A 55,914-nucleotide genomic window follows, 5' to 3' on the forward strand; every position below is an offset into this window, starting at 1 on the left:
TGTTTAATAAAAACACAGCACTCTGCAAACACGAAAGTGGACGTATAGGGTGTGACGCCTGCCCGGTGCTGGAAGATTAAATGATGGGGTGCAAGCTCTTGATTGAAGTCCCAGTAAACGGCGGCCGTAACTATAACGGTCCTAAGGTAGCGAAATTCCTTGTCGGGTAAGTTCCGACCTGCACGAATGGCGTAACGATGGCCACACTGTCTCCTCCCGAGACTCAGCGAAGTTGAAATGTTTGTGATGATGCAATCTACCCGCGGCTAGACGGAAAGACCCCATGAACCTTTACTGTAGCTTTGCATTGGACTTTGAACCAATCTGTGTAGGATAGGTGGGAGGCTTTGAAGCGGGGACGCTAGTTCTCGTGGAGCCAACCTTGAAATACCACCCTGGTTTGTTTGAGGTTCTAACCTTGGTCCGTTATCCGGATCGGGGACAGTGCATGGTAGGCAGTTTGACTGGGGCGGTCTCCTCCTAAAGTGTAACGGAGGAGTTCGAAGGTACGCTAGATACGGTCGGACATCGTGTTGATAGTGCAATGGCATAAGCGTGCTTAACTGCGAGACTGACAAGTCGAGCAGGTACGAAAGTAGGACATAGTGATCCGGTGGTTCTGTATGGAAGGGCCATCGCTCAACGGATAAAAGGTACTCTGGGGATAACAGGCTGATTCCTCCCAAGAGTTCATATCGACGGGGGAGTTTGGCACCTCGATGTCGGCTCATCACATCCTGGGGCTGTAGCCGGTCCCAAGGGTATGGCTGTTCGCCATTTAAAGTGGTACGTGAGCTGGGTTTAAAACGTCGTGAGACAGTTTGGTCCCTATCTGCCGTGGGCGTTGGAAATTTGAAGGGGGCTGCTCCTAGTACGAGAGGACCGGAGTGGACGAACCTCTGGTGTACCGGTTGTCACGCCAGTGGCATTGCCGGGTAGCTAAGTTCGGAAGAGATAACCGCTGAAAGCATCTAAGCGGGAAACTTGCCTTGAGATGAGATTTCCCAGAGCCTTGAGCTCTTTGAAGGGTCGTTCGAGACCAGGACGTTGATAGGCTGGGTGTGGAAGTGCAGTAATGCATTAAGCTAACCAGTACTAATTGCCCGTACGGCTTGTCCCTATAACCTTAGCAGGTGCAGAGGATAAGACGGTACAACGTTGCGTGTGTGTTGATACCATCATTCATTACCCTTGATCTTTATTTCTTCCAGATTCATGGCCTTGTCGTCCAACAGGAGACAAACGCCAGTACAAGTTATGCCTGATGACCATAGCAAGTTGGTCCCACCCCTTCCCATCCCGAACAGGACCGTGAAACAACTTTGCGCCGATGATAGTGCTGCAACCAGTGTGAAAGTAGGTTATCGTCAGGCTTGTTATACGCAGTAGAGAAAAACCCCGCCAGAAATGGTCGGGGTTTTTTTTCGTCTGGTGGTTTTGTATTGTTAACCCCAAGCGAAGGGCTGGGGTCGGACGGGGATGCCGAGTCCCTGAGGGTCCGACCCCGGGTGTTCATGGGTTTAGGGGGAATAAAATTGCCCCGGCTGCGGCAAATTGCTATATAATTCGCTTCCTCAGATCAGATGACTTGCTGCCCCGTTGGGAGCAGGTTGTTGAAAAAGTTATGCCTGATGACCATAGCAAGTTGGTACCACCCCTTCCCATCCCGAACAGGACCGTGAAACAACTCTGCGCCGATGATAGTGCTGCAACCAGTGTGAAAGTAGGTTATCGTCAGGCTTGTTATATAAAAAAACCCCGCTGCTAGCGGTAATGCCGTTCAGTTAAGCAGGTTTTCGTAGAACGCGCGTGGCATAACGCTTTGGTTTAGCCTTGACGGCCCGGTCGAATTTTCGATCGGGCCGTTCGTCATTCAAGAGGCTAACCAGCCTTTCGCGCAGATGTTTCATTGACGCAGGCAGCTTGCCGTACGACCTAGTGACGGCGGCCCAGTGAAGTTCGAACTGGATCAGGTGGAAGGCCCGGATGAAGCTCACTTCGGTCGGTGCGCATTTGACTACCAAGGCGGCTTTGGCGATCTCCAGTCGGATCAAGTTATAGGCGATCAGGGTGCCCCAGATCTCCTGGTACACGCCATCTACCGTTTTTGAGCGCAGGGTAAGCGTGGCGCCAAGCATCGTCTGCTTGAGTTCGCGATAGCTTGTTTCGATGCCCCAGCGACGCTTGTAGCAGTTCTCGATATCGGCATGTTTGTAGCGGCGTCGGTCGCATAGCGAAGTGAGCAGGACACGCCTTCGCGCTTGTTCATCAACGACGGTAATGGCACGCGCCTCCCAAAACTCCGGCAATTGTGCACACTTGGCACGCGCCTGCGGTGACACGCGCATGCGCACTGTGAAGTCGTCGCCATCCTCAGTGCCCTCGATCACTTCCCAGCGTGTATTCGATTTGGCAGGGATGACGAAGTGGCGCTCACTTCCGCCTCGGGTTAGCGCGCACAGAATTTCAGCTGAGAGAAATCCGCGATCGAAGACGGTCAGCGAATCGTTGGGTATGCCATCGATCAGCCTTTTGGCGTACAGCATTTCGTTCGTGCCGTAAGGCCCAAACGCAGCGCTGTGAACAAGATGGGTTGACAACGCAGTGACGGTCACCCCGCGTACCTGAGGGTAGCTCGCGATGGCGCCACTGGAATAATTTTGTGCGCCGAAGTGTTCACGGGTCTCGTCATTGTCATGGGTCCGCAAAGTGGTCCCATCCATTGCAAAAAGTACCAATCCTTTGAACAGATACGAGCGACGATCCTGGCCGCACCAATGCTGTGCTGAGTGGTCGAACAGCCACTTCAACGGATCTGAGCCGAGGCGCTGGCGCGCCTGGGCAGCCGCGCTCTTGCTGACAAAAGGAGTCTGTGCATCTGGAACGGCCAAGCCGAGATCATCGAGGACCTCACTAATGGACTTGTGGCGATATAGTGCCAATGCCACCATCAGCCAGACTACCTGTTCGGGCGGTAGGCGACGATGGCGGATGCTCATTGCATCAGTATGCTGCACGGCTTGATCAATCCACTCGACCGGCAAGTGTTCGCCCAGCCGGCGCCAGTCAGGTGCTTCAAGGTGGTTAGCAAGGAAGTGGAGAGTATCGTTGAGCATAGCCAGGCAGGTTAACAGCAGACCCTGACGTTTACAAGCCCAAAATAAAAATGCCGTTCAGTCTTAACTGAACGGCATTAGCTGCTAGCGGGGTTTTTTTTCGTCCATCATTTTCTGCTGCGGTATCAAATGCCCCAGATAATGCTTTCGCCTTCGGCCTTGGCCGAGCGCAGCATTTCCATCAGGGGGAAGGCGCGCTGCGAAAAATGCACTTTTTGCGCACGTGCGTGCTCGCCCGACTCGCCGTCTTCCAGGGTTTCCGGCGTATGGACATCATGCTCGATGTCGTTTTCCGGGTGGGCCCTGGTTTCAGCCACTTCTTTTTCCAGCAACTCCAGCGCGTGGCCTGCCTCGGCGGGTGTGATCACGCCGCGCGTCGGACTCTTGTGCAGGATGTCGAGGATACGCTGGGCATGCTCCTGGTACATCAGCACTTCAGGGGAGGATTTGGATTTGAATGAGATCAACATAATAGGCTTTCTGAATTCTTGTTGTTAGTCATGAAACCATATCACGACTTGGATTTTTGCACAGGGCGTCTGCAAGCCGGACAGCAACATGTGTTGGACAGGACACTTATTTACAAGGGCGAAGCCCGGGATTTTAAGTTTGGGCTAAGCAGGAATTCCTTATTCGATGTTGACCGAGTCCATGAAAGTGTCGATAGTCTCGCGCGACAGCTTGCTTTCCTGCCCGAGGATAATGACTTGGTAGATGCGCTTGTCCTGCGCCACGAAGCGACCGACCAGCAAGGCTGGCCGGCCATTCTGGGTGCCGCTCGCCTCGATGCTGAGACTGCTTTTCTGGTGCGTGCCGGCCGGCGTGCTGCTGGCGGCCGCCGCAGACTTTTCGCTGCGCACCGTCCCCTTGATATTGTTGAGCAGGGCCGTTTTCATGGCCGGCAAGGCCGCTTGCGCCTGCTCCGCACTGCCCAGCTCGGCGTTGCCGATGGCAAAGGTGTTGCCATCGGCTTCGCTGGCCGTCATGGTCAAACTGACTTTCTTGCCATCGAGATCGATCTCGCGCGTCAGCACGGCCGGCTTGCCGGGAAACAGGGCCGTGAAGTGCGCATCGGGACTGCGATACTCGCGCCAGTCAAATTTTGGGTTGCAGGCGCCCAGCAGGGCGGCGGTGGCCAGCACGCCGGCGATGGCGGCACATGATGTTTTTTTCATCAGGCGATGGTAGCAGTGCTGCCTGTTGCACGCAATCGCGCACGCGCGCCGGCTCAGGCGACATGCAATATGCGCCGGTATTGTATGGCCTCGGCAACATGCGCACGTGCGATCGCGGCGCTGCCGGCCAGGTCGGCAATGCTGCGCGCCACGCGCAATACGCGGTGATAAGTGCGTGCCGACCAGTGCAGGCGCAGCATGGCGCCATGCAGCAGTTGCTCGCCAGCTGCATCGAGCTGGCAATGCAGCGCGATTTCCTGGTTGTTCAGCTGATGGTTGGCCTTGCCCTGGCGCGCCAGCTGCACGGCAAACGCGGCCGCCACGCGCGTCGCGATCGCCGCCGTGCTTTCGCCGGCAACCGCCTTCGCGCCCAGCATTGTTGGCGCCATGGCCGGCACTTCGATTTGCAAATCAATGCGGTCGAGCAGCGGACCCGACAGTCGGCCATGGTAGCGCAGCACGGCGTCCGGGGTGCAGCGGCAGCGGCCGGAGGCATGGCCCAGATAGCCGCAGGGACAGGGATTCATGGCGGCGATCAATTGAAAACGGGCTGGAAACTCGGCCTGGCGGGCGGCGCGCGAGATGCTGATCATGCCGGACTCCATCGGCTGGCGCAGCACGTCGAGTACCCGGCGGTCGAATTCGGCGATTTCATCGAGAAACAGCACGCCGCAATGCGCCAGTGAAATTTCACCGGGCCGCGGCACATGGCCGCCACCGACCAGCGCCACGCCGGATGCCGTCTGGTGCGGCGCGCGATACGGCCGGCGTTTCCAGTTTTCCACCTTGAAGTTGCCGGCCAGCGAATGCACGGCCGCCGCCTCCAGCGCTTCTTCATCGCTCATCAAAGGCAGGATGCCGGGAAAGCGGCTGGCCAGCATGGTCTTGCCGGCGCCGGGCGGGCCCACCATCAGCAGGCTGTGACCGCCGGCGGCCGCCACCTCCAGCGCCCGCCGAGCATGGTGCTGGCCCTGTACCTCAGCAAAGTCGGGATAGGAAAAATGTGGCGCCAGCAAGGCCGGCTGGTGCCGCTGCAGGGCGGTGCGCTGATCGCGCGCGGCGAAATGGGCGCACACTTCGAGCAGGCTGTGGGCCGGATAAATGCTGGCGTTCGCGACCAGCGCCGCCTCGTCGGCATTGGCGTGCGGCAAAATGAACGCACGCGGCGCGCCACTCTTGCCGCGCTGCATGGCAAACGTCATCGCCAGCGCGCCACGGATGGGCCGCAACTGTCCCGACAGCGACAGCTCGCCGGCAAATTCATATTCATGTAATTGTTCGGCGGGCAGCTGGCCCGAAGCGGCCAGGATGCCCAGCGCGATTGGCAGGTCGAAGCGCCCCGATTCTTTCGGCAGGTCCGCTGGTGCCAGGTTGGCCGTGATGCGCCGGGCTGGCATCTCGAAGCCGCAATTTTGCAGCGCCGCACGCACGCGGTCGCGCGACTCCTTGACCTCGGTATCGGGCAGGCCCACGATGGTAAACGAAGGCAGGCCGTTGGCGAGGTGTACCTCGACATTGACCTCGGGCGCTTCCATGCCCGCCAGGGCGCGGCTTTTCAAGACTGCCAGGCTCATGCCATCTCCCTGCACCGCGGTGCGCGGGCAGGATCAGTCTAGTGCTTGCTCTGACATGACGCTTGACCTTCGCCAGTACTGATGCTTTGCTGCTTTACAGCGCCTTGCTGACATTGACTGTCTTGCTGTCGTTCAGGCGTGCTTCGAGTTCGATCACGCGCAGTTCCAGCGCATCGAGTTTGGCGCGCGTCTTGGCCAGCACTTGCGCCTGGATATCGAATTCTTCGCGCGTGACCAGGTCCAGGCGGGCGAAGCCCTGGGTCATCATCGACTTCACATTCTTCTCGATATCCTTGGCCGGCGAATTTTCGATGGCCTGGTGGATCTTGCCCTGTAAATCGTTAAAGAAAGTATTCATGTCCATGGTATGTCCTTAGTGGTGCTGCACGTGCATCGCACCATTGCGGTGCACGTCAGCTTTAATGTGGTGCGAAAGTGAAAGGTTCAACAAGATTCCTCAGCCAGGTTCCATATTTCCAAGGGCTTGCAGGGTATGTATGGATGGAAATGCAGCTGTCAAGGTGGCAATGAAGCTGGCACGCATTCTGCTAAAGAGTTAATGAACGCTTTGTGATCGCCAGACCAGATTTTAAACCTCAACCGCTTTAAAAGTTCAATAAAAGGGAATCGCCATGAAGAATCTGTCCAAGAGCATGACTGTAGCAGCTACGCTGGCATTTGCCATGTCCGCCATGTGCGGTACTGCCATGGCCCAGGAAGCGGCCGCGGCGCCAGCCGCAGCCGAGGCAGTACCTGACAATGTGGTGGCGTACAACGTGGCCCTGACCACCGACTACCGCTATCGTGGCGTGTCGCAAACGCGTTTGAAACCGGCCATCAGCGGCGGTGCCGACTACACGCACAATCCGACCGGTCTGTACGTTGGTACCTGGCTGTCGAGCATCAAGTGGATCAAGGACGGTGGTGGTGACACGAATATCGAATGGGATGTCTACGGCGGCAAGCGCGGTGATATCACCGATGGCGTCAGCTACGATGTGGGCGGCCTGTATTATTTCTACCCGTCGAATGGCCTGAGCACCAACGCCAACACTTTCGAGCTGTATGGCCAGGTCGGTTTTGGCCCGGTCTACATCAAGTACTCGCACTCGACCACCAATCTGTTCGGCGTGGCTGACAGCAAGAACAGCGGTTACCTCGACGTCGGCGCCAATGTCGAAGTGCATGACGGCTACATGTTGAATCTGCATGCAGGACGTCAGAAGGTGGAGCATAACAATTCCCTCAGCTATAACGATTTCAAGATCGGCGTGACGAAAGACTTCGGCGTCGCCACCGTGTCGCTGGCAGCCGTCAAGGCGAATATCGAATCGTTCGCGCCGAATGGCAAGAACCTGGCCAAAACCGGCCTGGTATTGTCTGTTTCCAAAACTTTTTAAGCGAGATTGCCATGAAAATGATTACCGCGATCATCAAGCCCTTCAAGCTGGACGAAGTGCGTGAAGCCTTGTCGGCTATTAATGTGCAAGGCATTACCGTCACGGAAGTGAAGGGTTTTGGCCGTCAGAAAGGTCACACGGAACTGTACCGTGGCGCCGAGTACGTGGTCGATTTCCTGCCAAAAACCAAGATCGAAGCGGCCGTCGATGACGCCATCGTCGACCAGGCCATCGAAGCGATCGAAGGTGCCGCGCGTACCGGTAAAATCGGCGATGGCAAGATTTTCGTGACCACTCTGGAACAAGTCATCCGAATCCGTACCGGTGAAACCGGCAACGAAGCGCTCTAAGGGGAATATTGATGCGTAAAAATATAACAAAATTGCTAGCTGGGGTAGCCTGTCTGTTTGCATTTGGCGTCTCCGCGCCAAGCTTTGCCGATGCACCTGCAAAAACCGAACCGGTGGCCGCTGCCACCACCGCTGCCGTGGCGACACCGGAAGTGGCGCCATTGGCCGTTCCGCCAGCTGCGGCGCCTGCCCCGGCCGCCGCCACAGCCGCTGCCCCGGCACCCGCCGCCGCGCCCGCCGCCGCACCGGTGCCGAATAAAGGCGATACCGGTTTCATGATGGTCTGCGCCATCCTGGTGATCCTGATGACGATTCCTGGCCTGGCCCTGTTCTACGGCGGCCTGGTACGTTCCAAGAACATGCTGTCGGTCCTGATGCAGGTATTCGTGGTGTTTGCTCTGGTGGTGGTGTTGTGGTGCATCTATGGCTACTCGCTGGCCTTTACCGAAGGCAACGCGTTCTTCGGCACCTTTGCGCGCGCCTTCCTGAACGGCATCTGGGATCCCGCTACCAGCACCTTCGCCGTTGCCGCCACCTTCAGCAAGGGCGTGGTCATCCCCGAGTTCGTCTTCGTCGCCTTCCAGGGCACGTTTGCAGCGATTACCTGCGCACTGATCGTCGGCGCCTTTGCCGAGCGCGCCAAGTTTTCCGCCGTGCTGGCTTTTGTAGTGCTGTGGTTCACCTTTGCCTACCTGCCAGCGGCCCACATGGTGTGGTTCTGGACCGGTCCTGACATGATCACCGACGCCGCTTCGGTGGCTGTCGAAGCCGCCAAGGCAGGCTGGATCTATCAAAAAGGCGCGCTGGACTTCGCCGGCGGCACCGTGGTGCACATCAACGCCGCCGTCGCTGGCCTGGTTGGCGCGATCATGATCGGCAAACGTGTCGGTTACGGCCGTGAATCGATGGCGCCACATTCGCTGACGATGACCATGATCGGCGCATCGCTGCTGTGGGTGGGCTGGTTCGGTTTCAATGCCGGCTCCTCGATGGAAGCGGGCGACCTGGCTGCCCTGGCGTTTGTCAACACCATGCTGGCCACTGCCGCCGCAACCTTGTCGTGGGTGTTCGGTGAATGGATTACCAAAGGCAAGCCTTCGATGCTGGGCGGCGCTTCCGGCGCGGTTGCCGGCCTGGTGGCGATCACCCCTGCGGCCGGTTTTGTCGGCCCGATGGGCGGCCTGGTCATCGGCCTGCTGGCCGGTATCGTCTGCCTGTGGGGCGTGACTGGCCTGAAACGCCTGATCGGCGCCGATGATTCGCTCGACGTGTTCGGCGTGCATGGCGTCGGCGGTATCCTGGGCGCCATCCTGACCGGTGTGTTCGCTGCGCCACAACTGGGCGGCCAAGGCATTTTTGACTATGTCACCAACAAGATCTCGACCGATCCGTATTCGATCGGCCATCAGGTCTGGGTGCAAATCCAGGCGGTTGGCACCACCATCCTCTGGTCGGCGATCGTTTCCGTGATCGCCTATAAACTGGTCGATATCGTCATCGGCCTGCGCGTACCGGAAGAAGAAGAACGCGAAGGCCTGGACATCACCAGCCATGGCGAGCAGGCGTATCACAACTGATCCTGCAACTGATTCTTGATGTTCTGAGTAGTTTTGCCGGAAAGGCGCCTCGTCGAGGCGCCTTTTTTTCGTCTGGGGAACGGTAAAGGTCTTTAAAACAAGGCTTTTGCCCCGATTTGGGCTACTTACACGGTAATATAGTCGGCAGTTCTGTGTGCTTTTTTGAATACTGCACATAATTTAAGGATGTAACTATGGTTCCCCATCTCGTCACGGCCCTGACCGGACCGCTGCTCGACCTCGAAAAAAAGATTCTCGCCGCCACGCCCGCCATCGAGCGCTGGTTCCGCATGGAATGGCAAGAGCACACGCCGCCGTTCTATTGCTCGGTCGACTTGCGCAATGCCGGCTACAAGCTGGCCCCTGTCGACACCAATCTGTTTCCTGGCGGCTTTCACAACCTGGCCACCGAAATGCTGCCGCTGTCGGTGCAGGCCGCGATGGCCGCGATCGACAAATATTGCCCGGACGCCCGCAACCTGCTGATCGTGCCGGAATTGCACAACACCACGCCGCAGTACCTGCAGAACGTGGCGCGCCTGATGCAGATCTTCCGCCAGACGGGGCTGCACGTGCGCTTCGGTTCCTGGTCGCCCGAGATTACCCAGCCCACGCCGCTGGCCCTGCCAGACGGCAATATGCTGGTGATCGAGCCGCTGGTGCGCCTGAACAATGGCCGCCGCCTGGGCCTGAAGGATTTCGATCCGTGCACGATCTTGCTGAACAACGATTTGTCCGATGGCATCCCCGACATCCTGCAAAACATCCATGAGCAGAGCCTGCTGCCGCCCTTGCATGCGGGCTGGGCCTTGCGCCGCAAGAGCAACCACTACACGACCTACGATGAAGTGGTGAAAAAATTCGGCAAGATGATCGATGTCGATCCCTGGATGCTGAACCCGTTCCACGCCAAGTGCAGCGGCGTGAACTTCCAGGAAGGCGAGGGCGAAGATGCGCTGGCCGCCAGCGTCGACGTGCTGCTGGCCAAGATCCGCAAGAAGTACAAGGAATATGGCATCAAGGAAAAACCGTTCGTGATCGTCAAGCCCGACGCGGGCACTTATGGCACCGGCATCATGACGGTGCGCGACGCCAGCGAAGTGCGCGACCTGTCGCGCAAGCAGCGCGACAAGATGTCGATCGTCAAGGATGGCCACTTGGTCACCGACGTCATCATCCAGGAAGGCGTGCCGACCTTTGAAAGCATCAAGGATGCGGTGGCCGAGCCGGTCGTCTACATGATCGACCGCTATGTGGTGGGCGGCTTCTACCGCGTGCACGCGGAAAAGGGCGTGGACCAGAACCTGAACGCGCCCGGCTCGCAATATGTGCCGCTGGCGTTTGCCCAGCAGCATGCGGTGCCGGACCTGAAGGCCAAGCCGGGCACGGCCGCGCCGAACCGTTTCTATGTGTACGGCGTGGTGGCGCGCCTGGCCTTGCTGGCCGCGTCGCTGGAAATGGAACGCACCGACCCGAACCCCGAAGTGTATTGATCCGCTGAGGCATGGCCGGCCAGGCGGGGGCAGGACCCCGCCTGGCGATCTCGGCTAGAATCAAGCCTTCTACTTCCCGCATTCCGACTGGACCGACTCATGAAAATTGCATTCCTTGCCGATCCGCTGGCAGGCTTCAAGACTTACAAAGATTCCACTTTCGCCATGATGCGCGAAGCGGCCCGCCGCGGCCACGCCGTGTACGCCTTCGAACAGAAGGACATGGCGCTGGAAGAGGGCATCGTCACGGCGCAAGTGCACCATATCACCCTGACCGGCGACGAGCACGACTGGTACAAGGTCGAGTCGACCGAGGAAGTGCTGCTGTCGACCTTTGACGCTATCATCGAGCGCAAGGACCCGCCGTTCGACATGGAATATGTGTACGGCACGTATTTGCTGGAACTGGCCGAAAAGCAGGGCGCGCGCGTGTTCAACAAGCCGTCGGCGATCCGCGACAACAATGAAAAACTGGCGATCGCGCAGTTTTCGGAATTTACCTCGCCGACCCTGGTGACCTCGAGCGAAGCGCGCCTGCGCGCCTTCCACGCCAAGCACCAGGACGTGATCTTCAAGCCGCTCGACGGCATGGGCGGCACCGGCATTTTCCGCGTCAAAGCCGATGCGCTGAACCTGGGCGCCATCATCGAGACCCTCACCGAGAACGGCGCGCAGACCATCATGGCGCAGCGTTTCATTGCCGACATCGACAAGGGCGACAAGCGCATCCTGGTGATCGGCGGCAAACCGGTGCCGTATTGCCTGGCGCGCATCCCGCAAAACGGCGAAGTACGCGGCAACCTGGCCGCCGGCGGCAAGGGCGTGGCCCAGCCATTGACGGCGCGCGACCTGGAAATCGCCGAAAAGCTGGGCCCCATCCTGGCCGCGCGTGGCCTGATGCTGGTAGGATTGGACGTGATCGGCGACTATCTGACGGAAGTCAACGTCACCAGCCCGACATGCTTCCAGGAAATTGCGCAGCAGACCGGTTTTGACGTGGCCGCCATGTTCATCGATGCGGTCGAGCAGGGCGTGGCGCAGTCGCCAGAGCGCCCGGCATAAGGAAGCCATATGGTAGGGATTTTGCTCATGACACACGCGCCGCTGGGCCAGGCTTTCATTGCCGCCTGCGCGCACGTGTTTCGCGGACCGACCGAGCGTTTTGAAGCGATCGACGTGCTGGCCGACCAGGACCTGGCCGAAGTGCAGAAGCTGGCCTCGGCCGCCATCTGCCGCCTCGACGACGGCGCCGGCGTGCTGGTGATCACCGACGTGAAAGGCGGCACGCCGTCGAACTGCTGCAACAAGCTGGCCGATGCGGGCCGCGTGGAAGTGATCGCCGGCATCAGCCTGCCGATGCTGCTGCGCGCCATCACGTATCGCCGCGACACGCTCGACGTGGTGGTCGAGATGGCGCTGGCCGGTGCGCAAAGCGGCGCCGTGCGCGTCGACAACCGCATTCGCGTGGGCGAATAAAGCAGGACATGGCCGCCGCCCTGAAGGCGGCGCAAGTTTTTTTTCAGGGATAGAGACTAGACAAAAATGATTCAAAAAGAACTCGAAATCATCAACAAGCTGGGACTGCACGCACGCGCCTCGGCCAAATTTACCCAGATGGCCGCCCGCTACAAGAGCGATGTCTGGCTGACCCGCAACGCGCGCCGCATCAACGCCAAGTCCATCATGGGCGTGATGATGCTGGCCGCCGGCAAGGGCGCGAAAGTGACCCTGGAAGCGGAAGGCGCCGATGAGCAGGCCTGCGTCGATGCCTTGAGCGCCCTGATCAACGACAGGTTTGGCGAAGGCGAGTAATGCCCGCCGAACGCAGCCGCAGCCGCTTTCCCACAGGTCATCCCATGGCTTCTTTCACGCTCCACGGCATTCCGGTCTCGCGCGGCATCGCCATCGGCCGCGCGCACTTGCTGGCGCCGGCGGCGCTTGACGTCAAGCATTACCTGGTGGCCCAGGAGCAGATCGAAGCTGAAGTATTGCGCCTGCAAAACGCGATCGCCGCCGTCCACAAGGAATTGCAAACCCTGTGGAACGAGCTGCCGAAAGATGCCCCCACCGAGCTGGGCGCCTTTATCGACGTGCATGCGCTGATCCTGTCCGACCCGATGATTTCCGAAGCGCCGCTCGACATTATCCGTTCGCGCCACTACAACGCCGAATGGGCGTTGCTGACGCAGATCGATGAATTGTCGGCCCAGTTCGACGAAATCGAAGACCCGTATTTGCGCGAGCGCAAGGCCGACATCCAGCAGGTGGCCGAACGGGTGCTGAAAGTGTTGCTGGGCACCGAGCAGCTGTTGCCGAAGGCGGCCGCCGAAGACGAATTCACGGCGCAGATGATCGTTGTCGCGCACGATATCTCGCCGGCCGACATGCTGCAGTTCCGCGACCGCTCGTTTGTCGGTTTCATTACCGACGTCGGCGGACAGAACTCGCACACGGCCATCGTCGCGCGCAGCCTCGACATTCCGGCCGCGGTCGGCATGTCGCAGGCCTCGACCCTGATCGACCAGGACGACTGGCTGATCATCGACGGCGACGCCGGCGTGGTAATCGCCAACCCGAGTCCGCTGGTGCTGGAGCAGTACCGCGAGCGCCAGGTGGCCATGCAGCGCGCGCGCAAAAAGCTGGGCAAGCTCAAAAAAACCCCGGCCGTCACCAAGTGCGGCACCGCCATCACCCTGCTGGCCAATATCGAGCTGCCCGACGATTGCCCGTTCGCGCTGGAGTCCGGCGCGGTCGGCGTGGGCCTGTTCCGCTCCGAATTCCTGTTCATGGGCCGCGCCCACAAGATTCCGTCCGAGGACGAGCAGTTCGAGGCCTACCGCAAGACCGTCATGTCGATGAAGGGCAAGGTGGTCACCATCCGCACGCTCGACATCGGCGCCGACAAGCCGCTCGACCAGTCCGACCATACGGCCCTGAACCCGGCGCTGGGCCTGCGCGCGATCCGCTATTGCCTGGCCGAGCCGCAGCTGTTCCTGACCCAGCTGCGCGCGATTCTGCGCTCCTCGGCCTATGGCAAGGTGCGCATCCTGATCCCGATGCTGGCGCATGCCTTCGAGATCGACCAGTCGCTGGCCATGATCGCGCAAGCCAAGGCGGCCCTGCGCGACGAGGGCGTGAAATTCGACGATGCGGTCGAAGTGGGCGCCATGATCGAGATCCCGGCCGCCGCGCTGGCGCTGCCGATGTTCGTCAAGCGCCTCGATTTCCTGTCGATCGGCACCAACGATTTGATCCAGTACACGCTGGCGATCGACCGCGTCGACTACGAGGTGGCGCACCTGTACAACCCGCTGCATCCGGCGGTGCTGCAGCTGATCTCGATGACGATCGCGGCCGGCCACAAGGCGGGCATCGATGTCGCCGTCTGCGGCGAGATGGCGGGCGACGTGAAACTCACGCGCCTGCTGCTGGGCCTGGGCCTGCGCGAGTTTTCCATGCATCCGGCCCAGCTGCTGGCCGTCAAGCAGGAGATCCTCAATAGCGACCTGGCGCTGATTGCGCCACAAATGCGCAAAATCATGCGCTCGATGGAGCCAAATGTGATCGCCGAAGCTGTCGAGCAGCTGCAGCTGATGTAAACTGTCGTTTCAACACCAGCAGGACGCATTGCGCGCGGCAAGATGCGTCCTGCTGAAGCTGCGGAGCCTTTCATCGCGACTCCGCATCGATCATGGCCCGTGGGGCCGCCCCCCTAGATAAACCGACACACTCATGTCATCCATTGGAATCGTCTCGCCGCAAACCATGTATTTTGCGCAACCCCTGCAGCTGCAAAGCGGAGCATCGCTGCTGGACTATATGTTGATGTATGAAACCTACGGCACCCTGAACGCCGACAAATCGAACGCGGTGCTGGTCTGCCACGCGCTGAACGCCTCGCACCACGTGGCCGGCACCTATGCCGACGATCCGAAAAGCACCGGCTGGTGGGACAATATGGTCGGTCCCGGCAAGCCGCTCGATACCGACAAGTTCTTCGTCATCGGCGTCAACAACCTCGGGTCCTGCTTCGGCTCGACCGGCCCGATGCACACCAATCCCGCCACCGGCAAGCCATATGGCGCCTCGTTCCCGGTGGTGACGGTGGAAGACTGGGTCAGCGCGCAGGCGCGCCTGGCCGACGAACTGGGCATCACCCGGTTCGCCGCCGTGATGGGCGGCTCGCTGGGCGGCATGCAGGCGCTGGCCTGGAGCATCATGTACCCGGACCGCCTGGCTCACTGCGTGGTGATCGCCTCGACGGCCAAGCTGTCGGCACAGAATATCGCCTTCAACGACGTCGCCCGCCAGGCAATTCTGTCGGACCCCGATTACCGTGGCGGCGATTTCTATGCATACGGCGTGGTGCCGAAGAACGGCCTGCGCGTGGCGCGCATGGTCGGCCATATCACCTATCTGTCGAATGACGACATGGCTGAAAAATTCGGCCGCAAGCTGCGCGACGCGGCAAAGACGGGCGATTACAAATTCGGCTTCGGCATCGATTTCGAGATCGAATCGTATCTGCGCTACCAGGGCGACAAGTTCTCCGAGTATTTTGACGCCAACACCTATCTGTTGATTACCAAGGCGCTCGATTATTTCGACCCGGCGCGCGCCCATGGCGGCAACTTGGCCAAGGCGCTGGCCGGCACCAAGGCCAAGTTCTTCCTGGCCTCGTTTTCCACCGACTGGCGCTTTTCGCCCGAGCGCAGCCGCGAAATCGTCGAGGCGCTGGTGTGCAACCGCCGCCAGGTGACCTACGCCGAGATCGACGCGCCGCACGGCCACGACGCCTTTTTGCTGGAAGACGCGCGCTACATGAACATGGTGCGCGCCTATTACGGCCAGGTGTGGGACGAGATCAGGGCCGGCGTGCCGGCAGTACAGAACAATCATCTGCGCCAGGGCGCCAGGGAGACCGCATGAATTTCGAAGAACTGAGCGCGCTGCGCCCCGACCTGGCCTTTATCGCCCACTGGGTGCCGGACCAGGCCCATGTGCTCGACGTCGGCTGCGGCGACGGCGTGATGCTGGAATACCTGCAAAGCAGCGGCAAGGGCTGCAGCGGCTACGGCCTGGAAATCGCCGATGACAAGGTGCTGGCCAGTACCCGCCGCGGCGTGCAGGTGATCCAGCAGGACATGGAAAAAGGCCTGGCGATCTTTGGCGACAACAGCTTCGACACGGTGCTGTGCCTGTCGTCGCTGCAGATGATGAAGCAGGTCGAGCCGCTGCTGCGCGACATCGTGCGCGTCGGTACCGAGGCCATCGTCTCGTTCCCGAATTTCGCCTACTGGCCACACCGCGTATCCTTGCTCAAGGGCCGCATGCCGGTGTCGAAATCGCTGCCCTACCAGTGGTACGATACGCCCAACGTACGCTGCGCCACCATCAATGACTTCCGCGAACTGGCCGAGGAATGTGGCCTGGAAGTGATCGATTGCGTGGCGCTGGCCGAAGGCAAGATGGTGTCCGTGCTGCCGAACCTGCGCGGCGACCTGGCCGTGTTCCGCCTGCGCAAGAAGAAAATGCACTAAGTCTCTTGCACTGAGTCCAGCACGAGTGTTGGCGTAGTGCAATATGGCGGACGGCCTGTATGCTAATGTATAACATTGTTTCACGGAGGCTTCCCAAATGACGTACTACCCCAACTCGTTCAAACGTTTTACGATCGCCGCCAGCCTGTGCGCTGCGGCTGTACTGGCGCCGCTGCCGGCCCTGTCGCAACAGGCCGTGGTCCAGGACGGCATCAAGGTGCGTCCCTTGTCGAGCACGCGCATGTTTGCCGGCGGCGTCGATTTCAATGAACAATCGAAGCAGCAATATACGCAGCTGGTCAACGAAGCCAGGGAAAAAAATGCGCTGGTGCCCGACAGCGACCCGCAGGTCAAGCGCCTGCGCGCGATCGCCCAGCGCATCATCCCGTTCGCCACGCGCTGGAACGACGCTTCCTCCAGCTGGAACTGGCAGGTCAACCTGCTCAATTCCGACCAGGTCAACGCCTTTTGCATGCCGGGCGGGCAGATCGCTTTCTACAGCGGCATTATCACCAAGCTGAACCTGACCGACGACGAAGTGGCCATCGTCATGGGCCATGAAATTTCGCATGCGCTGCGCGAACACTCGCAGGCGCAGGCCGGCAAGGGCAACCTGGCCGCCGTCGGCTCGAAGCTGGTCGGTGCCGGCCTGTCGGCCTGGCTGGGCGTGGACCCGAACATCACCGGCACCGCCACCAATATGGCGGCGCAGGGCGTGATGCTGAAGTTCTCGCGCGACGACGAACGCGAAGCGGACCTGATCGGCATGGACCTGGCCGCGCGCGCCGGTTTCGACCCGCGCGCCGGCGTCATCCTGTGGCAGAAAATGGCCGCGCTGAACAAGGGCGCGCCACCGGAATTCCTGTCGACCCACCCGTCGGGCAAGGACCGCATCGCGCAGATGAACAGCCATATGGCGCAGGTGCTGCCGCTGTACGCACGTACCAAAGGCGTGTCCGTCAACGACTTGCCGGCCTACCGCAGCAACGCCGTCGCCTCGCGCTAAGGAGATGACGGCCTCTCCACTGCCCATGCGCGACGGCGTGGCGGCCAGTTACCTGTGGCTGCCGCAAGGGCAGTGGCCCGACATGCTGGCGTTTCTCGTCGAGCGCTACCCGCAGGTCGGCGCCGCGCAGTGGCAGGAGCGCATGGCGCGCGGCGAAGTGGTCAATGGCGATGGTGAGTCACTGTCGCCAGCGAGTCCGTTCCGGCGCGGCATGCGCATTTTTTACTACCGCGAACTGGAACGCGAGACGCCGATCCCGTTCCAGGAACAGATATTGTTCGAAGACGAGCACTTGGTGGTGGTCGACAAGCCGCATTTTTTGCCGATGACCCCCGGCGGGCGCTTCGTGCACGAGACGTTATTGACGCGGCTGAAGAAAAAGCTGGACAATCCCGAGCTGACGCCGATCCACCGCCTGGACCGCGAGACGGCCGGCGTGGTGATTTTTTCACGCCGACAGGCCAGCCGCGGCGCCTACCAGACCCTGTTCCAGCGCCGTGAAATCCATAAAGTCTATGAAGCGCTGGCGCCGCGCCTGCACGGCCGCGATTTTCCGTTTACCTACCGCAGCCGCATGGTTGACGGCGACAAGTTTTTCATCATGCGCGAGGAAGCGGGTGAGCCGAACTCGGAAACCATCATCGACATCATCGAAGAGCGTGGCGAGTTCAATCTCTACCGCTTGCAGCCGCATACGGGCCGCAAGCACCAGCTGCGCGTGCACCTGGCCGCGCTGGGCATCCCCATCGTCAACGACGCGTTTTATCCGGTGGCGCTGCCGTGCAAGGAAGACGACATGTCGCAGCCCTTGCAGCTGCTGGCGCGTGCCATCGGTTTTACCGATCCCTTGACGGGCCAGATGCGCCGCTTCGAGAGCCGGCGCAGTTTGTGAAATTTACGTCCGGACCGTGTAATCGATAATCAACGGTGCATGGTCCGAAAACTTCTCGTCCTTGTACACGCTGACCGTATGCGCCTGGGCCGCGATGCCGGGCGTGGCGACGTGATAATCGATGCGCCAGCCGACGTTTTTGGCGTAGGCCTGGCCACGGTTGCTCCACCACGTATATTGGTCTTCACGCTTGTCCAGGCCGCGGTGCACGTCGACAAAGCCCACTTCATCGAACACGCGCGTCAGCCATGCGCGCTCTTCCGGCAGGAAGCCCGAATTCTTCTTGTTGCCCTTCCAGTTTTTCAGGTCGATCTCGTGGTGGGCGATATTCCAGTCGCCGCAGATGACCACTTCGCGGCCCAGCGCCTTGAGCTGCAGCAGATGGGGCAGGAACACTTCCATGAAGCGGAACTTGGCTTCCTGGCGCTCGGGGCCGGACGAGCCGGACGGGCAGTAGACGGAAATCACCGACAGACTGCCGAAGTCGCAGCGCACGTAGCGGCCTTCGGCGTCGAATTCAGGGCAGCCGAAGCCGATGTGCACGGCGTCCGGCTCCACCTTGCTGTAGACACCGGTGCCGGAATATCCCTTCTTTTCGGCATAGTGAAAATGGCCATGATAGCCGTGCGGATTGAGGAATTCCGGCGTCATGTCGGGCAGTTGCGCCTTCAGTTCCTGCACGCAGATGAAGTCGGCCGTTTGCGTGCCCATCCAGTTGAAAAAGCCTTTTTTGGCGGCGGAACGGATGCCGTTCAGGTTGGCGGAGATAATTTTTGGCATACAGGGCAGTCGAAAGGGCGCGGGCCGCAAGGGGCGGCGCGGCATGGCGATTGTCTCGCCGGTGCGCGCGGATTAAAATACAGGCACTTTTAAAAAATGAGGCTCATGTGAATAATTTACGCCAGCAGTTTATCGCGTTTTCGGTATCCAAGGGAGTCTTGCGGTTCGGCGAGTTCACCACCAAGGCCGGCCGCCAGTCGCCGTACTTCTTCAATGCGGGCCTGTTCCATGACGGCGCCACCCTGGCCGAACTGGCCCAGTTCTACGCGCAGACCCTGCTCGATTCGGGCGTTGAATTCGACATGCTGTTCGGTCCCGCCTACAAGGGCATCACCCTGGCTTCGGCCACCGCCGTGGCGCTGGCCGGCAAGGGCCGCAACACCTCGTTCGCCTTCAACCGCAAGGAAGCCAAGGACCATGGCGAAGGCGGCACGATCGTCGGCGCCAAGCTTCAAGGCAAAGTCGTCATTATTGACGACGTGATCTCGGCCGGCACCTCGGTGCGCGAATCGGTGGACATGATACGCGCCGCCGGCGCCGAACCGTGCGCCGTGCTGATCGCACTGGACCGCATGGAACGCTCGGGCCCGGACGGCCAGCTGTCGCCCAGCTCGGCGGTGCAGGAAGTGTCGAAACAGTATGGCATTCCCGTTATCTCGATCGGCAACCTGGACGACCTGTTCGGCTACCTGAACGGCGCGGGCGCCGACCCGGAACTGCTGAAGCACAAGGAAGCAGTTTCCGCGTATCGCACGCGCTACGGCATCTGAGGCCCTTGAACGTCCTGTTTGTCTGCAGCCGCAACCAGTGGCGCAGCCCGACGGCGGAGCGGGTATGGCGCCGCCATCCCGCGCTGTCGGTGCGCTCGGGCGGCACCAGTTCGAATGCGCGCCATCCCGTCAGCGAGCAGGATGTGGCCTGGTGCGAGATCATCTTCGTGATGGAAGAAAAGCACCAGTCGCGCCTGCGCGCGCAGTTCGGCCGGCTGCTCGAGGGCAAAACCATCCACGTGCTCGATATTCCCGACGACTATCGGTTCATGCAGCCGGAACTGGTCGAGCAGCTCGAATCGTCGGTCGCGTCCATCCTTGGCCTGGATTGATGTTGTTTAACCCAGCCAGGGTTTGAGCGCCGAATGCAGGCCCAGTACGAACAGGCCGGTAAAAAAGCACTTTTTGAACAGCTCCGGCGCGATGCGTCCGCGCAGCCACTGGCCGGCCAGCATGCCGCCCAGCGCGGGCAGCAGCGCATAAGCGGAAGCCTGGGCGTCGCCCATATGAAAATCGCCGTGCAGTGCCAGGCTGGCGGCCAGCGCCACGGTCGACGCGGTAAACGCCATGCCCAGCGCCTGCACCAGTTCATCGCGCTTGAGTCCCAATCCCTGCAGATACGGCACGGCGGGAATCACAAATACGCCGGTGGCCGCCGTCACCAGCCCGGTCAGCGCGCCGATCAAGGGCGCCAGCCAGCCTTCATGGCGCGGCTGTATCGTCAGCCGCAGCGAACATAGTCCCGCCAGCGCATACGCCATCAATGCCACGCCCAGCGCCACCACTGCCCACGTACCGCCATCCGTCGGCAGCAGCGCGCCGCCCAGCAGCGTGCCGGCCATGGTCCAGGCCAGCAGCGGCCATAGCCGGCGCAGCAGCAGCATTACGCCAGGGCCGGCCGCCAGCTGCCACAGATTGGTCACCATCGACGGCACGATCAGCAGGGCCGCGGCCTGCACCGGTGGCATGGCCAGGCTGAGCAGGCCCATGGCCACGGTCGGCAAGCCCAGGCCCACTACGCCCTTGACGAAGCCAGCGAGGATAAAGCTGGCGCCGACGGCCAGTAAAAAGGAAGTCTGCATGGTGTATCAATCAGAATGAACGTGGCGAGATTCTGCGCGCCAGGCGCGATTGTGAACAGCGCGATTTCGCAGCGCCAGCCTCAGTCTCAAACGAAGGCTGATAAGATGGCGGCAGGAGGTGGCCATGCGTTTTGACCTGGTTGATTTGCAGCTGTTCGTCCACGTGGTGGAAGAGGGCAGCCTGACGGCGGGCGCCGCGCGCAGCCATCTGGCGCTGGCGTCGGCCAGCGCCCGCGTGCGCGGCATGGAAGACGCGCTGGGCATGGCGCTGCTGCTGCGCGGACGGCGCGGCGTGGCGGCGACGCCGGCCGGGCAGACCCTGCTGCACCATGCGCGGCTGGTGTTGCAGCAGATGGACAAGCTGCGCGGCGACCTCGGTGAATTTGCGCACGGCCTGAAAGGGCAGCTGCGTTTGCTGTGCAATACCTCGGCGCTCAGCGAATTCCTGCCCGAAGCGCTGGGTACTTTCCTGGACCGTCATCCGAATCTGACCATCGACCTGGAAGAGCGCCTCAGCTACGATATCGTCAAGGGAGTCTCGGAGGGGCTGGCCGACATGGGCATCGTCTCCGATTCGGTCGACCTGCGCGGCTTGCAGACGTTTTTGTTCCGGCCCGACCGGCTGGTGGCGATTGCGGCGGCGGACGGCATGCATCAGCGCGCCATCGGCAACGCGGACGCCGTCGATTTTGCCAGCCTGCTCGGCCATGACTTTATCGGCCTGGCCGACGACAGCGCGCTGCAGCAGTACCTGGGCCTGCATGCGGCGCGCCTGGGACGGCCATTGAAAATGCGCGTGCGCCTGCGCAGTTTCGACGCCGTCTGCCGCATGGTGGCCAGCGGCGTGGGTGTCGCTGTGGTGCCGCAGGCGGCCGCGCGCCGCTGCCAGCAGACGATGGCGCTGCGCTGCATGTCCTTGCTTGACCCCTGGTCGGTGCGCAACCTGACCATCTGCGTGCGCCAGTTCAGCGAACTGCCGCTGTACGCGCGCCAGCTGATCGAGCATCTGAAGTTCTAATGATGCGATGCCTAGTGTGCGATGGCGCGCGGACACGGCGTTGCGGCACGCCTATAATAAGTTTTACACAGTACAAAACAAGGAAACCACCATGCGCTTATTGATTGCCCTGATTCTTCCATGGCTGACCTTTTTCACCATCGGCCGCCCTATCGCCGGCATCATCTGCCTGATCCTGCAGATCACCCTGATCGGCTGGCTGCCGGCCGCCATCTGGGCCGTGTATGCACTGAGCCAGTTCAAGACCGACCAGAAGATCGCCGACGCCACGCGCCGGTATTAAGCCCATCTGACCTGAGGAGCCTCTTATGCAAAGCCATCGATTCGCCCTAGGCGCGACCGCTGTACTGAATGCGATCGTGTTGTCTGCCGTGATGCTGCAGGTGCCGGCCCATGCGCAAGCTGAAGGCGCGCTGCCGGCGGTGCAGAAAAGCGGCGCGGTGGAATACCTGACGGGTGGCATTGGCCTCGATGAATCGACGGCCATCAAGAGCGCCAGCGGCCAGTGGCCATTGAGCCTGGTGTTTTCCGTGCAGGCCGATGGGCGCGCCCAGTTTGCCTCGGACGTGAAGCTGCAAATCCACGACGCGAAAGGCGCGCTGGCGCTGGACGTCACCGCCACCGGCCCGTATCTGCTGGCGCGGCTGGCGCCCGGCAGCTACCGCCTGCGCGCCACGCTGGCGGGCAAGACGCTGGAGCGCAAGGTGCAGGTCAAGGCCGGCAGTTCGGCGAAAGTGGAACTGGTCTGGCCGGCCGGCACCAACCAGAACGCTTCCTGATATTACGCCGCAGCGGACACGTTCAGCACGCGGCCTTCGCTTGAGCTTTGCAGCGCCAGTTCGATCAGCCTGATGGTCAGCAGTGCATCCTCGGCCGCCACCGGCGCCGGTTTGCCTTCGCGGATGGCGTCGGCCATGTCCTGGTAAAAATCCTGGTAGCGGCCCGGCTGCAGGTCCAGATGGTCGAACTGGCCATCGGGCTGCGTGCCCAGGTGCAGCGCGCCGCGCACGCCATCCTGGCCCCAGCCCGGCTGGCCTGGCCTGCCGCCCGCCCTTAACGCGTCTTCCTGCGGATCGAGGCCGAATTTCACGAAGCTGCCCTGGTCGCCATGCACGGCAAAACGCGCCGTCGGCGCCTTGACCAGGCAGCCTGCCTGCAGCACCACGCGCAAGCGGTCGTAATACAACACGATATGCATGTAGTCGACCGCTTCGGCGCCGTCGCGCTGCAGCACGATATCGGCGTAAATTTTTTCGGGTGTGCCAAACAGCTGCACCGCCTGGTCCAGCATATGCGGCCCCAGGTCGTACAGCAGGCCGCCACCGGGTGCGGCGGACTCGCGCCAGCGCTGGCGGATCTCGGGCCGGAAGCGGTCGAAATGCGACTCAAAACTGGTGACGCGGCCCAGGGTGCCCTGCGCCAGCAGCGATTGCAAGGTGAGGAAATCGCCATCCCAGCGGCGGTTGTGGTACACGCTGAGCACCAGCTTGCGTTCTTTGGCCAGGGCGATCAGCGTCTGCGCCTGGGCGCTGGTAATCGTGAACGGCTTGTCGACCACCACATGCTTGCCTGCCTGTAGCGCCGCCTGCGCCAGGCCGAAATGCGCTTCGTTGGGCGCGGCGATGACGACCAGTTCGATCGAGGCATCGGCAAACAGCTGGGCCGGATCGGCATACACGGTGGCGTGCGGCCAGTCCTTGTGCACGAGGTCGGGCTTGCTGGAAGCGACGGCAGCCAGTTCCAGGGCATCGATGGTGGACAGGACGGGAGCGTGGAAGGTGGAGCCGGCAAAGCCGTAGCCGACCAGGCCGGTTTTGATTTTGTTCATGGCTGATTTACTGTGCGTGAAAGATGCCATGATCATACCTGCAAGCGGACGCACACAGTATCGCGACGCTACGTCCGCATCATGCTTGGCTCAAAAAGCGATGCCGCCTATGCTCTGTTTGCTACGACGGTGCTTGGCCGGAGACCACATTGTTCACCCCCTCCAGGCCATACTGTTTGCCCTACGCAGCGAACGGGACGCGTCTTATATTAATGCCATGCTTCAATTTTTTGAACAAGTCCATGCCAGGGGCACTATTTAAACTTTCAGCCTGTGTATTTTCAAATGTCAGGAGGAGCAAATGGCCCGTCCGCTCATCGTACTTGGCGACAAGACCGATCATGGTGGCACCGTGATCAGTGCCGACATGACAGTCGATATCAACGGCAAGTATGTGGCCAGGATGGGCGACATGACCGTATGCCCCAAATGCAAGGGGACATTCCCGATCAACTCTGCCGCCGACGACCTGGTCGACGGATCAGGCAAGGGTTATGCCCGGCACCTGGACACGACCGCCTGCGGCGCCAGGCTTATATCCGGACAGATCACGACGATCTGGTTGGACCAGTCCAGCCTTGGCGACCCGGCTGATGTCGATGCGAACGAGATGACGGAAGCTGCCGGCAAGATTGCCGCAAATACCGACTCCGGCATTTGCCTCGAATGCTTGGTGTCTGCGGCGGCCGCTGGCGCGACCACCTTTATCCGGGAGTAATATATTGATCGACGTCCTGGAACGCCTGAACCAGCTTCAGCAACATCATTCGGCGCTGTGCTTGTACGCACTGGTCGACGGTGTTCAATATGAGACACACCGCCAAACGCGCATGACGGAGGATGCGACGCGCTACCCGCTATTTACCGGCACAGCCGACGCTGCGCTTGCGCATGCAGGCCCCTGGTTGGTGGATTTGGCGAGATCGGTGCCTTCTTTTCTTGAAGAGCTGGCCGCATTGGAGCAAGAGAGTCCTTCCGTTACCTGGCTATTTACCGTACAGGACCTTGGTGGCCCGCCGCGCGTGATTATCAGGCCCGGATCAGTGGTTTCCTTGGGTGTTTGCAGGCAAGGATTTTGACGGCTTCCAATCCCGTTTATGCTTGTTACAGGAAGCGAAAGCGGATTATGACCAGTTTTTTAAGGCAAGCGGTAAATTTAAATACGATTTTCAAGAAAATATTTTCCTGAGGATGGAATTAAAGCAGGCCACGGACCAGTCAAAGATTGTCAGGCGTAACCCGCCGGCCTCGCTGAAATGGTATTTCCAAACGCCCTATGCTTACGAATATATGGAACCCAAATTAGCTGCGTTGGGGATTACTACCTACTACGTCCCATAATTATATGACAATAATCAATGTTTCCTATAAGCGCGATGCAACGCGCACTTCCCTTGCTTTCCGACCCAACCTTGAGGAAATCGCTATCATTGTCCAGTTTTTGAATAAAACTGCGGCATTTGGGAAAAACTGGTTTCTATCGCAAGATACAGAAGCAAAGTCGTTTCTTTATCCGGTTTTCGATGCGTCGGGAGAGCTCACGACAGTGGCCGAAGCCGTACTCGAGACCGAATTCAAGGGTGAGACATCCCGATTTCTCAGCGCCTGGAATGGCGAGCTCGGCGACGATGATGGCGCGACCATGGCGCTTGGATTCAGCGACAGCGATTGGCCCGCCCGGACCTTCCGGATCAGCGATCACGGTCAAGGCGTGAAACGGCTTGGTATTGATGGGGTAAAAGAGCTCCTGTCCATAATCGCGGGGTCTCTGCGGCCGGCCTTTATCACGGTAGCACGTAATCAGTATTTTAAAAAACAAGTCTTCAAGGATCGTCCAGGTGTAGGCTGGATGTTGTACCTGCCGCGTGTACTGACGGTCCAGCAAGTGCCGGAAGCCCGAGCCCTGGTGCCCGTGATGGCGGTGGGCGAGCAAGGCAAAGACCAGCAGATCGGCACTATCATCGTCAGCGTCACCGACGAGCCTTTTTCTGATGAGAATCCCGAGCACGTCAAGATCGCCAATGCCATTGAAATTCGTCTGGTCGATCAGGACTTGCTGCCACGCTATGTCGATATTTGACGCACGACAACGCGTTCTGTTCGCGCGAAAATTTTCAGCCATGCATGGCGACACCTTCATGAGAAGGTGTCGCACTTGGCTTTAGAGGCTGCCCAGTTTAACCGGCCAGCTTGGCCTTCAGCAGTTCCGTCAGCTGGGCCGGGTTGGCCTTGCCTTTAGACGCCTTCATGGCCTGACCGATCAGCGCATTGATGGCCGCTTCCTTGCCGGCGCGGTACTGCTCGACCGACTTGGCGTTGGCTGCCAGCACTTCGTCGACGATCGCTTCCAGGGCGCCCGAGTCCGAGATCTGTTTCAGGCCCTTGGCCTCGATGATGGTGTCGACCAGGTTTTCATCGCTGGACTTCGCTTCCCACATGCCGGCGAAGACTTCTTTTGCGGCCTTGTTGGAAATCGTGCCGTCGGCGATACGCTTGAGCATGGCGGCCAGCTGGGCCGGCGAGACCGGCGCCGCATCGAGGTCCGTGCCTTCGCGGTTGACGGTCGAGGCGACGTCGCCCATCAGCCAGTTGGCGGCGGCCTTGGCGTTGTCCTTGCCGGCCTTGTCGACCACGGCGACGAAATAGGTGGCCATCGCTTTCGACTGCGTCAGCACCAGCGCGTCGTACTCGGGCAGCGCGTATTCGCTGATGAAGCGCGCGCGCATGGCGGCCGGCAGTTCCGGCATGTCGGCTTTCACGCGGGCGATCCACTCGGGCGAGATGACCAGTGGCGGCAGGTCCGGGTCCGGGAAGTAGCGGTAGTCCTGGGCGTCTTCCTTGCTGCGCATTTCGCGCGTTTCCTTGCGGTCCGGATCGTACAGGCGCGTGGCCTGCACCACCTTGCCGCCGTCTTCGATCAGTTCGATCTGGCGGCGCACTTCGACGTGCACGGCTTCTTCGATAAAGCGGAACGAGTTCAGGTTCTTGATTTCGCAGCGGGTGCCGAATTCCGTCTGGCCGACCGGGCGCACCGAGACGTTGACGTCGCAGCGGAACGAGCCTTCCTGCATGTTGCCGTCGCAGACGCCGAGCCACATCACCAGCGAGTGCAGGGCCTTGGCGTAGGCCACGGCTTCGGCGGCGCTGCGAATTTCCGGTTCCGAAACGATCTCCAGCAGCGGCGTGCCGGCGCGGTTCAGATCGATGCCGCTCATGCCGGCGTAGTCTTCGTGCAGCGACTTGCCGGCGTCTTCTTCCAGGTGGGCGCGCGTCAGGTTGACGGTCCTGGTGACGAATTGCCCATCCTTTTCATAGCCGAAGGTCAGCGCGCCGCCGATCACCACCGGATCTTCGAACTGGCTGATCTGGTAGCCCTTGGGCGAATCCGGGTAAAAATAGTTCTTGCGCGCGAAGACCGAATGCGGCGCGACGGTGGCGCCCACGGCCAGGCCGAAACGGATGGCGCGGTCGACCGCCTGCTTGTTCATCACCGGCAGCACGCCCGGCAGCGCCAGGTCGACCGGGCTGGCCTGGGTGTTGGCCTCGGCGCCGTACTTGATCGGCGAACCGCTGAAAATTTTGGAGTCGGTCGTGAGCTGCACGTGGTTCTCAAGACCGATGACGACTTCCCATTGCATAGTGTTCTCGCTTCTTTTTTTAGTTAAACGCCTGGGGCGCGCGTGTGCCAGTCCGTCACCAGCTGGAACTGGTGGGCCACGTTCAGCAGCCGGGCCTCGCCAAAGTAATTGCCGATGATTTGCAGGCCGACCGGGCGCCGGCTGTTTTTCTCGCCGTCGCCGAAGCCGCACGGGACCGACATGCCGGGCAGGCCGGCCAGGCTGGTCGACAGGGTGTAGATGTCGGCCAGGTAGTTCGCCACCGGGTCGTCGGTCTTGTCGCCCAGGTCCCAGGCCACGGTCGGTGCGACCGGTCCCATGATCACGTCGCATACCGCGTTCGGGCCGTTCAATACCGCGTCGAAGTCCTGCGCGATCAGGCGGCGGATCTTTTGCGCCTTCAGGTAGTAGGCGTCGTAGTAACCGTGGCACAGCACATAGGTGCCGACCATGATGCGGCGCTTGACCTCGGCGCCAAAGCCTTCGGCGCGGCTTTTCTTGTACATGTCCTGCAGGTCCTTGTAGGCGCTGGCACGGTGGCCGTAGCGCACGCCGTCATAGCGCGACAGGTTGGACGAGGCTTCGGCCGGCGCGATCATGTAGTAGGCGGGAATCGACAGCGCCGTGTTCGGCAGCGAGATATCGACCAGGGTGGCGCCCAGTTGCTCGTATTGCGCCAGCGCGCCGCGCACGGCCGCTTCCACGTCCTTGGCCAGGCCGTCGCCGAAGTATTCGCGCGGCACGCCGATGCGCAAACCTGTGAGGGGTTGATCCAGGCTGCGCGTAAAGTCTTCGGCCACGCCGCCCTGTTCCGGCGTCAGGCTGGTCGAATCGCGCTCGTCGAAACCGGCGATCACGTTCAGCAGCAGCGCGCAGTCTTCGGCGGTTTTCGCCATCGGGCCGCCCTGGTCCAGCGAGGAGGCAAACGCGATCATGCCGAAGCGCGACACGCGGCCATAGGTGGGCTTGATGCCGGTGATGCCGCAAAAAGCGGCCGGCTGGCGGATCGAGCCGCCCGTATCGGTGCCGGTGGCGGCCGGCGTCAGGCGCGCGGCGACGGCGGCGGCCGACCCGCCGGACGAGCCGCCCGGTACGGCAGTCGCGTCCCACGGATTCTTCACGGCGCCGAAGGCCGAGTTCTCATTGCCGGAACCCATGGCGAATTCGTCGCAGTTGACCTTGCCCAGGCTGACCATGCCGGCCGCCAGGCATTTTTCCACCACCGTGGCGTCAAACGGGCTGACGTAGTCGGCCAGCATTTTCGAGCCGGCCGTGGTGCGCCAGCCTTTGGTGACAAACAAGTCCTTGTGCGCGATCGGCACGCCGGTCAGGGCGGTGGCGGTGCCGGCGGCGATGCGCGCGTCGGCCGCTTCGGCCTGTGCCAGGGTCAGCGCACGGTCGACGTGCAAAAAGGCGTTCGAGCCGTCGGCTTCGATGCGGTCGAGGAAATGCGTCGCCAGTGCCACGGCGGAAATTTCCTTGTTCTGCAAGAGCGCGGACAGCTGTTTGATGGATTTTGTATGCATGGCGTTTCTATTCTGATATTCGACAGGAGGACAGGGCGCAGTGGTCGCCGATGATTATTCGATCACTTTGGGCACCAGGTACAGGCCATCCTGGACTTTCGGCGCCATCGCCTGGTAGTCGTCGCGGTGGTTGGTTTCGGTGGCCTGGTCTTCGCGCAGGCGCAGCGCGATATTGTCCATATGGGCGGCCAGCGGGTGGCTCAGCGGCGCCACGCCGTCGGTATTGACGGCCTGCATTTGTTCTGCCAGCGCAAAAATTTTGTTCAATTGTTCCAGTGACGTGGCGGCCTGGTCGTCGGCCATGTCAAGTTGTGCCAAATGGGCAATGCGTTTTACATCGGAGAGTGTCAGGGACATGGCGAAAGGCGCGCGGGGACGCTCATAGTATTTAAGTTGGCGCTTTGATAAAGCGCGGGTATTTACTGCTCTTTTGCTCACAAAAACTCGGGAATGCCGCCTAACTTGCGGCGGCCGGGGTCGCACTTTTCCATGGTTTTTGGGCAAATCGCATTCAAATTATAAGGTAGAATGGCGGGTTAATGCGTTGCCGGCGCCGATGGACTGCTGCCGCAGCATAGAAACGATTGCGCAAGCGCCAAGCGAACCGCCGAAAAACGCCCGTATGGGTTTTCGAAGGAGCCTGAAAGCGCCCGCTTTGAAACTCCCCATAAACAGCTTTTGCGCAGCTCGATGCGCTACAGGACACTCATGTTTGGTTTTTTACGCAGGTATATCTCCACCGATCTGGCCATTGACTTGGGCACGGCCAACACTCTGATCTATGTACGCGGCCTGGGCATCGTCCTGGACGAACCGTCGGTCGTCGCGATCCGCCAGGAAGGCGGCCCGAATGGCAAGAAAACCATCCAGGCGGTCGGCAAGGAAGCCAAGCAGATGCTGGGCAAGGTACCGGGCAATATCGAAGCGATCCGTCCGATGAAAGATGGCGTGATCGCCGACTTCACCGTCACCGAACAGATGCTCAAGCAGTTCATCCGCATGGTGCATGACTCGAAATTCTTCCGTCCGTCGCCGCGCATCATCATCTGCGTGCCGTGCGGCTCGACCCAGGTGGAACGCCGCGCGATCCGCGAATCGGCGCTGGGCGCCGGCGCTTCGCAGGTCTACCTGATCGAAGAGCCGATGGCTGCGGCCATAGGCGCCGGCCTGCCCGTGTCGGAAGCGACCGGCTCGATGGTGGTCGACATCGGCGGCGGCACCACGGAAGTGGGCATCATTTCGCTGGGCGGCATGGTCTACAAGGGCTCCGTGCGCGTCGGCGGCGACAAGTTCGACGAAGCCATCGTCAATTACATCCGCCGCAACTACGGCATGCTGATCGGCGAACAGACGGCCGAAGCGATCAAGAAGGCCATCGGTTCGGCCTTCCCCGGTTCGGAAGTGAAAGAGATGGAAGTCAAGGGCCGCAACCTGTCCGAAGGCATCCCGCGCTCGTTTACCATTTCGTCCAACGAAATCCTCGAAGCGCTGACCGACCCGCTGAACAATATCGTCTCGGCCGTGAAAAACGCGCTGGAACAGACGCCGCCGGAACTGGGCGCCGACATCGCCGAAAAAGGCATGATGCTGACCGGCGGCGGCGCGCTGCTGCGCGACCTGGACCGCCTGCTGATGGAAGAAACCGGCCTGCCGGTACTGGTGGCCGAAGACCCGCTCACCTGCGTGGTGCGCGGTTCCGGCATGGCGCTGGAACGCATGGACAAGCTCGGCTCGATCTTTTCCTACGAGTAATCGGATCAACGGGCCGGAAAGCGGGTTTCCGGCGTTGGTTTTGGCGCCGGCGTGAGGCCGGGGCCCGCACGTTGGCGCACTGCGCCTGGCCTGATTATTGGAAGTCATGGAATACAGTCCTCCGCCACTTTTCAAACAGGGCGCCTCCGCCCGCGTCAAGATGATGGTGTTCGCCGGCATTTCGATCGCCTTGCTGCTGGTCGATTCGCGCATGCATGCGCTGACCGCCGTGCGCCAGGCGGTCGGCACCGTGCTGTATCCGGTGCAGATGGCGGCGCTGGTGCCGCGCGACGTGGCGCTCGGTGTCGGCACGTATTTTTCCTCGCTGTCGGCGCTGGAAAAACAGGTGCGCGACCTCAAGCACGAACAGATCGCCTCGGCGCAGATCCTGCAGCAGGCGCAGCTCAATATCGTGGAAAACAACCATCTGCGCAAGTTGATGGAAGCGCGCGAGCGCGTGCCGGTGAAATCCATGCTGGCCGAAATCCTGTACGACACGCGCGATTCGGCCACCCGCAAGATCGTGCTCGACCGCGGCATCCAGCATGGCGTGGAACTGGGCCGGCCCGTGATCGACAACCTGGGCGTGGTCGGCCAGGTCACGCGCGTGTTTCCGTTTACCTCGGAAGTGACCCTGCTGACCGATGAAGAGCAGGCGATTCCCGTGCAGCTGCTGCGCAACGGCGTGCGCAGCGTGGCCTATGGCCGCGGCAAGTCCGGCACCATGGAATTGCGCTTCACGGAGCCGACCGCCGACATCCAGATCGGCGATATCGTGATTACGTCGGGCCTGGACGGCCTGTACCCGGCCGGCCTGGCCGTGGCGCGCGTGACCCTGGTCGAGCGCAATGCGCATGGTCCGTTCGGCCGCGTGGTGTGCCAGCCGCTGGCTGGCATCGAGCGCAACACGCAGCTGCTGATATTGACCAGCTCGCCCGATATTCCGCCGCGTCCACCGGTCGAAGAAATCAAGGTCGGCCGCAAGATCGCCGGCAAGATGGCGCCGATCAAGGATACGGCCAAGCCGGCCACCCCTACGCCGGCTGCTGGCGCACCCGCCGCTACGCCCGCTGCGGCGCCGGCCGCCAAGCCGCCTGCCGCCGCCCCTGCCAACCCGACCACCGAGGCGACACGATGAACCGCCCGCATTACATCCTGCTGCCGGTCAGCCCCCTGTTCATCGGCTTTTCGCTGCTGTGCGCGTTCCTGCTGAACCTGCTGCCCTGGGGCCATTTCGTCGGCGTGCCCGATTTTGTCGCGCTGGTGCTGGTGTTCTGGGGCATCCACCAGCCGCGCAAGGTCGGCATCGGCGTGGCCTTTTTCATGGGCCTGATGATGGACGTGCACGATTCGACCCTGCTGGGCGAAAATGCGCTGGCCTATACCTTGCTGTCCTATTTCGCCATCATGATGCACCGCCGCGTGCTGTGGTTCCCGATCATGACGCAGGCGCTGCATGTGCTGCCGCTGCTGCTGCTGACACAGGCGCTGCAACTGGTGACGCGGCTGATCGTGTCGGGCCGCTTTCCTGGCTGGCTCAATTTCATCGAGAGCTTTATCGCCGTGATCCTGTGGCCAATCATTACCTGGATGCTGCTGGCGCCACAGCGCCGCGCCGTGGACCGCGACCATAACCGGCCGATCTGACCTTGACCCGCGATGACCGAACTTAAAAACACCGAGCGCGAACTGCATTTCTTCCGGCTGCGCCTGACGATACTGGGCGCGCTGGTCTTTGTCTGCTTTTCGCTGCTGCTGGCGCGCTTTATCTGGCTGCAGGTGATCAAGCATGAAGACTATGCCACCAAGGCCGAGGACAACCGCATCGCGCTGGTGCCCATCGTGCCCACGCGCGGCCTGATCCTGGACCGCAACGGCGTGGTCCTGGCGCGCAATTATTCGGCGTTTACGCTGGAAATCACGCCGTCCAAGCTGAGCGCCAGTCTGGATTCGGTGATCGATGAACTGGGCACCCTGGTCCAGATCGACATCAAGGACCGCCGCCGCTTCAAGAAACTGCTGGAAGAATCGAAAAATTTCGTCAGCGTGCCGCTGCGCACCCGCCTGACCGACGAGGAAGTGGCGCGCTTCTCGGCGCAGCGCTTCCGCTTTCCCGGCGTCGAGGTGCAGGCGCGCCTGTTCCGCCAGTATCCGATGGGCGAAGTGGCTTCGCACGTGGTGGGCTTTATCGGCCGCATCAACCGCAATGAATCGAAGGCGCTGGAAGAGGGCGACGACGCCGCCAACTACAACGGCACCGACCACATCGGCAAAGAGGGCCTGGAAAAAAGCTACGAAAAGCAGCTGCACGGCACCACCGGCTATGAAGAGGTGGAAGTGTCGGCCGGCGGGCGCGCCATGCGCACCCTGTCGCGCACGGCGGCCGTACCCGGCAATAACCTGGTCCTGTCGATCGACATCGAGCTGCAAAAAGTGATGGAAGAGGCCTTCGGCGAATGGCGCGGCGCGGCCGTGGCGATCGACCCGGCCACCGGTGATATCCTGGCGTATGTCTCCAAGCCCGGCTACGACCCGAACCTGTTCGTCGATGGCATCGACCAGCAAAGCTGGAACGAACTCAATACCTCGCTGGACCGGCCGATGGTCAACCGGCCATTGTCCGGCACCTATGCGCCCGGTTCCACCTTCAAGCCCTTCATGGCGCTGGCGGCGCTGGAACTGGGCAAGCGCACGCCCAGCCAGGCTATCTCCGACCCCGGTTTCTTCATGCTGGGCGGCCATATGTTCAGGGACGACAAGGTCGGCGGCCACGGCACGGTCGACATGCACAAGTCGATTGTCGTCTCTTGCAACACCTATTATTACCAGCTGGGCCGCGACATGGGTATCGACGCCATCCACGACTTCATGAAGCCGTTCGGTTTCGGCCAGCTGACCGGCATCGACCTGAATAACGAAAAGACCGGCGTGCTGCCCTCGACGGAATGGAAGCGCAACCGTTTCAAGACGGCGCAGCAAAAGAAATGGGTGGGCGGCGACACGATTTCGGTCAGCAACGGCTCCGGCTACAACTCCTACACCCCGCTGCAGATCGCCCACGCGACGGCCACCCTGGCCAATAACGGCGTGGTGATGAAGCCGCACTTGGTCAAGATCATCGAAGACGCCGCCACCCGTGCGCGTACCCTGACGGTGCCCAAGGAAAGCTACCGCATCCCTTTGAAGCAGGAAAACATCGACACCATCAAGCGCGCCATGGTCGGCGTGACCAGCGAAGCGGGCGGCACGGCCGCGCGCATCTTCACCGGCGTGCAATACACGGTGGGCGGCAAGACCGGTACGGCGCAGGTGGTGGGTATCAAGAAAAACGAGAAGTACAATGCCAAGCTGCTGGCCGAACGGCTGCGCGACAACGCCTTGTTTACCGCCTTTGCGCCGGCCGACAAGCCGCGCATCGCGATGGCCATCGTGGTGGAAAACGCCGGCTTTGGCGCCGGCGTGGCCGCACCGATCGCGCGCAAGGCGCTCGATTACTACTTGCTGGGCAAGCGTCCGGGCGAAAAGGACCGCGACACCACCAAGGTGCCGAAGGAAGACGTCGACGAAGTGCGCACCCTCGAAGAAATCACCGACGAGCAGGCCGGCGCGCCGCCTGCGACGCAATAAGGAAATGCATGTCCATTAACGAAAGGCGCTCGCTGTGGCGGCGCGCCAAACCCTATCTGGCGGTATTCGATCCGCCGCTGATGCTGATCATCCTGATGCTGCTGGCCACCAGTTTGCTGACCCTGGCGTCGGCCAGCCTCGGTATCCCCGGCAAGATCGAAGACCACCTGCGCAATATCGTGCTGTGCTTTTTCGTGATGTGGCTGACGGCCAACGTGACGCCGCAGATGATGATGCGCATCGCCGTGCCCGCGTATACGATCGCGGTACTGCTCCTGATTGCGGTGGCGCTGTTCGGCACCATCAAGCTGGGCGCGCGGCGCTGGCTGCATATCGGCGTGATCGATATCCAGCCGTCGGAATTTTTGAAGATCGCCGCGCCGCTGATGCTGGCCTGGTTCTTCCAGCACAATGCGGGTTCGCTGCGCTGGCAGTCGTTCGCGATTGCCGCCGTGCTGCTGCTGGCGCCCGTCTACCTGATCGCGCGCCAGCCCGACCTGGGTACGTCGCTGCTGGTGGTGGCGGCCGGCTTTACGGTGATTTTCCTGGCCGGCCTGCCGTGGCGGATCATGCTGGGGCTGGCGATTGCCATCAGCTGCTACCTGCCGATCGCCTGGTCGCACCTGCATGACTACCAGCGCGACCGCGTGATGATGCTGATCGACCCCACCAAGGACCCGTTGGGCAAGGGCTTTCACATCATCCAGTCCATCATCGCCATCGGCTCGGGCGGCATGACGGGCAAGGGCTGGACGCATGGCACCCAGGCCCACTTGGAGTTCGTGCCGGAACGCACCACCGATTTCATCTTCGCCGTGTATTCCGAAGAATTCGGCCTGGCCGGCAACCTGGTCCTGATGCTGATGTATTTGCTGCTGGTGGGCCGCGGCCTGATGATCGCCGCCAATGCCCCCAGTTTTTTCACTCGCCTGCTGGCAGGAGCGATTACCATGATTTTCTTTACTTACGCCTTCGTCAACATGGGCATGGTCAGTGGCATCCTGCCGGTGGTCGGCGTGCCCCTGCCTTTCCTCAGCTATGGCGGCACCGCCCTGATCACGCTGGGCGTGGCCACCGGCATCCTGATGAGCATACAGCGCCACCGCAAGCTGGTGCAGACCTGATGCGCGCGCCCCTCGACACCATCTGCGCCCGTGGCCTCGGTTTGGCCGTCCTGCTGACCCTGGCCGCCTGCGGCACGGCGCCGCAAAAGCCGGACAATGTCAGCATGCCGCGCGCTGGCAAGGTCAAGATTCCCGTGCGCCAGGACCCGACCCTGCCGGCCTTGCCGGCCGCCGGTTCCGGCCGTGGCGGCTATTACAAGGATGACGGCCCGGGCGACAATCCTCCCGCCAACCTGCGCGACGTGCCCGATGCGGAATTGCGCAACGAACCGTATTCGACGCGCTCGAACCGTCCCTACGTCGTGTTCGGCAAGACGTATACGCCGATCACCGACAACGAACCGTTTACGCAGCGCGGCACGGGCACCTGGTATGGCAAGAAATTCCATGGCCAGCGCACCTCGTCGGGCGAAATCTACGATATGTACAAGATGACGGCGGCCCATCCGACCCTGCCGATTCCGTCGTATGCGCGCGTGACCAGCATCGACAGCGGCGAACAGGTGATCGTGCGCATCAACGACCGCGGACCGTTCCACGCCACGCGCGTGATCGACGTGTCGTACACGGCCGCGCTGAAACTGGGCTTTTTGCGCAAGGGCAGCCACCAGGTGGTGGTCGAGCGGCTGCTGCCGGCCGAGATCGACGCCATCCTGGCCGCCCGCGTGGCGCCGAAACCGGTGCCGTCGGTGGTGGCCAGGTCGATCGAGACCCCTGACGACAGCGAACCGGAAATGGGCACCGTGGTGCAGCCGGAAATCACCGCGCTGTCAGCGGTCGACGCGACCGTGGCGGCGCCCGCGCCCAGCGCGCTGGCCATCGGTTTTTATCTGCAGCTGGGCGCCTATTCGCGTGCGGACAATGCGGAGGCGGGCCGCGCGCAGCTGGTTCCGTATGAAACCACGCTCGGTACCTTGGGCGTGGTGCAGGCAGGTTCCCTGTTCCGCCTGTACGGCGGCCCCTTCACCAGCCGCGCCGATGCGGCGCGCGCGGCGGCCAGCCTGCCGGCATCGGCCGGCGTCAAGCCGATCGTGATCGAACGCTAGGTTTTACTTGCAGCTGCGCAGTTCCTGCTCGTCGAACTGTTTCGTGATCTCGGCCAGCCGCGAACGCGTGGCCGCGTCGAGGTTGCGGAACTGGTAGGCGAGCTGCTTGCTGGAGCTGTAGCGCGGCGCCACGCGGGCGCTGTGCACGCCCTGTTTCTGCAGCGAGGCCAGATGGCTTTGCGCGCTGGTTTCCGACTTGAAGACGCCCAGCGAAATGCCCCAGCGCTGCGGGCTGCCTTCTCCCATGATGAAGTAATTCGTCACGCCCAGCTGCTTGAGTTCACCGGCCTTGCGGTCGGCGCCTTCCTTGCTGCCCTGCGGCGGAATGAACACCATATAACTGGAAATATCCTGGCCAGCCACGTTGCGGCGCGACTGGCGCTCGCCCAGCTCCAAAGGTTCGAGCCTGGCTTCGAACTTGCGCGCGTCCGCCAGCACGAAGTTGCCCACTTCGGTGCAGGCGAACACCTGCGGCGCAGCGGCTGGGGCCGGCACCGGTACTGGCGCAGTTGTGGCCGCCGCCGGTGTTGCCGCTTCGGCTGGCGCGGTCGCCTGGGCTTGCGTCAGCAGGGTGATTTTTTCGGCGTGCAGCTGGTTTTTCAGGCGCGCCGGTTCACGCGTTTCGGTGCGAAAGCTGCCCAGGTAGCCCTGGCCGATGGCCAGTACCAGCAGATTGATGGCGGCCAGCAGCCAGAAGACGAATTTCAGCATGGTTGTGTTCCTTGCGCACGGTTTGCGCTGGCCGCCGTCTGCAGGCCGAGCATGACGATATTGTCCACCAGTTGAAACGGCAATGCCAGCGCTGGGGCGATGCGTGGCGCGGCGCCGCCCGACAGCAGACAGGCTTGCGCGCCATGCATGCGCACGGCGCGCTCGATGGCGCCCGTTTGCGCCGCCAGGCAGCCGGAAAGAATCGCGTCGTCGGTATTGTCGGCAAAACCGGCCGGCAGCGGGGCCATATCGGCAATCTGCGGCAGCTGCGCCGTATTGCGCGCCAGCGAACTGGCCATCAGGCCCAGTCCCGGCAATATCATGCCGCCCAAAAACACGCCCTCGGCGGTGAGGGCGTCGATGGTGGTGGCGGTGCCGCAATTGGCGACGATCACGGCTTGATCCGGCGCCAGCGCGCGCGCGCCGATGGCGGCGGCAAAGCGGTCGCAACCGAGCTGGGCCGGGTTGCGGTAGCCGTTGCTCACGCCGGCCAGCTGCGGCAGCGAGACAAAATCACGCGGCGCGACTGGCAGCATGGCGCGCAGGCGTGCGGCGATGGCGGCACCCGCCACATTCGACAGCAGCGCCCCGGTGATCGGCAGTGGCGCCCACTGAGCGCCCAGGGTATCGAGCTGCGCATGCGCCACCGCGCCGCTGGCCAGCCAGCCGCCCAGCGGCGCATCGGGCGCCACCAGTACCCATTTGATGCGCGTATTGCCCGCGTCGATCAGCAGTAGCATGCGCTTACTCCTGCGCCAGGCGCAAGGAGACGTCGCCGGACATGATCTCCACCAGGCCGCCCTCGGTCGCCAGCAGCAGCCGGCCCAGCTGGTCGACGCCGGCGGCGATGCCCTGTTGCAGCAGCTGGCCGTTGTCGAGGATTTTCACTTCCCGGCCCTGCCAGGCGTGCAGGGCGTTCCAGCGCTCCGTAAACGGCGCGAAACCGGTATCGTCGAATTCGGCCAGCACGCCGGCCAGCCGGCTGAGCAAGGCGGCGACCAGGGCGTTGCGTTCCATCTGCGCCAGCCAGGGCACGGCCGACACGCTGCGCCCGATCTGCTGTTCCAGCGCATCGGGCATGGTCAGATTGATGCCGCAGCCGATCACGGCCCATACGCCGCCGTCTTGAGCCTGCCGGGTTTCGACCAGGATGCCGGCCAGCTTGCTGCCGTCCTTGATCAGGTCGTTCGGCCATTTGAGTTGCACCGGTACGCCCAGCGAGCCCATGGTCTCGGCCAGCGCCACGCCGACGGCCAGGGGCAAGCCGACCATGGCGGGCAACGGCCCCTTGAAACGCCAGGCCAGCGAGAACATCAGGCTGGCGTCGGCCTGCGACAGCCACGGCCGGCCCGCGCGGCCGCGGCCCGCCGTTTGCTGGCCGGCGATGCGCAAGGTAGCACCGGCCAGCTGCGCGCAGCGCGCCAGCAGGTCGGCATTGGTCGAGCCGGTTTCGGCGACCACCTCGATGGCGACGTGGGATGCGCCGGTGGCGCAAAGGGCGGCGATGGCCGCGCTGTTCAGGTCAAGATGAGAAGTCATGGAAGTGGTGGCTTGCCCGCCGACGGCTGGCGGGCTTTGTGGGGGGCGTTGGCAAACGCCAGGTCGTAGACGGCATTGGGCAGCAGGCGCAGCAGCTTGGCCACCACGCCCATCTGCCAGGGGATCACGCGGTAGCTGTCGCCGTCGGCAATCGCGCGCGCGGCGCGCTGGGCAAAGGCTGCGGCCGGCATCAGGAACGGCATGCGGTAGGCGTTGTGGCGCGTCATCGGCGTGTCGATATAGCCGGGCGTGATGGTGACGACCCGGATGCCCGAGGATTTGAGTTCCAGGCGCAGCGATTCGCAGTAGCTGATCACGGCCGCCTTCGACGCGCTGTAGGCTTCGGCGCCCGGCAAGCCGCGGATGCCGGCCACGCTGGCGATGCCGACCAGGCGGCCGCCGCCTTGCCCTTTCATGGCGGCGATAAAGGGGGCAAAGGTGGCGACGGTGGCGGTGACGTTGATGGCCAAGACCCGCTCGAACACCGACAGGTCCTCCGCGTGTTCGGTCAGGGTGCCCACCGAGACGCCGGCGCTGGCGATGACGACGTCGATGCGCCCGGCATCGGCCAGAAACGCGTCGGCCGCCTGCCTGACGGCGGCGTGGTCGCACACATCGACGGCGTAGGCGCGGTGCAGTTGAGGCTGGGGCAGGGAGGCGATCAGCTGGTCGAGCGCCTCGCCGCGCCGCGCCAGCAGGCCAAGTTGCGCGCCTTCGCTGGCGTACTGGCGCGCCAGCGCGGCGCCCAGGCCGCTCGACGCGCCGGTGATGAAGATTCGCTGCATCAGCTGATGCTCACGTTTATTTCTTTTCCGCTTTGGCCTTGGCCACCAGCACGTCCATCACGGTCAGTGCCTGGGCGTTCAGCTGTTCTTCGTTCTTCGCCGATTTGCTGCCCTGGTCGGCCTGCGATGGCGAAGTGATGTAGCGGCCATCGATGGCGATCATCGGCCAGAAGGTGACGTTATAGCCTTGCATCATGGCGTCGGCCTTGCGCACGCGGCCGGAAATGCCCATCGAGCGGTAAGTGTCGATGAACTTCTGGCGGTCCACGCCCTGTTTGGCAACGAAGTCGAACACGGCGTCATCGGTATTCAAGCGGTTATGCTCGACGTGCATGGCCTGGAATACCTTGCCGTGCAGTTGTTCCGTCAGGCCCATTGCCTGCAAGGTAAAGAACAGCCGCTGTTGCGGCGCCACGCTGGCGTCGCGCGACACGTGCACGCGCTTGAAGACGATATTGTCGCCCTGCTTCTTGACCCATGCCGCCAGCTGCGGTTCCAGCACATTGCAATGCGGGCAGTAATAGGCGAAGAATTCCGTCACTTCGATCTTCTTGCCCGCTTCGGTCGGCTGCACCGTGGCCAGGGTTTCATATTCGACGCCGTTCTTCGGCTCGGCCGGCGAGGCATAAGCGCCGGCGGCGGCGCCGCACAGGGCGGCGGCAAACAGGACTTTTTTCAGAAAACGCATGCTGCTTCCTTGTTTCGACTTATTTAGAATTCCGGACCACGGCGACATCGATGCCGTTGTCGGACAGTTTGGTGCGCGCGCGGTTCATGGCATCGACCTGGTTGAAGGGGCCGATACGCACGCGGTGCAGCACGCCGGCATCGGTGCTGCGGTCGCTGATGGCCGCTTCAAAGCCCAGCAAGGCCAGTTTGCCGCGCGTGCTTTCGGCGTCCGCCATCTCGTGGAAGGCGCCGGCCTGCAGATAATAAATCCATTTGTCGCCGGCTGCATCGGCCTTGGCTTGCGCCGGTGGCGCGGCCGGTGCTGCTGCCGCCGGAGCCGCTGCCGGCGCGGTGGCCGTCGCGGCTTTCGGCGCCGGCTTGTCCTTCAGGGTGCCGATCAATTCCTGCAGCGCGTCCGGTGGGGGCGGCCGTGGCGTGGTGGCCGGCGCGGCCGGCGCCGTGATCTGGCCCGGCAAGGCCAGTTCGCGTGGCTCCTTCGAAAAATCGCGTGCCGCTTCCCGCGCCGCTTCCTTGTTGCCATACATCGGCTTGTTCGGGTCGGCGATCTGGCCTGCCGTCGGCTCAAGCGACTTGCCGACCTTGCCCGACTTGTCGGTAAACGGCGAATTGCCTTTGGAGATCACCAGCGCCACCACCACGGCGATGCCCAGGCCGACCACCAGGCCGATGATGATGCCGACCAGCGTGTTGCCCTGCTGGCGGCGGCTGGAAGTAAAGCGGGAAGCTTGATTCATGAAGGTTCGGACCTTTGCGTTTACATTTTGTTTGGCGCGGACACGCCGATCAGTGCCAGGCCGTTGCGCAGCACCTGGCGCGCGGCCAGTACCAGCGCCAGGCGGGCCATTTTCACGGCCTCGTCCTCGACCAGCACTTTTTCCGCGAAATAGAAGCTGTGCAGGTTGGCGGCCAGGTCGCGCAGGTAGAAGGCAACCTGGTGCGGTCCCAGTTCGGCTTGCGCGCGCGCCAGCATTTCCGGGTAGGCGGCCAGGGTCGCCAGCAGGGTCGCTTCGGTCGGCGCGCTCAGGCACGACAAATCGGCGCCGGCGATGGTGCTCTCGTCGCCGCCCCAGTTTTCCAGGATGCGGCAGATGCGCGCGTGCGCGTACTGCACGTAATAGACCGGGTTTTCATCGGTGGTTTTCAAGGCCACGTCGACGTCGAACACGAATTCGGTGTCGGCCTTGCGCGAGATCAGGAAGAAGCGCACGGCGTCGCGGCCCTTGGCGATATCGCCGCCGCCCGACCATTCGATCAGGTCGCGCACCGTCACGTAGGAACCGGCGCGCTTCGAGATTTTCACCTCTTCGCCATCCTTCATGACGGTGACCATCTTGTGCAGCACATAGTCGGGGTAGCCTTGCGGGATGCCCATGTCGAGCGCCTGCAGGCCGGCGCGCACGCGGGCGATGGTGCCGTGGTGGTCGCTGCCCTGGATATTGATCGCCTGCACGAAGCCGCGCTGCCACTTGACCAGGTGATACGCCACGTCCGGCACGAAATAGGTGTAGGTGCCGTCGGTCTTGCGCATCACGCGGTCCTTGTCGTCCGCATAGTCGGTGGTGCGCAGCCACAGCGCGCCGTCCTGTTCATAGGTGTGGCCGGCCTTGACCAGCGTTTCCACGGCGCTGTTGACCTTGCCGTCCTTGTACAGCGACGATTCCAGGTAGTAATTGTCGAACTTCACGCCGAAGGCCTGCAGGTCGATGTCCTGCTCGTTGCGCAAATAGGTGACGGCGAACGGGCGGATCGAATCGATGTCCTCGACATTGCCATTGGCGGTGGCGGGCTGGCCATCGCTGGCCGAGACGGTCTTGCCGGCCTTGAAGTCGTCGGCGATTTCGCTGATGTAGTCGCCGTTGTAGGCCGACTCCGGCCACTCGGCGTCACCGGGCTTGTAGCCGCGCGCGCGCGCCTGTACCGAATTGGCCAGGGTCTGGATCTGCACGCCGGCGTCGTTGTAGTAGAACTCGCGCGTCACTTTGTAGCCTTGCGCATCGAACAGGGAGGACAGCGCGTCGCCCAGCGCGGCCTGGCGGCCGTGGCCCACGTGCAGCGGACCGGTCGGATTGGCCGAGACGAATTCCAGGATCACCTGCTTGCCGGCGCCGGCCGTGCTGCGGCCGTATTGCCCGCCTTCGGCCAGGATGGTATTGACGACCGCCTGCTTGGCGGCGTTCGACACGCGCACGTTGATAAAGCCGGGACCAGCGATCTCGACGGCCTCGATCAGGCCCTTGCCGGCCGGGTTGGCCAGCACGGCCGTGACGATGGTTTGCGCCAGCTCGCGCGGGTTTTGTTTCAGCTGCTTGGCCAGTTGCATGGCGATATTGCAGGCGACGTCGCCATGCGATGCGTCGCGTGGTCGCTCCAGCACCACGGCAGGCGCAAGCGAAGTGCCGGCCAGGACGGGAGCGAGGGCGGCCTGGAACAGGGCGATGATTTCTTGTTTCTGTTGGGCGAGCATGAGCAGGATGGCGGCGGAACCGCGTTAAGATTGAATAGAATGAATCAGAAAGCAAAACGGACGACGGTCGATGCCGTCGTCCAGACTGCGGTAATTATACTGGTTTGCTGGCGGGAACAATACGCCGCAGGGCAGGGCGGCGTGCCGGCCATTGGTGCATGAAAACATCAACCTGGCCGGTTCCGCTTGTATATATGCACTTTTTTGCAGCGAATTGCCCGGATCGCTGCAATCGCTTGGTGCAGAGGGCCTGACAAACGCTACAATCGACCCTTTATGATGACGCGCGTTCGTGATTTTTCCGCCGCGCGCAGCCACACCGGATAATTTATGAACAAGCGCCCCACGCTGAAATTGAACCCCAAGCCGGCGCCTGCCGCCGCGCCGGTCACCGCAAAATTGCGTCCCAGCTACCACCCCGACCTGAAACCGGTGCTGCAACCCGGCTTCCAGCCCGACCTGCGCGCCGATTCGCTGGCTTTTTGCCTGCTGGGCGCGGCCAATGCCGTGGCCCAGGTGCGCACCGGCACGGCCCTGCCGCAGGCGCTGGCCAAAGTGTTTGCACAATCGAACGCCAGCCCGCAGGCGCGCGGTGCGATCCAGGATATTTCCTATCGCACCATGCGCCAGCTGGGCCGCAGCGAAACCCTGGTCGGCCTGATGACCTCCAAGGCACCCGAGCCGCCGATGCTGGCCGCGCTGCTGTGCTGCGCGCTGTCCCTGATGTCGGCCGAGCCGGGCGAGCAGCCGTATGAAGAATTCACGGTGGTCGACCAGGCCGTCACGGTGGCCACTTCGCACCCGGACCTGGCGCACGCCAAGGGCATGGTCAACGCCGTGCTGCGCCGTTTCCTGCGCGAACGCAAGTCCCTGCTGGAGGCGGCCTTGCAGCAGCCGCTGGCGCAATGGAATTATCCGCAGTGGTGGATCGACGCGCTGCGCGTGGCCTATCCGCGCGACTGGCAAGCCATCCTGACGGCCGGCAATGCCGTGCCGCCTTTGACCCTGCGCGTAAACCGCCGCAAGAGCACGGTGGAAGATTATCTTGCCGTATTGCAGCAGGCCGGCATCGCCGCGCGCCAGGTGGGGCCGTTTGCCGTGCGCCTGGACAAGCCGATCGGCGTGGCGCTGATCCCCGGCTTCGAGCAGGGCGTTGTTTCCGTGCAGGACGCCGGCGCGCAGCTGGCCGCGCCGCTGCTCGATCTGCAGGACGGCATGCGCGTGCTGGACGCCTGCGCCGCGCCCGGCGGCAAGACCTGCCATATCCTGGAATTGGCCGAGGTGCAGGTGACGGCGATCGACGCCGACGCCAAGCGCCTGCCGCGCATCGCCGAAAACCTCGAGCGCCTGGGCCTGGAGGCGACATTGAAGGCGCAGGACGCGCAGTCAAACGCCTGGTGGGACGGCCAGCAGTACGACCGCATCCTGGCCGACGTGCCGTGCACGGCCTCGGGCATCGTGCGCCGCCACCCGGACATCCGCTGGCTGCGCCGCAAGGGCGACGCCTTGCAACTTGCAACACTTTCCTCGAAAATTCTGGACAATCTGTGGCAGATGCTGCGCCCCGATGGTAAATTGTTGTTCGTGACTTGTTCATTGTGGCCGCAAGAGTCCGAAGCACAAGCGGCAGCATTTGCGGTGCGCAATAATGCGACCCGTTTGACAGCCCCTGGCCAGCTGTTGCCGACCGGCAGCGCGGAACAGGACCATGACGGTTTGTTCTATGCGCTATTTCAAAAAAATGCGGCTTGAGCGATTTGTCGCCCCTTTTTCCACGGATACGACCGGCACGCTTGTGACATTTTTCCGCCTCCTGACCCTGCTGCTGATGCTGGCATGCCTGACGCCACGCGCGCATGCCGCCGATGTGGTCGAGATCACGCGTGCCTATATCGAAGCGAGCGACGAGGGTTACAAGCTGGCGGCCAGTTATTCCTTCGACCTCAATCACGACCTGGACGACGCCGTGCAGCATGGCGTGCCGCTGTTTTTCACGACGGAAATCGAACTGACCCGGCCACGCTGGTACTGGTTCGACGAAAAAGCGATTGTTGCGCGCCAGACCAGCCGGCTGTCGTACAACGTGCTGACGCGCCAGTATCACGTCTCGCTGGGCGGCTTGCAGCAAAGCTTCGCCACCTTGGACGACGCGCTGTTCCTGATCCGGCGGCCCAGCCGCTGGCTGGTGGCGGCGCGCGGCGCGCTGAAAGTGGGGCAGACCTATAACGTCACCTTGCGCATGGGCATGGACCGCGACTACCTGCCCAAGCCGATCCAGGTCAACGCCTTCAACAACAGCGACTGGCGCCTGGCTTCGAACAAAAAAACCTTCTTGTATACGGCGGAGTAGTGAGCCAGGCATTGCGCTATCTGCTGGTGGTGGGCGGCGGCATCGTCAGCATCCTGCTGTTCCTGCTGGCGTCGGCATCCGACAATTCCGGCTTTTTCGACCGTTACTACACCTGGCTGCTGGGCCTGAACGCGGCCGTCGCCGTGTCCTTGCTGGCGCTGGTCGGCATTTCCCTGGGCCGGCTGTATGCGCGCTACAAGAGCGGCAAGTTCGGCTCGAAGCTGATGATGCGGCTGGTAATGCTGTTTGCCGCCGTCGGCATCCTGCCGGGCCTGGTGATCTTTCTCGTGTCGGTGCAGTTCGTTACGCACTCGATCGAATCGTGGTTCAACGTCAAGATCGAAGCGGCGCTGGAATCGGGCCTGGAGCTGGGCCGCGCCGGCCTGGACGCGGCGCTGGTCGAACTCGACCACCGCGGCAAGAAGGCGGTCGATGAATTGCGCAGCGATCCCGTCACCGGCCCGGCAGTGCTGACCAGCCTGCTGCGTGAAGAGGGCATGCAGAACGTGATGGTCGTCAGCGGCGACGGCGTGCTGCTGGCCAGCGCGGGCCCGCACAGCGGCGCCGACCTGCCGACGGCGGCCATGCTGGCGCAGGCGGCCACGCCAGCCGGCTATGCCTCGGCCGAAGGCGGCGCCGAGCTGCATGACGATGGCAACGAGTCGGGTGGTGGCGGCATGCGCGCCGGCCCGCTGGGGCCAGAGGCGACCGCCAGCCTGCGCCTGCGCGTGCTGGTGGCCGTGCCCGGACCATCCGTGTCGCCACGCTACCTGCAATTGCTGCAAACCGTGCCGCCCAAGCTGGCCACCAATGGCGAGATGCTGCGTGGCGCGTACAGCGAATACAAGGAACGTTTCGTGGCGCGCGTGGGCCTGCGCAAGATGTACATGGAAATTCTCACCTTGACCCTGCTGCTGGCCATTTTCGGTGCCATCGGCAGCGCCTTTCTGATCGCCAGCAAGCTGGCCCAGCCGCTGCTGCTGCTGGCCGAAGGCACGCGCGCGGTGGCCGAGGGCGATCTGTCGCCGCGCCCCATCGTTGCCTCGCGCGACGAACTCGGCACCCTGACCCAATCGTTCAACATCATGACGCGCCAGCTGCTCGACGCGCGCACGGCGGTGGAAAGCAACCGCGCCGCCTTGCAGAACGCCAAGGCCCACCTGGAGTCGGTGCTGGCCAATATGTCGGCCGGCGTGATGGTGCTCGACGGCGACTTCAAGCTGGTCACCTGCAATGAATCGGTGGAGCGCATCTTGCAGCATGCGGGCGTGACCATGGTCGGCCAGCCGCTGGTCAGCATTACCGGCATGGAAGAATTTGGCATGGCCATCGTCAGCGCGTTTTCGGCGCAGAGCGCGCAATCGGCCTCGGGACGCCATTTGCAGCGCCTGCACTGGCAGCGCCAGATGGAAATTCCGCGCCGCCTGGGCAGCAGCGCAGACGAGCACGACATCACCCTGCTGGCGCGCGGCTCGCGTTTGCCGCTGGAGTCCGGCAGCGGCTACATCGTCGTCTTCGATGATATTTCCGACGTCATTTCGGCCCAGCGTTCGATCGCCTGGGGCGAGGTGGCGCGCCGCCTGGCGCATGAAATCAAGAATCCGCTGACACCGATCCAGCTGTCGGCCGAACGCCTGCAGATGAAGCTCGAAGGCAAGCTGGAGCAAAGCGACGCCGACCTGCTGGGCCGCGCCACCACCACCATCGTCAAGCAGGTCGATGCGATGAAGCGCATGGTCGACGACTTCCGCGACTATGCGCGCACGCCGCCGGCGGTGCTCACGCCGCTGCGCCTGAACGAGCTGATCGAGGAGATATTGAACCTCTACCTGGGCGGCGACGACGGCGACATCATCCACCCGCTGCTGGCGCCGAACCTGCCGATGGTGATGGGCGATCCGACCCAGTTGCGCCAGGTGATCCACAACTTGCTGCAGAACGCGCAGGACGCGATGGCGGACTTGCCGGAGGGCACACCGCATCCCCGCATTGACGTGCGCACCGAAGCAATTCATTATCGCAGTGCGGACGGTGGCGTGAACGTCGCCGTGCGCATGGCCATCACCGATAACGGCCCCGGTTTCGCGCCCAAGATCCTGGCGCGCGCGTTCGAGCCGTATGTCACGTCCAAGGCGCGCGGCACCGGCCTGGGCCTGGCGATGGTGAAGAAAATCATCGATGAACACGGTGGGCGCATCGATATCGAGAACCGCGTCGACAGCAGTGGCGCTTCGGTCGTCATTTTGCTGTTAAAGTTAGCTCCCGACGCTGTGGCTTAGCATTGTGCTGGCGAAAGCGTCTGGTTTAGTATTTAAAACACTAATAAAATCATAGTTGTCCGCCGCGTGCCGTTTGGGTGCGCGGGGCGGCGAAATGAGGAAGGCAAGACACGAATGGCAAACATACTCGTAGTGGATGATGAAATGGGTATCCGTGAGTTGCTCTCGGAGATACTGGGTGACGAAGGCCATGCTATCCAGCTGGCTGAAAATGCGCAGCAGGCGCGCGAAGCACGTGCCGCCGGCGCGCCCGACCTGGTGCTGCTGGACATCTGGATGCCCGATACCGACGGCGTGACCCTGCTCAAGGAGTGGCAGCGCGATGGCTTGCTGACCATGCCGGTGATCATGATGTCGGGCCACGCCACCATCGATACGGCAGTCGAAGCGACACGCATCGGTGCATTGAACTTCCTGGAAAAACCGATCGCCCTGCAAAAGTTGTTGAAAGCCGTGCAGCAAGGCCTGACCCGCGCCCAGGAAACCGTGCGCGCGCCGGCCGCCGCGCCGCGCCCGGTGGCGCCGACGCCCGTCGAAGAGAACAGCAGCCATCCGGTGCCGAGCTTTGGCGGCAGTGCGCCGCAGCAGATGATGGTGCGTCCCGGCATCGCCGCACCGGCCCAGGCCGAAGGCCATGGCTACAATCTGTCGTTCGACCTGCCGCTGCGCGAGGCGCGCGACGCCTTCGAGCGCATGTATTTCGAACACCACCTGGGCCGCGAAGGCGGCAGCATGACCCGCGTGGCGGAAAAGACGGGCCTGGAACGCACCCATCTGTACCGCAAGCTCAAGCAACTGGGCGTCGAACCGGGCAAGCTGGCCAAGAAAAACCTGTGACGGCACCGGCAAGGCGTCTGACGCCGCTGACCCTGGTCAGCGGCGGCCATGCCAGCCTGCGCGAGGCCGCCATCGCGCAAGCCTTGCCGCCGGGGCAATCCACTGCCGTGATCCTCGAAGGATTGGCTGACGGCAACTCCATCCTGGCCGACCTGGCCGAACACACTTCCCCTCCCGCCGCATTGCAGTTGCTCCGCATCGCACCCGGTTGCCTGTGCTGCAGCGGCAATCTGGTATTGCGTGTAACATTGAATCGTCTTCTGCGCCATCCGCCCGCGCATTTGTTCCTCAGCCTGGCAGACGCCACGCATATCGAACAACTGCGCAGCTGGCTTGCCGCCAGTCCCTACGATGCCTGGCTGGCGCTGGAGCCTGAGCTGACCGTCACCGCCTGACCGTTATTGCCGTAGCCGTCCCGATCGCAGTTTGCACGCAGTTTGCATCTCGTTACAACTACTTTCCCTGCAGAGCGGGATCGCGCTTGAAATGCCATGGCATGGTCCCCACCTCTGTTCTGAAACCGCAGGAGTTCCTCCTGCTTGAGCGAAGGACGCACAATGAACCTGATCTATAACAGCGAGCAATATAGCGTCGTGGAATTCGGCGCCGACCGCAACCTGGACGCCTTGCGTTTCGGCGGCTATGAAATCGTCGACAAGAGCGGCAAGCGCGAAACCTTTATCGCCGGCGTGCTGGCGCAAAACTTTCGCCGCGATGTCAGCGAGCTGATCGCCAGCGAACCGACCATGGAAGAAATCGATGAATTTCTCGGCAGCTACGATTCCCTGATGAGCCAGCCGGTGCTGCTGCACTAGACACGGCGGGTTGGTGGCGATCGCCACCAACCCCATTCCCTTGACGGCATGGTAAGGTGGCGGGGTTACCTTGCTGCAAAGTCATCATGTGCCAACTTCTCGGAATGAATTGCAATGTCCCCACCGACATTGTCTTTAGTTTTACCGGCTTCGCCATGCGCGGCGGCCATACCGATACCCACCACGACGGCTGGGGCATCGCCTTTTTCGAAGGCGCCGGCGTGCGCCATTTCGTCGATCACCAGGCGGCCATCGCCTCGCCGGTGGCCGAGCTGATCAAACGCTATCCGATCAAGTCGCGCAATGTCATCGCGCATATCCGCAAGGCCACGCAAGGCCGGGTAGCGCTGGAAAACTGCCACCCCTTCGTGCGCGAACTGTGGGGCCGCTACTGGGTCTTCGCCCACAATGGCGACTTGAAGGAATTCAATCCCGTGCTGAATGGCAGCTATCGCCCGGTCGGCTGTACCGACAGCGAGCGGGCTTTCTGCTATCTGCTGCAGGAGCTGCACGCGCGCTTCGGCGACGCGCCGCCCGCCTTGCCGCAGCTGCACGCGGCGCTGGCCGAGCTGTTGCCGGGCATCGCTGCGCACGGCACCTTCAACATGATGCTGTCGAGCGGCGAGGCGCTGTTTGCCCACTGTTCCACCAGTTTGCACTATCTGGTGCGACAGCATCCGTTTCCAACTGCTAAACTATCCGACGAAGACCTCAGCGTGGACTTTTCCCAGGTCACCACGCCGCAGGACCGGGTGGCCGTGATCGTCACGCAGCCATTGACGACCAACGAGCAATGGACGGCGTTCGCGCCCGGTGAACTGAAGCTGTTTGTAGACGGCGCTGTACAAGAAGCGCCCGTGATTTAATTTGTTGACGACAATACCGGGCAATGCTGCCAAAATAGCCAACAGCGCGGGCACATGGTATGGTCAATAGTGAACCCTGACGCAGGCGTGGCGCCGCCAGTGTCACTCGACGTGATTGATGAAGATTTAATGATCGATATTTCCAGCAACGACATCACCCCGAAACCCTTGCGCGTGCGCGAGTTCTATCTGGGGCGACAGCCCATCCTCGACCGCAACCAGGCCCTGTTCGGCTATGAGTTGCTATTTCGCAACGCTCCGGTCGGGCCTGCCAATATCACCAGCGACCTGTCGGCCACGGCCACCGTGATCGCCCATGCCTCGCAGCTGGGCATGGAAAAGGTGGTCGGTGACGCGCTCGGTTTCGTCAATGTCGACGCCGATGTGATCATGAGCGACATCTTCAGTTTCCTGCCGCGCGAAAAAGTAGTGCTGGAAATCGTCGAATCGATGCAGGTGACGCCGGAACTGCGCGCGCGCATCAGCGAGCTGGCCGGCCATGGCTTTGTGTTTGCGCTGGAAAACGTGGTGGCCGACACGGCGCAAGTGCAGGAATTGCTGCCGCTGGTGCAATACGTCAAGATGGACATGCGCACGGTCGAGCCTGCGGCCCTGGCCAGCCTGGCGCTGCGCTTCAAGCGCGAGCAAAAGAAACTGGTGGCCGAAAAAGTCGAAACGCGCGAAGAATTCAAGTCGACCCTCGACCTCGGTTTCGATTACTTCCAGGGCTATTACTTTGCCAAGCCCGCCATCATGACGGGCAAGAAGCTGTCGCCGTCGCAGCTGGCCGTGATGGAACTGATGACCCTGGTCACCTCGGACGCCGACAATATGGACATCGAGCGCGCCATCAAGCGCGACGTGTCGCTGGCCCTGAACCTGCTGCGCCTGGTCAACACGCCGGCCGTCGGCGCGCGGCAGCGCATCGATTCGCTGAGCCAGGCCGTCAGCGTGCTGGGCCGCCGCCAGCTGCAGCGCTGGCTGCAAATCATGCTGTATGCGGAGCCAAGCAAGCGCGGCCACAGCATGACGCCGCTGCTGATGCTGGCCACCACGCGCGGCCGCCTGCTCGAATTGCTGGCCAGCAAGCTGCGCCCGAACCACGCCCATTCGGCCGATATCGCCTTTACGGTCGGCATCATGTCGCTGATGGACACGCTGTTTGCCGTGCCGATGGCCGATATCCTGAAACAGATCGAAGTGATCGACGAAGTGGCCGAAGCGCTGCTGTCGCGCGGCGGTTTCTATGGCGACTTGCTGCGCCTGGCCGAATGCATCGAGCGCATCGAAGACATGGAAGGCGAGATCGTGCCGACCCTGCGCGACCTGGCGATGTCGCCCGACGACCTGGTCGAGCTGGAAATGGCCGCGTTCGAGTGGAGTGACAACGTCGTCAGATACGCGCTGTAATCCTGCACCACCATGGGCATGGCCAACACTATTGTCGGATTACGGCCCGATGGGCCTAATCCGACCTACGCGGCTTCAAATGGCCGTAGGTCGGGTTAGCGTAGCGTAACCCGACACTACCGCCACCGCCAACAATGTTGTTTAGGCCGCCGCCCCCGGCCAATGCTTGTGCAGCTCGGGATCGGTGCGCAGCTCCCACAGGGCCAGCACCACCACGGCGATGCCGGTAATCAGGCAATTCCACAGGATGGGGCCCTGGTCGGCCAGGCGCAGCACCCATGGCGACACCGCCACCCACACCCCCACCAGCAGGTTGACGACGACGGCCCAGAAATAGGTCTTGTACAGGTCGAAGGCGGCCAGCACGGCGATCACCAGCCCGGACGCGAGGGCATTGATCATCTGCGGCGAACCTTCCGCATAGCCCAGGGCCCAGGGCGACACGATCAGCCACAGGCCCAGCAGCAGGATCACCTGGTCCTGCCAGCGTTTCAGTTTGAATTGCGTTGCCATATTGCCTCCCAAGAAGATGCCGGCGCCCCCCGACGCCCGCATACAGCCTTAGTGGCATGGCGGCGGGCGAAAGTTCCGCGCGCCACCTGGCGGGCTTAGGACAAATTCGGCGCCAGCCAGCGTTCGATATCTTCCTTCGGCACGCCACGGCGCTTGACCATGTCTTCCACCTGGTCTTCACCGATCTTGCCGACCACGAAGTATTTCGATTCCGGGTGGGCAAAGTAAAAGCCGGACACGGCCGCGCCAGGGAACATGGCGTAGGACTCCGTCAGCTGCATGCCGATTTCCCCGGCCTGCAGCACGTCGAACATCTCGCGCTTGACGGTGTGCTCGGGGCAGGCCGGGTAGCCGGGCGCCGGACGGATGCCGACGTATTTCTCGGCGATCATGTCGTCGTTGCTGAGCTGCTCGCCGGCGGCATAGCCCCACAGGTCGGTGCGCACGCGCTCGTGCAGGTATTCGGCAAACGCCTCGGCCAGGCGGTCGGCCAGGGATTTGAGCATGATGGACGAATAATCGTCATGCGCGTCTTCAAAGCGCTTTTCGTATTTCTCGATGCCGATGCCGGACGTCACGGCAAACATGCCGATGTAATCCTTCACGCCCGAGGCCTTTGGCGCAATGAAGTCGGCCAGGCACTGGTTTGGCCGCTGCACGCCGTCGACCACCGGTTTCACGCCCTGCTGGCGCATGCCGTAGTAGGTGAAGGCGACGGTGCTGCGCGTATCGTCCGTATAGACTTCGATATCGTCGTCGTTGACGCTGTTGGCCGGCAGCAGCGCCACCACGCCATTGGCCGTCAGCCAGCGCCCGTCGATCAGCTTCTTCAGCAGCGCCTGGCCTTCCGCATACACCTTGGTGGCCGCGTCGCCCACCACTTCATCGGTCAGAATGGCGGGGAAGGGGCCGGCCAGGTCCCAGGTCTGGAAGAACGGACCCCAGTCGATATAGTTGGCCAGCGTGGCCAGGTCGACGTTCTTGAAGACGCGCCGGCCGATGAACTTCGGTTTCACGGGCGTGCTGGCGCCGTCAAACGGCAGCGCCATCCTGTTGGCGCGCGCCTTGGCTAACGACAAAATCGGCAGCGCCTTCTTGTTGGCATGCTGCTCGCGGATGCGCGCGTAATCGAGTTCGATGTCTTCCACGTATCTGTCGCGCTGCTCGGGCGTCAAGAGCGACTGCGCCACCGACACCGAACGCGAGGCGTCCGGCACGTAGATGACGGGCCCTTCGTAGTTGTGGGCAATCTTGACGGCCGTGTGGGCGCGGCTGGTGGTGGCGCCGCCGATCAAGAGCGGAATTTTGAGCATGCGGAAGTGTTCGTCGCGCTGCATTTCCTTGGCCACATAGGCCATTTCCTCCAGCGACGGCGTGATCAGGCCCGACAGGCCGATGATGTCGGCGTTTTCCACCTTGGCGCGCGCCAGGATTTCCGAGCACGGCACCATCACGCCCATGTTCACCACTTCGAAGTTATTACATTGCAGCACCACGGTGACGATATTCTTGCCGATATCATGCACATCGCCTTTCACGGTGGCCATGATGATCTTGCCTTTCGGCTTGGCGACGATGCCGGTGCGCTTTTCTTCCAGCAGTTTTTCTTCCTCGATAAACGGAATCAGGTGGGCCACGGCCTGCTTCATCACGCGCGCCGATTTCACCACCTGCGGCAAAAACATTTTTCCCTGGCCAAACAAGTCGCCGACCACGTCCATGCCGGCCATCAACGGTCCCTCGATCACATGGATCGGGCGTCCGCCGTTGTGCAGCAGTTCCTGGCGCGCTTCTTCCGTGTCTTCGACGATGAATTGCGTGATGCCGTGCACCAGCGCGTGCGACAGGCGCGCCTGCACCGTGCCTTCGCGCCAGGCCAGGTTCTGCACGTCGGCCTTGCCGCCGCCCGCCTTCAGGGTGCCGGCAAATTCGATCATGCGTTCGGTCGAGTCTTCGCGGCGGTTCAGCACCACGTCTTCCACCCGCTCGCGCAGCTCCGGGTCCAGGTTGTCGTATACGCCGACCATGCCGGCGTTGACGATGCCCATGGTCATGCCGGCCTTGATGGCGTGGTACAGGAACACGGTATGGATTGCTTCGCGGGCAGGATCGTTGCCGCGGAAACTGAACGACACGTTCGACACGCCGCCGGAAATCTTGGCATGTGGCAGGTTGTCCTTGATCCAGCGCGTGGCGTTGATGAAGTCGACCGCGTAGTTGTTGTGCTCTTCGATGCCGGTGGCCACGGCAAAGATGTTCGGATCGAAAATGATGTCTTCCGGCGGGAAGTCCAGCGCGTCGACCAGCAGGTGATAGGCGCGCGCGCAGATCTCGATCTTGCGCTCGAAGGTGTCGGCTTGTCCCTTTTCATCGAAGGCCATGACGATCACCGCCGCGCCGTAGCGGCGGCACAGGGTGGCCTGGCGCAGGAACTCCGCTTCGCCTTCCTTCATCGAGATGGAATTGACGATGGCCTTGCCCTGCACGCATTTCAGGCCCGCTTCGATCACCGACCATTTCGACGAGTCGACCATGATGGGCACGCGTGAAATGTCCGGTTCGGAGGCGATCAGGTTCAAAAAGCGCGTCATGGCGGCCAGCGAGTCGAGCATCGCCTCGTCCATGTTGATGTCGATCACCTGGGCGCCGTTTTCCACCTGCTGGCGCGCCACCGACAAGGCTTCATCGTATTGCTCGTTGAGAATCATGCGCGCAAACGCCTTCGAACCCGTGACGTTGGTACGCTCGCCCACGTTGACGAACAGCGAGTCGTCATTGACCACGAACGGCTCCAGGCCGGCCAGGCGCAGGTCGTGGCTCTTGGCGGGCAGGGTGCGCGGCGTATTGTTAGCCAGCAGCTCGCCGATGGCCTTGATATGTTCGGGCGTGGTGCCGCAGCAGCCGCCGGCCATGTTCAGGAAGCCCGCGTCGGCAAATTCGCGCAGCAGGGCGGAGGTGTCTTCCGGCAACTCGTCAAAGCCGGTGTCGCTCATCGGGTTGGGCAGGCCGGCGTTCGGGTAGATGCACACGAAGGTGTCGGCGATCTTCGACAGCTCTTCCGCGTACGGGCGCATCAGCGCCGCGCCCAGTGCGCAGTTCAGGCCTATCGTCAGCGGTTTTGCGTGGCGCACGGAATTCCAGAAGGCGGGCACGGTCTGGCCTGACAGGATGCGGCCCGACGCGTCGGTGACGGTGCCCGAAATCATCAACGGCAAACGCACCACCTCCGGGTTCTGCTCGTAGAACAGGTCGATCGCGAACAGCGCCGCCTTGCAGTTGAGGGTGTCGAAAATGGTTTCCACCAGCAGCACGTCGGCGCCGCCTTCGACCAGGCCCCGGGTTTGCTGCAGATAGGACGCCACCAGCTGGTCGAACGTGACATTGCGCGCCGCCGGATCGTTCACGTCCGGCGAAATCGACGCGGTTTTTGGCGTCGGTCCCAGGGCGCCGGCCACGAAGCGCGGCTTGTCCGGCGTGGAATACTTGTCACAGGCGGCGCGCGCCAGTTTTGCCGCCTGCACATTCATCTCATAGGCCAGGTGCGCCATGTGATAGTCGTCCTGGGCGATGGTGGTGGCGCCAAAGGTATTCGTTTCGATCAGGTCGGCGCCGGCCGCCAGGTAGCGCTCGTGGATTTCCTGGATGATATGCGGCTGCGTCAGTGTCAATAATTCATTATTGCCTTTGACGAACAACTCGCGCGCACCCGAGTCGGCCGGCGCGGCGAAGTCGATGAAGCGGCCAGTTGGCCCCCCGCGATACGCCACTTCGTCGAGCTTGTACTGCTGGATGATCGTGCCCATCGCACCATCGAGGATCATGATCCGGCGCGCCATGATGGCGCGCAACGAGGCTTCGGTCGGGGACAGGGCGGGGATCACGGTATCGGTCATTTCATGCTTTCAATAGGCAACGGGCGGCGGCGCGGTGGGCAGGCGTTGCGCATCAGCAGGATCAGCCGACGGAGTGCGCCGGCCGGATAGGCTGGCGGAAGGGGGCAATCGCCTGAGTTCACCGGGTCTAAAATTATACGGCATCGCGCAGTTTTGGTTTTGGGCAAAAGCCCTTGGCGGCTGCGGATAGGCCGTCCACGCAACACATTGGCATGCCAAAAAGCGTGGCGATCGTGCCATCACACTTTCTCTCACATTCTCTCCCGCATTACATTTGTAAAAATCTCGGCCAAATTGTTAATTATTTAAAAGATATCATCTTGATAGTCACTGTTTATGTGGAAAAATCCCCACATTTTTGTAAATCCGTGAAAATTTTTTTTATGAACCAACTGCCAATGTTCTATTTGAAAACAAAGCTTGATCTATAGCAATACAGAGCGAGAGCGGTAATGCCTAAAATAAAGGT

At 62.1% G+C, this 55,914-nt stretch carries 55 protein-coding genes and 3 rRNA genes (1 of these 58 cut by a window edge); 38 read left to right on the forward strand and 20 right to left on the reverse strand.

The genetic code is table 11. From position 1 onward, the window contains the following. From Q8L25_RS04610 to rrf (Q8L25_RS04620), 3 genes are all read left to right on the forward strand, one after another. A 23S ribosomal RNA gene (locus Q8L25_RS04610) occupies positions 1–1,120 on the forward strand; it begins 1,770 nt to the left of the window's first position. Between the two features lie 140 nt (positions 1,121–1,260). Continuing rightward, positions 1,261–1,373, forward strand: a 5S ribosomal RNA gene (rrf, locus tag Q8L25_RS04615). Between the two features lie 254 nt (positions 1,374–1,627). Beyond that, positions 1,628–1,740, forward strand: a 5S ribosomal RNA gene (rrf, locus tag Q8L25_RS04620). A 44-nt stretch (positions 1,741–1,784) separates the two neighbouring features. On the opposite strand, the gene Q8L25_RS04625 is transcribed toward rrf (Q8L25_RS04620), so the two are convergent. The 5 genes from Q8L25_RS04625 to Q8L25_RS04645 all read right to left on the reverse strand — a co-directional run bounded on the left by Q8L25_RS04625 (position 1,785) and on the right by Q8L25_RS04645 (position 6,229). Further along, positions 1,785–3,116 carry an IS4 family transposase gene (locus tag Q8L25_RS04625; RefSeq protein ID WP_308923759.1) on the reverse strand — a complete coding sequence of 444 codons (1,332 nt, stop codon included), beginning with the start codon at positions 3,114–3,116 and terminating at the stop codon, positions 1,785–1,787. A 125-nt stretch (positions 3,117–3,241) separates the two neighbouring features. Then, positions 3,242–3,586, reverse strand: coding sequence for a DUF1840 domain-containing protein (locus Q8L25_RS04630; RefSeq protein ID WP_308923760.1), 345 nt, complete (start codon positions 3,584–3,586; stop codon positions 3,242–3,244). Between the two features lie 159 nt (positions 3,587–3,745). Further along, positions 3,746–4,291 (reverse strand): hypothetical protein, encoded by a 546-nt coding sequence (locus tag Q8L25_RS04635; protein ID WP_308923761.1) that lies wholly within the window; start codon positions 4,289–4,291, stop codon positions 3,746–3,748. 53 nt (positions 4,292–4,344) lie between these two features. Beyond that, positions 4,345–5,865, reverse strand: coding sequence for a YifB family Mg chelatase-like AAA ATPase (locus Q8L25_RS04640; RefSeq protein ID WP_308923762.1), 1,521 nt, complete (start codon positions 5,863–5,865; stop codon positions 4,345–4,347). A 94-nt stretch (positions 5,866–5,959) separates the two neighbouring features. Continuing rightward, positions 5,960–6,229: an accessory factor UbiK family protein gene (locus Q8L25_RS04645; protein WP_308923763.1), complete on the reverse strand. Its 270-nt coding sequence runs from the start codon at positions 6,227–6,229 to the stop codon at positions 5,960–5,962. A gap of 268 nt (positions 6,230–6,497) precedes the next feature. On the opposite strand from Q8L25_RS04645, the gene Q8L25_RS04650 reads away from it, so the two are divergent. The 12 genes from Q8L25_RS04650 (at position 6,498) to Q8L25_RS04705 (ending at position 18,123) form a co-directional block, all read left to right on the forward strand. Beyond that, the gene (locus tag Q8L25_RS04650) at positions 6,498–7,265 is read left to right on the forward strand and encodes a TorF family putative porin (protein WP_308923764.1); all 768 of its coding nucleotides are present in this window, start codon (positions 6,498–6,500) and stop codon (positions 7,263–7,265) included. Between the two features lie 11 nt (positions 7,266–7,276). Then, the gene (locus Q8L25_RS04655) at positions 7,277–7,615 is read left to right on the forward strand and encodes a P-II family nitrogen regulator (RefSeq protein ID WP_065308187.1); all 339 of its coding nucleotides are present in this window, start codon (positions 7,277–7,279) and stop codon (positions 7,613–7,615) included. A gap of 11 nt (positions 7,616–7,626) precedes the next feature. Further along, the gene (locus Q8L25_RS04660; RefSeq protein WP_308923765.1) at positions 7,627–9,192 is read left to right on the forward strand and encodes an ammonium transporter; all 1,566 of its coding nucleotides are present in this window, start codon (positions 7,627–7,629) and stop codon (positions 9,190–9,192) included. Between the two features lie 194 nt (positions 9,193–9,386). Beyond that, positions 9,387–10,685 (forward strand): glutamate--cysteine ligase, encoded by a 1,299-nt coding sequence (gshA, locus tag Q8L25_RS04665; RefSeq protein ID WP_308923766.1) that lies wholly within the window; start codon positions 9,387–9,389, stop codon positions 10,683–10,685. A 99-nt stretch (positions 10,686–10,784) separates the two neighbouring features. Next, complete coding sequence (gshB, locus tag Q8L25_RS04670; protein WP_308923767.1) at positions 10,785–11,747, forward strand: glutathione synthase; 963 nt, start codon at positions 10,785–10,787, stop codon at positions 11,745–11,747. Between the two features lie 9 nt (positions 11,748–11,756). Next, the gene (locus Q8L25_RS04675; protein ID WP_308923768.1) at positions 11,757–12,161 is read left to right on the forward strand and encodes a PTS fructose transporter subunit IIA; all 405 of its coding nucleotides are present in this window, start codon (positions 11,757–11,759) and stop codon (positions 12,159–12,161) included. A 66-nt stretch (positions 12,162–12,227) separates the two neighbouring features. Next, the gene (locus Q8L25_RS04680; protein WP_308923769.1) at positions 12,228–12,497 is read left to right on the forward strand and encodes an HPr family phosphocarrier protein; all 270 of its coding nucleotides are present in this window, start codon (positions 12,228–12,230) and stop codon (positions 12,495–12,497) included. 44 nt (positions 12,498–12,541) lie between these two features. Next, positions 12,542–14,284, forward strand: coding sequence for a phosphoenolpyruvate--protein phosphotransferase (gene ptsP, locus Q8L25_RS04685; RefSeq protein WP_308923770.1), 1,743 nt, complete (start codon positions 12,542–12,544; stop codon positions 14,282–14,284). Positions 14,285–14,450: 166 nt separating this feature from the next. Further along, on the forward strand, positions 14,451–15,614 hold the full coding sequence (locus Q8L25_RS04690; protein WP_374694289.1) for a homoserine O-acetyltransferase: 1,164 nt from the start codon (positions 14,451–14,453) through the stop codon (positions 15,612–15,614). After that, positions 15,611–16,225, forward strand: coding sequence for a methionine biosynthesis protein MetW (gene metW / locus Q8L25_RS04695; RefSeq protein WP_308923772.1), 615 nt, complete (start codon positions 15,611–15,613; stop codon positions 16,223–16,225). Before Q8L25_RS04690 ends, metW begins: the two co-directional genes overlap by 4 nt. Positions 16,226–16,322: 97 nt before the next feature. Further along, positions 16,323–17,231, forward strand: a complete 909-nt coding sequence (locus Q8L25_RS04700; protein WP_308923773.1) for a M48 family metallopeptidase — start codon at positions 16,323–16,325, stop codon at positions 17,229–17,231. 4 nt (positions 17,232–17,235) lie between these two features. Then, positions 17,236–18,123 carry an RluA family pseudouridine synthase gene (locus Q8L25_RS04705; protein WP_308923774.1) on the forward strand — a complete coding sequence of 296 codons (888 nt, stop codon included), beginning with the start codon at positions 17,236–17,238 and terminating at the stop codon, positions 18,121–18,123. A gap of 3 nt (positions 18,124–18,126) precedes the next feature. Here the strand turns inward: Q8L25_RS04705 and Q8L25_RS04710 are convergent, their stop codons facing one another. Next, positions 18,127–18,903: an exodeoxyribonuclease III gene (locus Q8L25_RS04710; RefSeq protein ID WP_308923775.1), complete on the reverse strand. Its 777-nt coding sequence runs from the start codon at positions 18,901–18,903 to the stop codon at positions 18,127–18,129. Between the two features lie 107 nt (positions 18,904–19,010). Here Q8L25_RS04710 and pyrE point away from each other — a divergent pair, with 107 nt between their 5' ends. After that, positions 19,011–19,673 (forward strand): orotate phosphoribosyltransferase, encoded by a 663-nt coding sequence (pyrE, locus tag Q8L25_RS04715; RefSeq protein WP_308923776.1) that lies wholly within the window; start codon positions 19,011–19,013, stop codon positions 19,671–19,673. A 5-nt stretch (positions 19,674–19,678) separates the two neighbouring features. Next, entirely contained in the window at positions 19,679–20,005 is a 327-nt protein-coding gene (locus tag Q8L25_RS04720) for a phosphotyrosine protein phosphatase (RefSeq protein ID WP_308923777.1), read from the forward strand. Positions 20,006–20,011: 6 nt separating this feature from the next. On the opposite strand, the gene Q8L25_RS04725 is transcribed toward Q8L25_RS04720, so the two are convergent. Next, positions 20,012–20,755 carry a sulfite exporter TauE/SafE family protein gene (locus Q8L25_RS04725; RefSeq protein WP_308923778.1) on the reverse strand — a complete coding sequence of 248 codons (744 nt, stop codon included), beginning with the start codon at positions 20,753–20,755 and terminating at the stop codon, positions 20,012–20,014. Positions 20,756–20,879: 124 nt separating this feature from the next. Between Q8L25_RS04725 and Q8L25_RS04730 the strand changes: the two genes are divergently transcribed. The 3 genes from Q8L25_RS04730 (at position 20,880) to Q8L25_RS04740 (ending at position 22,552) form a co-directional block, all read left to right on the forward strand. Next, the gene (locus tag Q8L25_RS04730; protein ID WP_308923779.1) at positions 20,880–21,773 is read left to right on the forward strand and encodes a LysR substrate-binding domain-containing protein; all 894 of its coding nucleotides are present in this window, start codon (positions 20,880–20,882) and stop codon (positions 21,771–21,773) included. 91 nt (positions 21,774–21,864) lie between these two features. Next, on the forward strand, positions 21,865–22,056 hold the full coding sequence (locus tag Q8L25_RS04735) for a YqaE/Pmp3 family membrane protein (RefSeq protein ID WP_308923780.1): 192 nt from the start codon (positions 21,865–21,867) through the stop codon (positions 22,054–22,056). A gap of 25 nt (positions 22,057–22,081) precedes the next feature. Further along, positions 22,082–22,552, forward strand: a complete 471-nt coding sequence (locus Q8L25_RS04740) for a carboxypeptidase regulatory-like domain-containing protein (protein ID WP_308923781.1) — start codon at positions 22,082–22,084, stop codon at positions 22,550–22,552. 2 nt (positions 22,553–22,554) lie between these two features. Here the strand turns inward: Q8L25_RS04740 and Q8L25_RS04745 are convergent, their stop codons facing one another. Beyond that, positions 22,555–23,601, reverse strand: a complete 1,047-nt coding sequence (locus tag Q8L25_RS04745; RefSeq protein ID WP_308923782.1) for an oxidoreductase — start codon at positions 23,599–23,601, stop codon at positions 22,555–22,557. Positions 23,602–23,902: 301 nt separating this feature from the next. Here Q8L25_RS04745 and Q8L25_RS04750 point away from each other — a divergent pair, with 301 nt between their 5' ends. From Q8L25_RS04750 to Q8L25_RS04765, 4 genes are read left to right on the forward strand one after another with little or no spacing between them, the layout of a single operon-like run. Beyond that, positions 23,903–24,319, forward strand: coding sequence for a PAAR domain-containing protein (locus Q8L25_RS04750; RefSeq protein WP_308923783.1), 417 nt, complete (start codon positions 23,903–23,905; stop codon positions 24,317–24,319). 4 nt (positions 24,320–24,323) lie between these two features. Then, on the forward strand, positions 24,324–24,680 hold the full coding sequence (locus Q8L25_RS04755) for a DUF4123 domain-containing protein (protein WP_308923784.1): 357 nt from the start codon (positions 24,324–24,326) through the stop codon (positions 24,678–24,680). Then, positions 24,658–24,942 carry a Tox-REase-5 domain-containing protein gene (locus Q8L25_RS04760; RefSeq protein ID WP_308923785.1) on the forward strand — a complete coding sequence of 95 codons (285 nt, stop codon included), beginning with the start codon at positions 24,658–24,660 and terminating at the stop codon, positions 24,940–24,942. The genes Q8L25_RS04755 and Q8L25_RS04760 overlap by 23 nt, the downstream gene beginning before the upstream one ends. Positions 24,943–24,946: 4 nt before the next feature. After that, entirely contained in the window at positions 24,947–25,681 is a 735-nt protein-coding gene (locus tag Q8L25_RS04765) for an immunity 52 family protein (RefSeq protein ID WP_308923786.1), read from the forward strand. Positions 25,682–25,778: 97 nt separating this feature from the next. Here Q8L25_RS04765 and gatB read toward each other — a convergent pair whose 3' ends face one another. From gatB to gatC, 3 genes are read right to left on the reverse strand one after another with little or no spacing between them, the layout of a single operon-like run. Continuing rightward, the gene (gatB, locus tag Q8L25_RS04770) at positions 25,779–27,239 is read right to left on the reverse strand and encodes an Asp-tRNA(Asn)/Glu-tRNA(Gln) amidotransferase subunit GatB (RefSeq protein WP_308923787.1); all 1,461 of its coding nucleotides are present in this window, start codon (positions 27,237–27,239) and stop codon (positions 25,779–25,781) included. Positions 27,240–27,262: 23 nt separating this feature from the next. Further along, entirely contained in the window at positions 27,263–28,744 is a 1,482-nt protein-coding gene (gatA, locus tag Q8L25_RS04775) for an Asp-tRNA(Asn)/Glu-tRNA(Gln) amidotransferase subunit GatA (protein WP_308923788.1), read from the reverse strand. A 54-nt stretch (positions 28,745–28,798) separates the two neighbouring features. Continuing rightward, entirely contained in the window at positions 28,799–29,101 is a 303-nt protein-coding gene (gene gatC / locus Q8L25_RS04780) for an Asp-tRNA(Asn)/Glu-tRNA(Gln) amidotransferase subunit GatC (RefSeq protein ID WP_308923789.1), read from the reverse strand. Between the two features lie 351 nt (positions 29,102–29,452). Here gatC and Q8L25_RS04785 point away from each other — a divergent pair, with 351 nt between their 5' ends. From Q8L25_RS04785 to Q8L25_RS04810, 6 genes are all read left to right on the forward strand, one after another. Then, complete coding sequence (locus Q8L25_RS04785) at positions 29,453–30,496, forward strand: rod shape-determining protein (protein ID WP_010393186.1); 1,044 nt, start codon at positions 29,453–29,455, stop codon at positions 30,494–30,496. 106 nt (positions 30,497–30,602) lie between these two features. After that, positions 30,603–31,634, forward strand: a complete 1,032-nt coding sequence (gene mreC, locus Q8L25_RS04790) for a rod shape-determining protein MreC (RefSeq protein ID WP_308923790.1) — start codon at positions 30,603–30,605, stop codon at positions 31,632–31,634. Further along, positions 31,631–32,143, forward strand: a complete 513-nt coding sequence (mreD, locus tag Q8L25_RS04795) for a rod shape-determining protein MreD (protein WP_308923791.1) — start codon at positions 31,631–31,633, stop codon at positions 32,141–32,143. Before mreC ends, mreD begins: the two co-directional genes overlap by 4 nt. Positions 32,144–32,155: 12 nt before the next feature. Beyond that, the gene (gene mrdA, locus Q8L25_RS04800; protein WP_308923792.1) at positions 32,156–34,123 is read left to right on the forward strand and encodes a penicillin-binding protein 2; all 1,968 of its coding nucleotides are present in this window, start codon (positions 32,156–32,158) and stop codon (positions 34,121–34,123) included. A gap of 8 nt (positions 34,124–34,131) precedes the next feature. Further along, a complete protein-coding gene (gene rodA, locus Q8L25_RS04805; RefSeq protein WP_308923793.1) occupies positions 34,132–35,247 on the forward strand; it encodes a rod shape-determining protein RodA in 1,116 nt (371 codons plus the stop codon). After that, the gene (locus Q8L25_RS04810; RefSeq protein ID WP_308923794.1) at positions 35,247–36,293 is read left to right on the forward strand and encodes a septal ring lytic transglycosylase RlpA family protein; all 1,047 of its coding nucleotides are present in this window, start codon (positions 35,247–35,249) and stop codon (positions 36,291–36,293) included. The genes rodA and Q8L25_RS04810 overlap by 1 nt, the downstream gene beginning before the upstream one ends. A gap of 3 nt (positions 36,294–36,296) precedes the next feature. On the opposite strand, the gene Q8L25_RS04815 is transcribed toward Q8L25_RS04810, so the two are convergent. From Q8L25_RS04815 to argS, 7 genes are read right to left on the reverse strand one after another with little or no spacing between them, the layout of a single operon-like run. Continuing rightward, complete coding sequence (locus Q8L25_RS04815) at positions 36,297–37,004, reverse strand: SPOR domain-containing protein (RefSeq protein WP_308923795.1); 708 nt, start codon at positions 37,002–37,004, stop codon at positions 36,297–36,299. Continuing rightward, positions 36,998–37,744, reverse strand: coding sequence for a type III pantothenate kinase (locus Q8L25_RS04820; RefSeq protein ID WP_308923796.1), 747 nt, complete (start codon positions 37,742–37,744; stop codon positions 36,998–37,000). The genes Q8L25_RS04815 and Q8L25_RS04820 overlap by 7 nt, the downstream gene beginning before the upstream one ends. 4 nt (positions 37,745–37,748) lie before the next feature. Continuing rightward, positions 37,749–38,543, reverse strand: coding sequence for a biotin--[acetyl-CoA-carboxylase] ligase (locus tag Q8L25_RS04825; RefSeq protein WP_308923797.1), 795 nt, complete (start codon positions 38,541–38,543; stop codon positions 37,749–37,751). After that, a complete protein-coding gene (locus Q8L25_RS04830) occupies positions 38,540–39,328 on the reverse strand; it encodes an SDR family oxidoreductase (RefSeq protein WP_308923798.1) in 789 nt (262 codons plus the stop codon). Before Q8L25_RS04830 ends, Q8L25_RS04825 begins: the two co-directional genes overlap by 4 nt. A gap of 16 nt (positions 39,329–39,344) precedes the next feature. Continuing rightward, positions 39,345–40,016, reverse strand: a complete 672-nt coding sequence (locus tag Q8L25_RS04835; RefSeq protein WP_308923799.1) for a thiol:disulfide interchange protein DsbA/DsbL — start codon at positions 40,014–40,016, stop codon at positions 39,345–39,347. Positions 40,017–40,035: 19 nt separating this feature from the next. Further along, positions 40,036–40,752, reverse strand: coding sequence for an SPOR domain-containing protein (locus Q8L25_RS04840; RefSeq protein ID WP_308923800.1), 717 nt, complete (start codon positions 40,750–40,752; stop codon positions 40,036–40,038). A gap of 20 nt (positions 40,753–40,772) precedes the next feature. Next, the gene (gene argS / locus Q8L25_RS04845; protein WP_308923801.1) at positions 40,773–42,482 is read right to left on the reverse strand and encodes an arginine--tRNA ligase; all 1,710 of its coding nucleotides are present in this window, start codon (positions 42,480–42,482) and stop codon (positions 40,773–40,775) included. Between the two features lie 330 nt (positions 42,483–42,812). Here argS and rsmB point away from each other — a divergent pair, with 330 nt between their 5' ends. The 8 genes from rsmB to Q8L25_RS04885 all read left to right on the forward strand — a co-directional run bounded on the left by rsmB (position 42,813) and on the right by Q8L25_RS04885 (position 51,039). After that, positions 42,813–44,234, forward strand: a complete 1,422-nt coding sequence (gene rsmB, locus Q8L25_RS04850) for a 16S rRNA (cytosine(967)-C(5))-methyltransferase RsmB (RefSeq protein WP_308923802.1) — start codon at positions 42,813–42,815, stop codon at positions 44,232–44,234. A 76-nt stretch (positions 44,235–44,310) separates the two neighbouring features. Continuing rightward, complete coding sequence (locus Q8L25_RS04855; protein WP_308925650.1) at positions 44,311–44,832, forward strand: DUF4390 domain-containing protein; 522 nt, start codon at positions 44,311–44,313, stop codon at positions 44,830–44,832. Then, positions 44,832–47,111, forward strand: a complete 2,280-nt coding sequence (locus Q8L25_RS04860) for an ATP-binding protein (protein ID WP_308923803.1) — start codon at positions 44,832–44,834, stop codon at positions 47,109–47,111. Before Q8L25_RS04855 ends, Q8L25_RS04860 begins: the two co-directional genes overlap by 1 nt. Before the next feature lie 114 nt (positions 47,112–47,225). Further along, a complete protein-coding gene (locus tag Q8L25_RS04865; RefSeq protein ID WP_308923804.1) occupies positions 47,226–47,948 on the forward strand; it encodes a response regulator in 723 nt (240 codons plus the stop codon). Continuing rightward, on the forward strand, positions 47,945–48,343 hold the full coding sequence (locus Q8L25_RS04870) for a GTPase (protein ID WP_308923805.1): 399 nt from the start codon (positions 47,945–47,947) through the stop codon (positions 48,341–48,343). Before Q8L25_RS04865 ends, Q8L25_RS04870 begins: the two co-directional genes overlap by 4 nt. 162 nt (positions 48,344–48,505) lie before the next feature. Then, positions 48,506–48,763 carry a DUF3567 domain-containing protein gene (locus Q8L25_RS04875; RefSeq protein WP_308923806.1) on the forward strand — a complete coding sequence of 86 codons (258 nt, stop codon included), beginning with the start codon at positions 48,506–48,508 and terminating at the stop codon, positions 48,761–48,763. 86 nt (positions 48,764–48,849) lie between these two features. Further along, entirely contained in the window at positions 48,850–49,629 is a 780-nt protein-coding gene (locus Q8L25_RS04880; protein WP_308923807.1) for a class II glutamine amidotransferase, read from the forward strand. Between the two features lie 129 nt (positions 49,630–49,758). Further along, the gene (locus Q8L25_RS04885) at positions 49,759–51,039 is read left to right on the forward strand and encodes an EAL domain-containing protein (RefSeq protein ID WP_308923808.1); all 1,281 of its coding nucleotides are present in this window, start codon (positions 49,759–49,761) and stop codon (positions 51,037–51,039) included. A gap of 141 nt (positions 51,040–51,180) precedes the next feature. Here Q8L25_RS04885 and Q8L25_RS04890 read toward each other — a convergent pair whose 3' ends face one another. Together Q8L25_RS04890 and metH are read right to left on the reverse strand one after the other, a co-directional pair. Then, the gene (locus Q8L25_RS04890; RefSeq protein WP_308923809.1) at positions 51,181–51,552 is read right to left on the reverse strand and encodes an SPW repeat protein; all 372 of its coding nucleotides are present in this window, start codon (positions 51,550–51,552) and stop codon (positions 51,181–51,183) included. Positions 51,553–51,647: 95 nt separating this feature from the next. Beyond that, entirely contained in the window at positions 51,648–55,445 is a 3,798-nt protein-coding gene (gene metH, locus Q8L25_RS04895) for a methionine synthase (RefSeq protein WP_308923810.1), read from the reverse strand. Positions 55,446–55,914 lie beyond the last annotated feature (469 nt).

This window comes from Janthinobacterium sp. J1-1, assembly GCF_030944405.1.
Taxonomy (GTDB): Bacteria; Pseudomonadota; Gammaproteobacteria; order Burkholderiales; family Burkholderiaceae_D; genus Janthinobacterium.

Excerpts from the sequence above, each read along its gene's own strand:
- Q8L25_RS04625 (WP_308923759.1), bottom strand. The coding sequence starts at position 3,116 with ATGCTCAACGATACTCTCCACTTCCTTGCTAACCACCTTGAAGCACCT.
- Q8L25_RS04630 (WP_308923760.1), bottom strand. The coding sequence starts at position 3,586 with ATGTTGATCTCATTCAAATCCAAATCCTCCCCTGAAGTGCTGATGTAC.
- Q8L25_RS04635 (WP_308923761.1), bottom strand. The coding sequence starts at position 4,291 with ATGAAAAAAACATCATGTGCCGCCATCGCCGGCGTGCTGGCCACCGCC.
- Q8L25_RS04640 (WP_308923762.1), bottom strand. The coding sequence starts at position 5,865 with ATGAGCCTGGCAGTCTTGAAAAGCCGCGCCCTGGCGGGCATGGAAGCG.
- Q8L25_RS04645 (WP_308923763.1), bottom strand. The coding sequence starts at position 6,229 with ATGGACATGAATACTTTCTTTAACGATTTACAGGGCAAGATCCACCAG.
- Q8L25_RS04650 (WP_308923764.1), top strand. The coding sequence starts at position 6,498 with ATGAAGAATCTGTCCAAGAGCATGACTGTAGCAGCTACGCTGGCATTT.
- Q8L25_RS04655 (WP_065308187.1), top strand. The coding sequence starts at position 7,277 with ATGAAAATGATTACCGCGATCATCAAGCCCTTCAAGCTGGACGAAGTG.
- Q8L25_RS04660 (WP_308923765.1), top strand. The coding sequence starts at position 7,627 with ATGCGTAAAAATATAACAAAATTGCTAGCTGGGGTAGCCTGTCTGTTT.
- gshA (WP_308923766.1), top strand. The coding sequence starts at position 9,387 with ATGGTTCCCCATCTCGTCACGGCCCTGACCGGACCGCTGCTCGACCTC.
- gshB (WP_308923767.1), top strand. The coding sequence starts at position 10,785 with ATGAAAATTGCATTCCTTGCCGATCCGCTGGCAGGCTTCAAGACTTAC.
- Q8L25_RS04675 (WP_308923768.1), top strand. The coding sequence starts at position 11,757 with ATGGTAGGGATTTTGCTCATGACACACGCGCCGCTGGGCCAGGCTTTC.
- Q8L25_RS04680 (WP_308923769.1), top strand. The coding sequence starts at position 12,228 with ATGATTCAAAAAGAACTCGAAATCATCAACAAGCTGGGACTGCACGCA.
- ptsP (WP_308923770.1), top strand. The coding sequence starts at position 12,542 with ATGGCTTCTTTCACGCTCCACGGCATTCCGGTCTCGCGCGGCATCGCC.
- Q8L25_RS04690 (WP_374694289.1), top strand. The coding sequence starts at position 14,451 with ATGTATTTTGCGCAACCCCTGCAGCTGCAAAGCGGAGCATCGCTGCTG.
- metW (WP_308923772.1), top strand. The coding sequence starts at position 15,611 with ATGAATTTCGAAGAACTGAGCGCGCTGCGCCCCGACCTGGCCTTTATC.
- Q8L25_RS04700 (WP_308923773.1), top strand. The coding sequence starts at position 16,323 with ATGACGTACTACCCCAACTCGTTCAAACGTTTTACGATCGCCGCCAGC.
- Q8L25_RS04705 (WP_308923774.1), top strand. The coding sequence starts at position 17,236 with ATGACGGCCTCTCCACTGCCCATGCGCGACGGCGTGGCGGCCAGTTAC.
- Q8L25_RS04710 (WP_308923775.1), bottom strand. The coding sequence starts at position 18,903 with ATGCCAAAAATTATCTCCGCCAACCTGAACGGCATCCGTTCCGCCGCC.
- Q8L25_RS04725 (WP_308923778.1), bottom strand. The coding sequence starts at position 20,755 with ATGCAGACTTCCTTTTTACTGGCCGTCGGCGCCAGCTTTATCCTCGCT.
- Q8L25_RS04730 (WP_308923779.1), top strand. The coding sequence starts at position 20,880 with ATGCGTTTTGACCTGGTTGATTTGCAGCTGTTCGTCCACGTGGTGGAA.
- Q8L25_RS04735 (WP_308923780.1), top strand. The coding sequence starts at position 21,865 with ATGCGCTTATTGATTGCCCTGATTCTTCCATGGCTGACCTTTTTCACC.
- Q8L25_RS04740 (WP_308923781.1), top strand. The coding sequence starts at position 22,082 with ATGCAAAGCCATCGATTCGCCCTAGGCGCGACCGCTGTACTGAATGCG.
- Q8L25_RS04745 (WP_308923782.1), bottom strand. The coding sequence starts at position 23,601 with ATGAACAAAATCAAAACCGGCCTGGTCGGCTACGGCTTTGCCGGCTCC.
- Q8L25_RS04750 (WP_308923783.1), top strand. The coding sequence starts at position 23,903 with ATGGCCCGTCCGCTCATCGTACTTGGCGACAAGACCGATCATGGTGGC.
- Q8L25_RS04765 (WP_308923786.1), top strand. The coding sequence starts at position 24,947 with ATGACAATAATCAATGTTTCCTATAAGCGCGATGCAACGCGCACTTCC.
- gatB (WP_308923787.1), bottom strand. The coding sequence starts at position 27,239 with ATGCAATGGGAAGTCGTCATCGGTCTTGAGAACCACGTGCAGCTCACG.
- gatA (WP_308923788.1), bottom strand. The coding sequence starts at position 28,744 with ATGCATACAAAATCCATCAAACAGCTGTCCGCGCTCTTGCAGAACAAG.
- gatC (WP_308923789.1), bottom strand. The coding sequence starts at position 29,101 with ATGTCCCTGACACTCTCCGATGTAAAACGCATTGCCCATTTGGCACAA.
- Q8L25_RS04785 (WP_010393186.1), top strand. The coding sequence starts at position 29,453 with ATGTTTGGTTTTTTACGCAGGTATATCTCCACCGATCTGGCCATTGAC.
- mreC (WP_308923790.1), top strand. The coding sequence starts at position 30,603 with ATGGAATACAGTCCTCCGCCACTTTTCAAACAGGGCGCCTCCGCCCGC.
- mreD (WP_308923791.1), top strand. The coding sequence starts at position 31,631 with ATGAACCGCCCGCATTACATCCTGCTGCCGGTCAGCCCCCTGTTCATC.
- mrdA (WP_308923792.1), top strand. The coding sequence starts at position 32,156 with ATGACCGAACTTAAAAACACCGAGCGCGAACTGCATTTCTTCCGGCTG.
- rodA (WP_308923793.1), top strand. The coding sequence starts at position 34,132 with ATGTCCATTAACGAAAGGCGCTCGCTGTGGCGGCGCGCCAAACCCTAT.
- Q8L25_RS04810 (WP_308923794.1), top strand. The coding sequence starts at position 35,247 with ATGCGCGCGCCCCTCGACACCATCTGCGCCCGTGGCCTCGGTTTGGCC.
- Q8L25_RS04815 (WP_308923795.1), bottom strand. The coding sequence starts at position 37,004 with ATGCTGAAATTCGTCTTCTGGCTGCTGGCCGCCATCAATCTGCTGGTA.
- Q8L25_RS04820 (WP_308923796.1), bottom strand. The coding sequence starts at position 37,744 with ATGCTACTGCTGATCGACGCGGGCAATACGCGCATCAAATGGGTACTG.
- Q8L25_RS04825 (WP_308923797.1), bottom strand. The coding sequence starts at position 38,543 with ATGACTTCTCATCTTGACCTGAACAGCGCGGCCATCGCCGCCCTTTGC.
- Q8L25_RS04830 (WP_308923798.1), bottom strand. The coding sequence starts at position 39,328 with ATGCAGCGAATCTTCATCACCGGCGCGTCGAGCGGCCTGGGCGCCGCG.
- Q8L25_RS04835 (WP_308923799.1), bottom strand. The coding sequence starts at position 40,016 with ATGCGTTTTCTGAAAAAAGTCCTGTTTGCCGCCGCCCTGTGCGGCGCC.
- Q8L25_RS04840 (WP_308923800.1), bottom strand. The coding sequence starts at position 40,752 with ATGAATCAAGCTTCCCGCTTTACTTCCAGCCGCCGCCAGCAGGGCAAC.
- argS (WP_308923801.1), bottom strand. The coding sequence starts at position 42,482 with ATGCTCGCCCAACAGAAACAAGAAATCATCGCCCTGTTCCAGGCCGCC.
- rsmB (WP_308923802.1), top strand. The coding sequence starts at position 42,813 with ATGAACAAGCGCCCCACGCTGAAATTGAACCCCAAGCCGGCGCCTGCC.
- Q8L25_RS04855 (WP_308925650.1), top strand. The coding sequence starts at position 44,311 with ATGCTGGCATGCCTGACGCCACGCGCGCATGCCGCCGATGTGGTCGAG.
- Q8L25_RS04865 (WP_308923804.1), top strand. The coding sequence starts at position 47,226 with ATGGCAAACATACTCGTAGTGGATGATGAAATGGGTATCCGTGAGTTG.
- Q8L25_RS04875 (WP_308923806.1), top strand. The coding sequence starts at position 48,506 with ATGAACCTGATCTATAACAGCGAGCAATATAGCGTCGTGGAATTCGGC.
- Q8L25_RS04880 (WP_308923807.1), top strand. The coding sequence starts at position 48,850 with ATGTGCCAACTTCTCGGAATGAATTGCAATGTCCCCACCGACATTGTC.
- Q8L25_RS04885 (WP_308923808.1), top strand. The coding sequence starts at position 49,759 with ATGATCGATATTTCCAGCAACGACATCACCCCGAAACCCTTGCGCGTG.
- Q8L25_RS04890 (WP_308923809.1), bottom strand. The coding sequence starts at position 51,552 with ATGGCAACGCAATTCAAACTGAAACGCTGGCAGGACCAGGTGATCCTG.
- metH (WP_308923810.1), bottom strand. The coding sequence starts at position 55,445 with ATGACCGATACCGTGATCCCCGCCCTGTCCCCGACCGAAGCCTCGTTG.